The 56,192-nt window shown below is 69.4% G+C and carries 57 protein-coding genes and 1 tRNA gene (1 of these 58 running past the window's edge); 18 read left to right on the top strand and 40 right to left on the bottom strand.

Annotated features, from left to right (window positions below):
- The 7 genes from scy to AC068B_RS37980 all read left to right on the top strand — a co-directional run.
- On the top strand, positions 1–797 hold the 3' portion of the coding sequence (gene scy, locus AC068B_RS38010) for a polarized growth protein Scy (protein WP_478676031.1). Its footprint begins 3,175 nt before the window's first position; 797 of the gene's 3,972 nt are visible here — the last part of the coding sequence; its start codon lies off the left edge, out of view; it ends in the stop codon at positions 795–797.
- 182 nt (positions 798–979) lie between these two features.
- The gene (locus tag AC068B_RS38005; RefSeq protein WP_356256564.1) at positions 980–1,915 is read left to right on the top strand and encodes a coiled-coil domain-containing protein; all 936 of its coding nucleotides are present in this window, start codon (positions 980–982) and stop codon (positions 1,913–1,915) included.
- 73 nt (positions 1,916–1,988) lie between these two features.
- Complete coding sequence (locus tag AC068B_RS38000) at positions 1,989–2,966, top strand: ABC transporter ATP-binding protein (protein WP_478676030.1); 978 nt, start codon at positions 1,989–1,991, stop codon at positions 2,964–2,966.
- 3 nt (positions 2,967–2,969) lie between these two features.
- Positions 2,970–3,740 (top strand): ABC transporter permease, encoded by a 771-nt coding sequence (locus tag AC068B_RS37995; RefSeq protein WP_478676029.1) that lies wholly within the window; start codon positions 2,970–2,972, stop codon positions 3,738–3,740.
- 19 nt (positions 3,741–3,759) lie between these two features.
- Positions 3,760–4,590: a hypothetical protein gene (locus AC068B_RS37990; protein ID WP_478676028.1), complete on the top strand. Its 831-nt coding sequence runs from the start codon at positions 3,760–3,762 to the stop codon at positions 4,588–4,590.
- 109 nt (positions 4,591–4,699) lie between these two features.
- The gene (locus AC068B_RS37985; RefSeq protein WP_478676027.1) at positions 4,700–5,887 is read left to right on the top strand and encodes an ABC transporter ATP-binding protein; all 1,188 of its coding nucleotides are present in this window, start codon (positions 4,700–4,702) and stop codon (positions 5,885–5,887) included.
- 83 nt (positions 5,888–5,970) lie between these two features.
- The gene (locus AC068B_RS37980) at positions 5,971–6,855 is read left to right on the top strand and encodes an ABC transporter permease (protein ID WP_478676089.1); all 885 of its coding nucleotides are present in this window, start codon (positions 5,971–5,973) and stop codon (positions 6,853–6,855) included.
- Positions 6,856–6,869: 14 nt separating this feature from the next.
- Here AC068B_RS37980 and AC068B_RS37975 read toward each other — a convergent pair whose 3' ends face one another.
- Positions 6,870–7,202, bottom strand: a complete 333-nt coding sequence (locus AC068B_RS37975) for an ATP/GTP-binding protein (RefSeq protein ID WP_356256549.1) — start codon at positions 7,200–7,202, stop codon at positions 6,870–6,872.
- A gap of 210 nt (positions 7,203–7,412) precedes the next feature.
- Between AC068B_RS37975 and AC068B_RS37970 the strand changes: the two genes are divergently transcribed.
- On the top strand, positions 7,413–8,447 hold the full coding sequence (locus AC068B_RS37970; protein WP_478676026.1) for an LLM class flavin-dependent oxidoreductase: 1,035 nt from the start codon (positions 7,413–7,415) through the stop codon (positions 8,445–8,447).
- A 67-nt stretch (positions 8,448–8,514) separates the two neighbouring features.
- Here AC068B_RS37970 and AC068B_RS37965 read toward each other — a convergent pair whose 3' ends face one another.
- On the bottom strand, positions 8,515–8,907 hold the full coding sequence (locus AC068B_RS37965) for an SCO5389 family protein (RefSeq protein WP_023538618.1): 393 nt from the start codon (positions 8,905–8,907) through the stop codon (positions 8,515–8,517).
- Between the two features lie 254 nt (positions 8,908–9,161).
- Between AC068B_RS37965 and nucS the strand changes: the two genes are divergently transcribed.
- Complete coding sequence (gene nucS / locus AC068B_RS37960) at positions 9,162–9,833, top strand: endonuclease NucS (RefSeq protein ID WP_478676025.1); 672 nt, start codon at positions 9,162–9,164, stop codon at positions 9,831–9,833.
- A gap of 111 nt (positions 9,834–9,944) precedes the next feature.
- Here nucS and AC068B_RS37955 read toward each other — a convergent pair whose 3' ends face one another.
- From AC068B_RS37955 to AC068B_RS37940, 4 genes are all read right to left on the bottom strand, one after another.
- Positions 9,945–12,413 (bottom strand): ATP-binding protein, encoded by a 2,469-nt coding sequence (locus tag AC068B_RS37955; protein WP_478676024.1) that lies wholly within the window; start codon positions 12,411–12,413, stop codon positions 9,945–9,947.
- Between the two features lie 208 nt (positions 12,414–12,621).
- A complete protein-coding gene (locus AC068B_RS37950) occupies positions 12,622–12,945 on the bottom strand; it encodes an STAS domain-containing protein (protein WP_030792181.1) in 324 nt (107 codons plus the stop codon).
- Between the two features lie 196 nt (positions 12,946–13,141).
- The gene (locus AC068B_RS37945) at positions 13,142–13,990 is read right to left on the bottom strand and encodes a 3-hydroxyacyl-CoA dehydrogenase family protein (RefSeq protein WP_055564393.1); all 849 of its coding nucleotides are present in this window, start codon (positions 13,988–13,990) and stop codon (positions 13,142–13,144) included.
- Between the two features lie 147 nt (positions 13,991–14,137).
- Positions 14,138–14,779 carry a TetR/AcrR family transcriptional regulator gene (locus AC068B_RS37940; RefSeq protein WP_478676023.1) on the bottom strand — a complete coding sequence of 214 codons (642 nt, stop codon included), beginning with the start codon at positions 14,777–14,779 and terminating at the stop codon, positions 14,138–14,140.
- A gap of 90 nt (positions 14,780–14,869) precedes the next feature.
- Between AC068B_RS37940 and AC068B_RS37935 the strand changes: the two genes are divergently transcribed.
- From AC068B_RS37935 to AC068B_RS37925, 3 genes are read left to right on the top strand one after another with little or no spacing between them, the layout of a single operon-like run.
- The gene (locus AC068B_RS37935) at positions 14,870–15,661 is read left to right on the top strand and encodes an ATP-binding cassette domain-containing protein (protein ID WP_478676022.1); all 792 of its coding nucleotides are present in this window, start codon (positions 14,870–14,872) and stop codon (positions 15,659–15,661) included.
- A gap of 24 nt (positions 15,662–15,685) precedes the next feature.
- Positions 15,686–16,441, top strand: coding sequence for an ABC transporter permease (locus tag AC068B_RS37930; RefSeq protein ID WP_478676021.1), 756 nt, complete (start codon positions 15,686–15,688; stop codon positions 16,439–16,441).
- Between the two features lie 13 nt (positions 16,442–16,454).
- Entirely contained in the window at positions 16,455–17,042 is a 588-nt protein-coding gene (locus tag AC068B_RS37925) for a cob(I)yrinic acid a,c-diamide adenosyltransferase (protein ID WP_478676020.1), read from the top strand.
- A gap of 4 nt (positions 17,043–17,046) precedes the next feature.
- On the opposite strand, the gene AC068B_RS37920 is transcribed toward AC068B_RS37925, so the two are convergent.
- Positions 17,047–17,586: a hypothetical protein gene (locus tag AC068B_RS37920; protein WP_478676019.1), complete on the bottom strand. Its 540-nt coding sequence runs from the start codon at positions 17,584–17,586 to the stop codon at positions 17,047–17,049.
- Positions 17,587–17,801: 215 nt separating this feature from the next.
- On the opposite strand from AC068B_RS37920, the gene AC068B_RS37915 reads away from it, so the two are divergent.
- The 3 genes from AC068B_RS37915 to AC068B_RS37905 all read left to right on the top strand — a co-directional run bounded on the left by AC068B_RS37915 (position 17,802) and on the right by AC068B_RS37905 (position 21,688).
- Positions 17,802–18,992 carry a sensor histidine kinase gene (locus AC068B_RS37915; protein WP_478676018.1) on the top strand — a complete coding sequence of 397 codons (1,191 nt, stop codon included), beginning with the start codon at positions 17,802–17,804 and terminating at the stop codon, positions 18,990–18,992.
- Positions 18,989–19,639, top strand: a complete 651-nt coding sequence (locus AC068B_RS37910; RefSeq protein ID WP_478676017.1) for a response regulator — start codon at positions 18,989–18,991, stop codon at positions 19,637–19,639. The genes AC068B_RS37915 and AC068B_RS37910 overlap by 4 nt, the downstream gene beginning before the upstream one ends.
- A gap of 180 nt (positions 19,640–19,819) precedes the next feature.
- The gene (locus AC068B_RS37905; RefSeq protein ID WP_478676016.1) at positions 19,820–21,688 is read left to right on the top strand and encodes a glycosyl hydrolase family 18 protein; all 1,869 of its coding nucleotides are present in this window, start codon (positions 19,820–19,822) and stop codon (positions 21,686–21,688) included.
- 89 nt (positions 21,689–21,777) lie between these two features.
- Here the strand turns inward: AC068B_RS37905 and AC068B_RS37900 are convergent, their stop codons facing one another.
- The 25 genes from AC068B_RS37900 to AC068B_RS37780 all read right to left on the bottom strand — a co-directional run bounded on the left by AC068B_RS37900 (position 21,778) and on the right by AC068B_RS37780 (position 48,047).
- Complete coding sequence (locus AC068B_RS37900; protein ID WP_055564401.1) at positions 21,778–22,227, bottom strand: DUF2550 domain-containing protein; 450 nt, start codon at positions 22,225–22,227, stop codon at positions 21,778–21,780.
- A 144-nt stretch (positions 22,228–22,371) separates the two neighbouring features.
- Positions 22,372–22,746, bottom strand: a complete 375-nt coding sequence (locus AC068B_RS37895) for a F0F1 ATP synthase subunit epsilon (protein ID WP_356256507.1) — start codon at positions 22,744–22,746, stop codon at positions 22,372–22,374.
- A 132-nt stretch (positions 22,747–22,878) separates the two neighbouring features.
- Positions 22,879–24,321, bottom strand: coding sequence for a F0F1 ATP synthase subunit beta (gene atpD / locus AC068B_RS37890; protein WP_478676015.1), 1,443 nt, complete (start codon positions 24,319–24,321; stop codon positions 22,879–22,881).
- Positions 24,321–25,238: a F0F1 ATP synthase subunit gamma gene (locus tag AC068B_RS37885; protein ID WP_478676014.1), complete on the bottom strand. Its 918-nt coding sequence runs from the start codon at positions 25,236–25,238 to the stop codon at positions 24,321–24,323. The genes atpD and AC068B_RS37885 overlap by 1 nt, the downstream gene beginning before the upstream one ends.
- A 21-nt stretch (positions 25,239–25,259) precedes the next feature.
- Positions 25,260–26,849, bottom strand: coding sequence for a F0F1 ATP synthase subunit alpha (atpA, locus tag AC068B_RS37880; protein ID WP_356256498.1), 1,590 nt, complete (start codon positions 26,847–26,849; stop codon positions 25,260–25,262).
- Positions 26,850–26,963: 114 nt separating this feature from the next.
- Positions 26,964–27,788 (bottom strand): F0F1 ATP synthase subunit delta, encoded by an 825-nt coding sequence (locus tag AC068B_RS37875; protein WP_478676013.1) that lies wholly within the window; start codon positions 27,786–27,788, stop codon positions 26,964–26,966.
- Positions 27,785–28,348 (bottom strand): F0F1 ATP synthase subunit B, encoded by a 564-nt coding sequence (locus AC068B_RS37870; protein ID WP_478676012.1) that lies wholly within the window; start codon positions 28,346–28,348, stop codon positions 27,785–27,787. Before AC068B_RS37870 ends, AC068B_RS37875 begins: the two co-directional genes overlap by 4 nt.
- Positions 28,349–28,389: 41 nt before the next feature.
- The gene (gene atpE / locus AC068B_RS37865; RefSeq protein WP_016643250.1) at positions 28,390–28,635 is read right to left on the bottom strand and encodes an ATP synthase F0 subunit C; all 246 of its coding nucleotides are present in this window, start codon (positions 28,633–28,635) and stop codon (positions 28,390–28,392) included.
- Between the two features lie 73 nt (positions 28,636–28,708).
- Positions 28,709–29,479: a F0F1 ATP synthase subunit A gene (atpB, locus tag AC068B_RS37860; RefSeq protein ID WP_150221139.1), complete on the bottom strand. Its 771-nt coding sequence runs from the start codon at positions 29,477–29,479 to the stop codon at positions 28,709–28,711.
- A gap of 276 nt (positions 29,480–29,755) precedes the next feature.
- The gene (locus AC068B_RS37855) at positions 29,756–30,205 is read right to left on the bottom strand and encodes a Cg1360 family ATP-synthase-associated protein (RefSeq protein ID WP_356256488.1); all 450 of its coding nucleotides are present in this window, start codon (positions 30,203–30,205) and stop codon (positions 29,756–29,758) included.
- A 261-nt stretch (positions 30,206–30,466) separates the two neighbouring features.
- Positions 30,467–31,807 (bottom strand): MraY family glycosyltransferase, encoded by a 1,341-nt coding sequence (locus tag AC068B_RS37850; RefSeq protein ID WP_478676011.1) that lies wholly within the window; start codon positions 31,805–31,807, stop codon positions 30,467–30,469.
- A 130-nt stretch (positions 31,808–31,937) separates the two neighbouring features.
- Entirely contained in the window at positions 31,938–33,197 is a 1,260-nt protein-coding gene (locus AC068B_RS37845) for a serine hydroxymethyltransferase (RefSeq protein ID WP_478676010.1), read from the bottom strand.
- Between the two features lie 49 nt (positions 33,198–33,246).
- On the bottom strand, positions 33,247–33,897 hold the full coding sequence (locus AC068B_RS37840; RefSeq protein ID WP_150186231.1) for an arsenate reductase/protein-tyrosine-phosphatase family protein: 651 nt from the start codon (positions 33,895–33,897) through the stop codon (positions 33,247–33,249).
- Positions 33,894–34,541 carry an L-threonylcarbamoyladenylate synthase gene (locus AC068B_RS37835; protein WP_055564414.1) on the bottom strand — a complete coding sequence of 216 codons (648 nt, stop codon included), beginning with the start codon at positions 34,539–34,541 and terminating at the stop codon, positions 33,894–33,896. Before AC068B_RS37835 ends, AC068B_RS37840 begins: the two co-directional genes overlap by 4 nt.
- A gap of 58 nt (positions 34,542–34,599) precedes the next feature.
- The gene (prmC, locus tag AC068B_RS37830; protein ID WP_055564415.1) at positions 34,600–35,445 is read right to left on the bottom strand and encodes a peptide chain release factor N(5)-glutamine methyltransferase; all 846 of its coding nucleotides are present in this window, start codon (positions 35,443–35,445) and stop codon (positions 34,600–34,602) included.
- Between the two features lie 45 nt (positions 35,446–35,490).
- A complete protein-coding gene (gene prfA / locus AC068B_RS37825; RefSeq protein WP_478676009.1) occupies positions 35,491–36,567 on the bottom strand; it encodes a peptide chain release factor 1 in 1,077 nt (358 codons plus the stop codon).
- Positions 36,568–36,682: 115 nt separating this feature from the next.
- Positions 36,683–36,904 (bottom strand): 50S ribosomal protein L31, encoded by a 222-nt coding sequence (rpmE, locus tag AC068B_RS37820; RefSeq protein ID WP_478676008.1) that lies wholly within the window; start codon positions 36,902–36,904, stop codon positions 36,683–36,685.
- Positions 36,905–37,063: 159 nt separating this feature from the next.
- Positions 37,064–38,182 (bottom strand): LCP family protein, encoded by a 1,119-nt coding sequence (locus AC068B_RS37815; RefSeq protein WP_478676007.1) that lies wholly within the window; start codon positions 38,180–38,182, stop codon positions 37,064–37,066.
- 330 nt (positions 38,183–38,512) lie between these two features.
- On the bottom strand, positions 38,513–40,606 hold the full coding sequence (rho, locus tag AC068B_RS37810) for a transcription termination factor Rho (RefSeq protein WP_478676006.1): 2,094 nt from the start codon (positions 40,604–40,606) through the stop codon (positions 38,513–38,515).
- A 394-nt stretch (positions 40,607–41,000) separates the two neighbouring features.
- Positions 41,001–41,918, bottom strand: a complete 918-nt coding sequence (gene thrB, locus AC068B_RS37805) for a homoserine kinase (RefSeq protein WP_478676005.1) — start codon at positions 41,916–41,918, stop codon at positions 41,001–41,003.
- 258 nt (positions 41,919–42,176) lie between these two features.
- Positions 42,177–43,235, bottom strand: coding sequence for a threonine synthase (gene thrC, locus AC068B_RS37800; RefSeq protein WP_356256463.1), 1,059 nt, complete (start codon positions 43,233–43,235; stop codon positions 42,177–42,179).
- 6 nt (positions 43,236–43,241) lie between these two features.
- A complete protein-coding gene (locus tag AC068B_RS37795) occupies positions 43,242–44,534 on the bottom strand; it encodes a homoserine dehydrogenase (RefSeq protein WP_356256460.1) in 1,293 nt (430 codons plus the stop codon).
- A 103-nt stretch (positions 44,535–44,637) separates the two neighbouring features.
- On the bottom strand, positions 44,638–46,029 hold the full coding sequence (lysA, locus tag AC068B_RS37790; protein WP_478676004.1) for a diaminopimelate decarboxylase: 1,392 nt from the start codon (positions 46,027–46,029) through the stop codon (positions 44,638–44,640).
- 121 nt (positions 46,030–46,150) lie between these two features.
- Positions 46,151–47,350: an ArgS-related anticodon-binding protein NrtL gene (gene nrtL, locus AC068B_RS37785; protein ID WP_478676003.1), complete on the bottom strand. Its 1,200-nt coding sequence runs from the start codon at positions 47,348–47,350 to the stop codon at positions 46,151–46,153.
- 169 nt (positions 47,351–47,519) lie between these two features.
- Positions 47,520–48,047, bottom strand: coding sequence for a response regulator (locus AC068B_RS37780; protein ID WP_478676002.1), 528 nt, complete (start codon positions 48,045–48,047; stop codon positions 47,520–47,522).
- Between the two features lie 201 nt (positions 48,048–48,248).
- On the opposite strand from AC068B_RS37780, the gene AC068B_RS37775 reads away from it, so the two are divergent.
- Positions 48,249–48,320, top strand: a tRNA-Arg gene (locus AC068B_RS37775).
- Between the two features lie 158 nt (positions 48,321–48,478).
- Here AC068B_RS37775 and AC068B_RS37770 read toward each other — a convergent pair.
- From AC068B_RS37770 to AC068B_RS37755, 4 genes are all read right to left on the bottom strand, one after another.
- Complete coding sequence (locus AC068B_RS37770; protein WP_478676001.1) at positions 48,479–49,930, bottom strand: tyrosine-type recombinase/integrase; 1,452 nt, start codon at positions 49,928–49,930, stop codon at positions 48,479–48,481.
- Positions 49,927–50,121: a helix-turn-helix transcriptional regulator gene (locus AC068B_RS37765; protein ID WP_478676000.1), complete on the bottom strand. Its 195-nt coding sequence runs from the start codon at positions 50,119–50,121 to the stop codon at positions 49,927–49,929. Before AC068B_RS37765 ends, AC068B_RS37770 begins: the two co-directional genes overlap by 4 nt.
- Before the next feature lie 253 nt (positions 50,122–50,374).
- The gene (locus AC068B_RS37760) at positions 50,375–51,529 is read right to left on the bottom strand and encodes a DUF3631 domain-containing protein (RefSeq protein WP_478675999.1); all 1,155 of its coding nucleotides are present in this window, start codon (positions 51,527–51,529) and stop codon (positions 50,375–50,377) included.
- A 361-nt stretch (positions 51,530–51,890) separates the two neighbouring features.
- Positions 51,891–52,802: a bifunctional DNA primase/polymerase gene (locus AC068B_RS37755; RefSeq protein WP_478675998.1), complete on the bottom strand. Its 912-nt coding sequence runs from the start codon at positions 52,800–52,802 to the stop codon at positions 51,891–51,893.
- Positions 52,803–52,931: 129 nt separating this feature from the next.
- Between AC068B_RS37755 and AC068B_RS37750 the strand changes: the two genes are divergently transcribed.
- Both AC068B_RS37750 and AC068B_RS37745 read left to right on the top strand, forming a co-directional pair.
- A complete protein-coding gene (locus AC068B_RS37750) occupies positions 52,932–53,954 on the top strand; it encodes an SRA domain-containing endonuclease (RefSeq protein ID WP_478675997.1) in 1,023 nt (340 codons plus the stop codon).
- Positions 53,955–53,956: 2 nt separating this feature from the next.
- Positions 53,957–54,487 carry an HNH endonuclease gene (locus AC068B_RS37745; RefSeq protein WP_478675996.1) on the top strand — a complete coding sequence of 177 codons (531 nt, stop codon included), beginning with the start codon at positions 53,957–53,959 and terminating at the stop codon, positions 54,485–54,487.
- 46 nt (positions 54,488–54,533) lie between these two features.
- Here the strand turns inward: AC068B_RS37745 and ssb are convergent, their stop codons facing one another.
- The 4 genes from ssb to AC068B_RS37725 are packed head-to-tail and all read right to left on the bottom strand — an operon-like array spanning position 54,534 to position 56,043.
- On the bottom strand, positions 54,534–54,983 hold the full coding sequence (gene ssb / locus AC068B_RS37740; RefSeq protein ID WP_478675995.1) for a single-stranded DNA-binding protein: 450 nt from the start codon (positions 54,981–54,983) through the stop codon (positions 54,534–54,536).
- Between the two features lie 21 nt (positions 54,984–55,004).
- Positions 55,005–55,202, bottom strand: coding sequence for a hypothetical protein (locus AC068B_RS37735; RefSeq protein WP_478675994.1), 198 nt, complete (start codon positions 55,200–55,202; stop codon positions 55,005–55,007).
- Between the two features lie 4 nt (positions 55,203–55,206).
- Positions 55,207–55,566, bottom strand: a complete 360-nt coding sequence (locus AC068B_RS37730; RefSeq protein ID WP_478675993.1) for a ParB/RepB/Spo0J family partition protein — start codon at positions 55,564–55,566, stop codon at positions 55,207–55,209.
- 15 nt (positions 55,567–55,581) lie between these two features.
- Positions 55,582–56,043 carry a hypothetical protein gene (locus AC068B_RS37725; protein WP_478675992.1) on the bottom strand — a complete coding sequence of 154 codons (462 nt, stop codon included), beginning with the start codon at positions 56,041–56,043 and terminating at the stop codon, positions 55,582–55,584.
- Positions 56,044–56,192: the final 149 nt, after the last annotated feature.

Below are 56,192 nucleotides of genomic sequence, written 5' to 3'. Positions count from 1 at the left end.
AGCAGGTCGACACGCTCATCACGGAGGCGGTCGCCGAGGCGGAGAAGCTGACCGCGGACGCGCAGGAGAAGGCGCTCAAGGCGACGACGGACGCCGAGGCGCAGGCCGACACGATGGTGGGCGCGGCCCGCAAGGAGGCCGAGCGGCTCGTCGCCGCGGCGACGGTCGAGGGCAACTCCCGGGTGGAGAAGGCCCGTATGGACGCGGACGAGCTGCTGGTCGGCGCCCGCGGCGACGCGACCGCCATAAGGGAGCGGTCCGAAGAGCAGCGCGACCGTCTGACGGCCGAGATCGAGGAGTTGCACGAGCGTGCCCGCCGCGAGTCCGCGGAGGCGATGAAGTCCGCGGGCGAGCGCTGCGACGCGCTGGTCAAGGCCGCGGAGGAGCAGCTTGCCGAGGCCGAGGCGAAGGCCAAGGAGCTCCTCTCCGACGCCAACTCCGAGGCGAGCAAGGTCCGTATCTCCGCGGTGAAGAAGGCCGAGGGTCTCCTGAAGGAGGCCGAGGCGAAGAAGACCGAGCTGACCCGCGAGGCGGAGCGCATCAAGGCGGAGGCCGAGGCCGAGGCGACGCGTGTGGTCGAGGAGGGCAAGCACGAGCTGGAGGTGCTGGTCCGTCGCAGGGAGGACATCAATGCGGAGATCTCCCGTGTCCAGGACGTGCTGGAGGCGTTGGAGTCTTTCGAGGCCCCGTCGGGCGGTGCGAAGACCGGGCCCAACAGCGGCTCGGCCGCGGGTGGCGTCAAGGCCGGAGCCGCGGCAGGGTCGACACGTTCGAGTGGCAAGCAGTCGGAGGGGTAGCCAAAGAGCATCACCCGTGCTCTGAAAGGACCTTTGGCCCTGTCTCTGGCAAGCCCTCCTGCCGTTGACCACTCAAAAGGGGTGTCATTCTCCAGATCAAACGGGCATCTGCTCGATGACACGCCGCTTGGACCCCTAGGATTCCCTCTATCACCTCACCGGTCTCATTCGACAGGAACCCCATGAGCGACACTTCCCCCTACGGCTTCGAGCTTGTGCGGCGTGGGTACGACCGCGCTCAGGTGGACGAACGTATCTCCAAGCTCGTCTCCGACCGTGACAGCGCTCTTGCTCGTATCACTGCTCTGGAAAAGCGCATCGAGGAGCTGCACCTCGAGACGCAGAACGCCCAGGCCCAGGTTGCCGACGCCGAGCCGTCGTACGCCGGTCTCGGTGCCCGCGTCGAGAAGATCCTCCGCCTCGCCGAGGAGGAGGCGAAGGACCTGCGCGAGGAGGCCCGGCGCGCCGCCGAGCAGCACCGCGAGCTCGCCGAGTCCGCCGCCCAGCAGGTGCGCAACGACGCCGAGTCGTTCGCCGCCGAGCGCAAGGCCAAGGCCGAGGACGAGGGCGTCCGGATCGTCGAGAAGGCCAAGGGCGAGGCCAGCGCGCTCCGGGCCGAGGCCCAGAAGGACGCGCAGTCCAAGCGTGAGGAGGCCGACGCCCTCTTCGAGGAGACCCGCGCCAAGGCCGCCCAGGCCGCCGCGGACTTCGAGACGAACCTCGCCAAGCGCCGCGACCAGTCCGAGCGCGACCTGGCCTCGCGTCAGGCCAAGGCGGAGAAGCGCCTCGCGGAGATCGAGCACCGCGCGGAGCAGCTGCGTCTGGAGGCCGAGAAGCTGCGTACCGACGCGGAGCGCAGGGCCCGTCAGACGGTGGAGACGGCGCAGCGCCAGGCCGAGGACATCGTGGCCGACGCGAACGCCAAGGCGGACCGGATCCGTTCGGAGTCCGAGCGCGAGCTCGCCGCTCTGACGAACCGTCGCGACTCCATCAACGCGCAGCTGACGAACGTGCGCGAGATGCTGGCGACGCTGACCGGTGCGGCGGTCGCCGCCGCGGGCACGCCCGCGGAGGACGAGCCCATCTCCCGGGGAGTTCCCGCCCAGCAGACCCGCTGAAGCGCTCCCGCAGGGAACCGAAGCCCCCCGCCACCGAGTGGCAGGGGGCTTTGTCCCGTTTTAGCGTTGCTGCATGATTGAGCTCGAGGGGCTGACCAAGCGGTACGGCGAGAAGGTGGCCGTCAACAATCTGACCTTCACGGTCCGCCCGGGCATGGTCACCGGGTTCCTCGGGCCGAACGGCGCGGGCAAGTCCACGACCATGCGGATGCTGCTCGGGCTCGACAACCCGTCGGCCGGGGCCGTCCGCATCGACGGACGGCACTATTCGCAGCTGAAGGACCCCCTCACGTACATCGGCGCCCTGCTCGACGCCAAGGCGATGCACGGCGGCCGCAGCGCCTTCAATCACCTGCTCTGCCTCGCGCAGAGCAACGGCATCCCGCGCGCCCGCGTCACCGAGGTCCTGGACACCGTCGGGCTGACCGCCGTCGCCAAGAAGAAGGCCAAGGGCTTCTCGCTCGGCATGGGCCAGCGCCTCGGCATCGCCGGGGCGCTGCTCGGCGACCCCGAGATCCTGATGTTCGACGAGCCCGTCAACGGCCTCGACCCCGAGGGCATCCACTGGATCAGGAACCTGATGAAGTCCCTTGCCGCGCAGGGGCGCACGGTCTTCGTCTCCTCGCACCTGATGAGCGAGATGGCACTCACCGCCGACCACCTCGTCGTCATCGGCCAGGGACGGCTCCTCGCCGACACGTCGATGTCCGACTTCATCCGGCAGAACTCCCGGTCGTACGTGCGGCTCCGCTCCCCGCAGCGCGAACGCCTCCTCGACGTCCTGCACGAGGCGGGCATCACCGCCGTCGAGGCGGGCAACGGCACCCTCGAAGTGGACGGCACCCCCGCGGAGGAGCTCGGCGAGCTCGCCGCGGGCCATCAGCTCGTCCTCCATGAGCTGAGCCCTCAGCAGGCCTCTCTGGAGGAAGCCTTCATGCAGCTCACCGCGGAGTCGGTCGAGTACCACGCCCACACGGACCACGGAGCGGCGGGGCCGCCGCCGCCCACCGGCTGGGGCGAAGGCTGGCAACAGCGGCAGAAGGGAGCCTGAGCGATGGCCGCGGCACAAGTGCTGAAATCGGAGTGGACCAAGATCCGCTCGGTCTCGTCGACCCTCTGGACGCTCGGCCTCGCCGTCGTCGTCACGATCGGGCTCGGCATGCTGATCAGCATCCTGTCCAAGAACGACTACGACGGGCTCGACGCCAAGGACAAGCTGACCTTCGACCCGACGTACATCAGCTTCGCCGGGATGTCCCTCGGTCAGCTCGCGATGATCGTCTTCGGGGTGCTCGTCGTCTCGAACGAGTACAGCACCGGCATGATCCGCACCTCGCTCGCGGCGGTCCCGCAGCGCGCCACGTTCCTGTTCGGCAAGATCACAGTGGCGACGCTGCTCGCTTTCGTGGTCGGCCTGGTCACCAGCTTCATCACGTTCTTCGTGGGCCAGGCGATGCTCGGCCAGTACAAGGCGCAGCTCGGTGACCCCGGCGTGCTGCGCGCCGTCATCGGCGGCGCGATCTACATGACGCTGATCGCGGTCTTCTCGATGGGCGTCGCGACGATGCTGCGCAGCCCGATGCTCTCCCTCGGCATCCTGATGCCGTTCTTCTTCCTGATCTCCAGCATCCTCGGCAACGTCTCGGCGACGAAGAAGATCGGCCGCTTCCTGCCCGACCAGGCGGGCAGCAAGATCATGCAGGTCAAGTCGCCGTTCGACGACGACACCCCGTACGGGCCGTGGGGCGGTCTCGCGATCATGGTGGCGTGGGTGGTGCTCGTGCTGATCGGTGGGTACGTACTGCTGAAGAAGCGGGACGCCTAGCGGTACTTCAGGGGGACATGTGACGGCGCAGGACCGCGCACTCGCGGCGCTCGGGCTCGACGGCGTGCCCGCGCTGCAGCCCCTCACCTACCCGGGCCTGCCGGTCACGGCGCCCTCCCTGCTGACCGGAACCGAGCTGCTCGCGCTGCATCCGCGGCCGGGCGGACTCGGCGCGTGGACCGTCGAAGGGACGGGCCACGGGCCCCACCGCACGCTGGACGACGTCCTCGGCGCCCTCGGACAGCCTCCCGTCGCCGGACGCCACCCCGTCATCGCCGTCGGCTCGAACGCCTCCCCCGGCCAGCTCGCCCACAAGCTCGGGCGGCTCGCCATCCCCGCCGCCGTGCCAATGGTGCCCGTGCGGCTGCGCGGCATCGGCGTGGGCTGCTCGGCACACATCGGCCGGGCCGGGTACGTGGCGGCGGCACCCTACGCACACGCCGGGGAGCCGCTCACCCTCGTCGTCTCCTGGCTGGACCCGGCCCAGCTCCCCGCGGTCGACGCCACCGAGTTCCCCAACTACCGGCGGATCCCGCTCTCCGGAGACGCGTACGACATGACCCTGCCGTCCGGCGACCGGCTCACCGCAGCGTCCGTCTACGTCAGCGCGCGCGGCGTCCTCGCCGACCCGCTCACCGGCCTGCCCCGGCCCGGCGGCGGCGACCAGGCGGCGCTCCTCGACGCCCTGCTCGACGCGTCCGCACCGCTGCGCGAGCTGCTCGGCCCGGACGCGGCGACCTGGGTGCGCAGGGCGGCCGCCGACCCCGAGCTGCGCGCACGGGGCACCCTGCTCTTCGCCGAGGAGGGCTGGGTGCTGCCGTGGACGGATCTACCCGACCCGTCCGTGTGAAGCGACGGTTTTACTTCCTCTTGGCTGGAACCGTCAGCTCACAGTTATCCTCCTAACCCTTACGGGGGCGTGTGCCCCGACGTCCTGAACCATTCGATGGGTGCGGAGAATGATCGAGGCAGTCGGCCTGACGAAGCGCTATGGCGCCAAGACAGCCGTGTACAACCTTTCCTTCCAGGTGCGGCCCGGAACCGTCACCGGCTTCCTCGGGCCGAACGGCTCCGGCAAGTCGACGACGATGCGCATGATCCTCGGGCTCGACGCGCCCTCCGCCGGGCAGGTGACGATCGGCGGCTATCCGTACCGGAAGCTCCCGAACGCGCCCCGCCAGGTCGGTGCGCTCCTCGACGCCAAGGCCGTGCACGGCGGGCGGCACGCCCGCAACCACCTGCTCTGCCTCGCGCAGCTCTCCGGCATCCCGGCCCGCCGGGTCGACGAGGTGCTCGGCGTCGTGGGTCTGCAGGACGTGGCGAAGAAGCGCTCCAAGGGCTTCTCGCTCGGCATGGGCCAGCGCCTCGGCATCGCGGCGGCGCTCCTCGGCGACCCCCAGGTGCTGCTCTTCGACGAGCCGGTCAACGGCCTCGACCCCGAGGGCATCCTCTGGGTCCGCAACCTGATGAAGTCGCTCGCGGCCGAGGGGCGCACGGTCTTCGTGTCGTCCCACCTGATGAGCGAGATGGCGCTCACCGCCGAGCACCTGATCGTGATCGGCCGCGGCCAGCTGCTCGCCGACATGAGCGTCACCGACTTCATCTCGCACAACTCCGCGGACTTCGCGCGGGTGCGCACGCCGGACGGCGAGACCACGGGCCGCGAGAAGCTGACGGCCGCGCTGACCGAGGCGGGCGGCCAGGTGCTGCCCGAGCAGGACGGCGCGCTGCGCGTCACGGGCCTCCCGCTCCCCCGCATCAGCGACCTCGCGCACGGCGCGGACGTCCGGCTGTGGGAGCTCTCCCCGCACCAGGCCTCGCTGGAAGAGGCGTACATGCGGATGACGCAGGGCGCCGTCGACTACCGCTCGACGGTCGACCAGCGTGCGGGCCTCCAGCAGGAGATGCCGCCCGGCGCACTGCCGCCGGGCCAGCCGCAGCCGCCGGTGCCCGGCCAGGGCCAGCCCGGCTGGTACGCCCCGCCGCCGCCCCAGCCGGGCGGCCAGCCCTTCGCGATGCAGCAGCCACAGGGCGCGCCCGGGACGCCGAACCCGTACGCCGCGGCGCCCCAGCAGCCCGCCCCGGCAGCACCCCCCGCCGCCCCCGCCCCCGACATGACCAAGCGCGACAGCGAGGACCAGCGATGACCACGCCTCCGACGCCGCAGCAGCAGCCGCAGCCGCAGCCGCAGGCGCAGCCCCAGCAGGCGTACGCACAGGCGGGCGCCCCGATGCAGGGGGCTCCCCCGCAGGGCGCCCCGATGCAGGGCGCCCCGACGGCGCCCCCGCCCGCCGCCCCCGCGCCGCCCTCCGCCTGGCAGCAGGCGATGGCGAACGCCTACACCTCGCCGATCCCGGTCAAGAAGACCCACCTCGGCAACGCCCTCTCCTCCGAGTGGACGAAGATCAAGTCGGTCCGCTCCACGATGTGGACCCTGGGCACCTTCCTGCTCCTGGTCGTCGGCATCGGCCTGCTCGCCGTGGCCAACACCGACCCGGCCGACTACGCGGACATGCCCTTCACCGTCCCGGCCTTCTTCGGCCTGATGCTGGGCCAGATCTGCCTGATCACGCTGGGCGTGCTCGTCACCTCGTCCGAGTACGGCACGGGCATGATCCGTACGACGTTCACCGCGTCGCCGCAGCGCTCCCGCGTCCTCACCGCGAAGATCCTGATCTTCTTCGTGGTCGCCTTCGTCGTGTCCGCCGGATCGATCCTCCTGGTGGGCCTCGCGGCGTCGGCCGCCAACAGCGGCCCGGAGGCGGGCGACCTCCCCTGGGCGGGAACGGTCTTCAAGGGCGGTCTGTACGTCTCGCTGCTCGGTGTCCTCGCGCTCGCCGTCGGCTCGATGCTGCGGCACTCCGCGGGCGCCATCACGGCGATGCTCGGCGTGGTGCTGCTGCCCGCGATCCTGGGCGGGTTCCTGATGATCTGGGAGAGCACGCAGCCGCTCGGCGACAAGATGAACGACTACAACGCCATCACGGCCCTCGCCAAGATCTTCGGCGCGGACGACACGGGCGCCAGCGGCGGCTCGCAGCTGACGCTGCTCGTCGTCGTCACGGCGGCCGCCGTCGCCGGTGCGTTCGCGCTCCTGGAGAAGCGCGACGTCTAGCCGTACGAGGCTAGCTAGTGCCTCGGTGCGTTACGGGACCGCTGCACCCGCGTGGTGCGGCGGTCCTTCGCGTTCCAGCACGCCTTGTGCCAGTGCCTGCGCTCGTCGACGCCGGAGTGCTCGGGCCAGGCCACCACGTGCGCGAGGCCCGACGGGATCTCCTGGTCGCAGCCCGGGCAGCGGTACCGCTTGCCCGCCGCGCTCGCGCCCGCCACGTGCCGCACGCTCCACTCCTCGCCCTGCCAGCTCTCGGCGCTCTGGAAGCCGCCGTAGCGGCCCGAGGGCTCCGGGTCCGTGGACGGCTTCGGCTCTCCGGCGCCCTTGGGGCGGTTGCGACGCGGGGACACGGAAACACCTCACGGGCTGTACGGCGGTCAGGGGTGCGACCAGCCTACGCGCCACGCCGAGGGGTACCCGGCCCGGACTGACGGCTCCGGCCCCCGTCCATTGCACGGAAAATCAAACAATCTTCTTGCCAGGCCGTGCCTTTGGCACGTGTCATGCGTTGTTGCCCGTAGGGGGAGTGCCTGCGTCGGCGTCAAGGAGGCAGGAGTTCGATGCGTGTAGGTAGTTTTGTTCTGGCCGCCCAGTTCCCCGGACAGGGGCAGGGGGAGGCACTGCACCGGGCGGTGCGGTCCGCCGAGGTGGCCGAGGAGGCGGGGCTCGATTCGGTCTGGCTCGCCGAGCACCACTTCGTGCCGTACGGCACGTGCCCGTCGGCGGTGACCCTCGCGGCGCTGCTCCTCGGGCGGACGCGGCGGATCCGCGTCGGCACGGCCGTGAGCGTACTCCCGACCGCCCACCCCGTGGCGCTCGGCGAGCAGGCAGCCCTGCTGCACCTGACGTCGGGCGGCCGTTTCTCACTCGGCGTGGGACGCGGCGGGCCCTGGGTGGACCTTGAAGTGTTCGGGTCGGGCCTGGAGGCGTACGAAAAGGGGTTCCCCGAATCCCTCGATCTGCTGATCCGGTGGCTGCGGGAAGCCCGCGTCGAGGGCCGCGGCGAGCGGTTCTCGTTCCGTGAGGTGGCCGTCGTGCCACGCCCGCAGGAGGCCCTGAACGGGCAGGGCACCGCAGGTCCCGAGGTGGTCGTCGCGTGCACCTCGCCGTCCAGCGTGCGGCTCGCCGCGCAGCGCTGTCTGCCGATGCTTCTCGGCATGCACGTGGGTGACGACGAGAAGGCCGAAATGGTGGCCTTGTGGAATCGCCACGCACGTGCTGCTGGGCATACGCCGGAGGACATTTCCGCGGCCTCGCACGTCTCCGCCGGAGTCGCCCAGATCGCGGACCGGCGGCTGGACGCGGCCGAGACGTTACAGAAGGCCATGCCGGGGTGGCTGAAGCAGGGCCTGGACGCCCATGTGACCGTGGACGGCAGGCACCGCGCCATGCGGGACCCGGTGGCCTACACGGAACTGCTCTGCGGGCTGCACCCCGTGGGCACCCCGCAGGTCTGCGCCGACCGGCTCGCCGCCACCTCCGAGCGCACGGGCATCACCCGTTTCGCGCTGCTCGTGGAGGGTTCCGGCGACCTCGCGGCCACGGAGGAGAACGTCCGGAGGCTGGGCGCCGAAGTGCTCCCCCAGCTCGGCTGAGACCCGCCCGAGGAGCTGCCGCTCCGGACTGAAACACCTCCCGCGTACGGAGCGGCAGCAACAGGCGTCAGCAGTCCCTGAGTTCGGGGGACTGATTGAGCAGCTGGCCTCGGATCGAGGTGAAGCGGGCGAGCCGTTCGTCCACCGACGGGTCGAGCGGGAAGACCGCTACGCGGTGACAGTTCTGGAATGCCAGACGCACCCCGAAGTGCCGCTGCAGTGCACCGCGGATCGCGTCACTCGCGAGCGCGCGCAGCAGCTGGCCACGTGCCTGCTCGTCCGGCGGCGGGGTCTGGTTGTCGGCGAACTCGCCGCCGTCGACCTTCAACTGGGCCACCAGGGAGCTGATCATCTCCCATGCGAAAGGCAGGGAGGTCCGGACGCAGTCGACGAATTCTGCTTCGTCCACCTCGCCTCGCTCGGCCTGTTCCAACAGTGCCGGTGAGACGTCGAGCGACATGGGTTCTCCTCTCGCACCCCCGGGGAGCGGGGGCCTACGGACAGGGATGGAGCCCGCCTACGCAGCGTGCACGGATGACGACCTCTAGCTTCTACGGTAGGCACCGGGCGTTAACCGCACCAGGAGATTGGGCGCATAACCGGCCAGGATCGAACAGGCCCATCGAGGGACAAGTCGCCTCTTCAGCGCGGGGGCGCCGGGAGCGGGACGGGCGAATCGCGCACACCACCCCGAGTCGAGTAGCGTTGCGCCCCATGCGTCTCGTCATTGCCCGATGCTCCGTGGATTACGCGGGCCGGCTCACCGCCCATCTCCCGTCGGCGCCCCGCCTGATCCTTGTGAAGGCGGACGGCAGCGTCTCGATCCACGCCGACGACAGGGCCTACAAACCGCTCAACTGGATGTCTCCGCCCTGCACATTGAAGGAGGGGACCGGGGACGACGCCGCTGTGTGGACCGTCGTCAACAAGGCGGGCGAGAAGCTCATCATCACGATGGAGGAAGTACTCCACGACTCCTCGCACGAGCTGGGTGTGGACCCCGGCCTCATCAAGGACGGCGTGGAAGCACACCTTCAGGAGCTGCTCGCCGACCGGATCGAGACACTCGGTGAGGGATACTCGCTCATCCGTCGCGAGTACATGACGGCGATCGGACCGGTCGACATCCTCTGCCGCGACGCCGACGGGCAGACCGTCGCCGTCGAGATCAAGCGGCGCGGCGAGATCGACGGCGTCGAGCAACTCACGCGCTACCTCGACCTGTTGAACCGCGACCCGCACCTGGCGCCCGTCAAGGGCATCTTCGCCGCCCAGGAGATCAAGCCGCAGGCACGGGTCCTCGCCACGGACCGCGGCATCGGCTGCACCGTCCTGGACTACAACGCGCTGCGCGGCATCGAGGACGACAAGCTGCGGCTGTTCTGACCCCGCGGAGGCATCCGCACACGTACGCACCTGCAGGAGGGCCGGGTCCGTGGGACCCGGCCCTCCTCTTTTCAGACCTGTTCAGACCTGCTCAGACCTGTTCGGGCCTCTTCAGATCCTGTCCTCTGATCCCGGGCCGCTCGCCGAGTTCGAGATGTCCGGCGAGGTCGGCGGAGAGTCGCTCTCGGGCGGGGTCGGCGGGGTCGTGGGCGGAGTGGTCGGCGGCTTCGTCGGCGGAGTCGTCGGCGGCTTCGTCGGCGGAGTCGTCGGCTTGGTCGGCTTGTCCGTGGGCTCGGTCGGCTTGTCGGTCGGCTTGGTCGGCTTGTCCGTGGGCTCGGTCGGCCTGTCCGACGGCTCGCCGCTCTCGCTCGGCTTGCCCGAGGGGGCGCCGCTGTCGCTCGGCGAGGGGGTGCCCGAGGTGTCGGCGACACCTTCCTCGCCGGGGGTGTCGGCGCGGCTCGTGGAGTCCTTCTGCGGCTTGTCGGCGGTGAGGCCGTCGCCGTCGCGGTCCTCCTTCGCCGACTGCTCCGTCGTGACCTTGTCGCCCGGCGGGTCGTCGTTGCCGGACGTGGCGCCGAGCGTGACGACGGTGCCGAGGACGGCGGCGAGCAGGGCTCCCGCGCCCGCCGCGACGAGGTTGCGCCGGGTGCCGCTGATGATGGAGCGGCGGCTCGGCGCGGGACCCGCCCCGGGGGCGGGCGTCACCCTGCTGGTGACCAGCGTGTCCGGCTCCGGGGGCGGTTCGGGCAGGGCGAACGCGGCGGGGATGCCGCCGGGCGGCGACGCCGATTCCTCGTAGCGCGCGTCGGGCATCTCTTCGGCCGCGGCCGTGCGCCCGCCGGGCAGTGCGCCGCCCGAGCGGTCGGCGACCAGGGCGAGGGCCCTGCGCCCGGAGATCATGCCGCGCTTGTCAGCGAGCGCGCCGCGCAGGCCTATGGAGGCCTCCAGCTCGGCGCGGGCCCGGTCGAGCTGTCCGCCGCAGAGCGCGAGGATGCCCAACTCGTGGTGGAAGTACGCCTCTTCGGCGACCTCCCCCGCGTTCCGCGCCGCCTCCTGGCCGGAGCGCAGGGCGCGCTCCCAGGCGGCCCAGGCGAGCCCACCGGCGAAGGCGGGCGCCGCGGTGCGGGCGAGCAGCACGGCCGCGCCGCTCTCCGTGGTGACCAGGGCGGCGAGGGCGGCCTGCACGGCGTCCGCCTCGGCGGCGACCCGCTCCGGGGTGACGGAGGGGTGTCCGGACCACCAGGCGTAGTGCTGGGCGGCGCCCAGGGCGTACTCGGCGGACTCCTCCGCGTACCCGACGGTCTCCAGCTGCGTGCGGACTCCGGCGGCGAGCCGGTAGTGCCCGCCGACCGGGGTGACCAGGGCGCAGCCGACCAGTTCGGCGAGGGCCGCGTCGGCGTGGGTGTCGCCCACGAGGGCGGGCAGGTGGGCCTGGTGCGGCAGCTCGCCGCCGAGGGCCACGGCGAACTTCAGCGTGGCGCGGGCGGCCGGGCTGAGGCGCGAGGCGAGCAGGGCCGCGGGCGCGGCGCCGTCGGCGAGCGAGGGCAGCGGTACGTCGCGCCCGTCGTCGGCGGCGAAGGCCGCGTCGACGGGGGCGTCCCCGAAGTAGCCGTTCTCCTCGAAGGCGTGCGGGTCGGCGCGGAGCTGGTCGCGCTGGCGGAGCAGGGCGCCCGCCTGGACGAAGCGCAGCGGCAGGCCCTCGGACTCGAACCACAGGTCGCCCGCCCAGTTGGCCTCCTCGTCGTCGAGGACGCGGCCGACGGCGCGCTCCAGGAGTTCGAGGCCGCCGCCGCGGCCGAGGCCGCCGAGGAAGACCTCTTCCAGGTGGGAGTCGGCGGAGGGCGCGGCCACGTCGGGCGTGGCGGCGATGAGGAAGGCGCATTCGGGTGTCGCGTCGAGCAGCTCGTCGAGGGCGGCGCCGCCGAATTCGAGGTCGTCCAGGACGACGACCGCGCCGATCTCGTGGACGTGTTCGAGGAGCTGGGCGCGCTCGGGGCGGTGCAGCGGCGCGTCGTGGACGGCGGCGAAGAGGTCGTGGAGCAGCTCGCCGGATGTCCTGCGGTAGCCGGAGAGGCGGACGACGCCGTCGGGCGCGAGGTCCGCGCAGTCGTCGGCGACGGCGCCCAGGAGGGCGGTGCGGCCCGATCCGGCGGGTCCGGTCAGTCGTACGGAGCGGCCGCGTGCGAGGAGCCGCACGAGGCGCTCACGCTCCTCCTGGCGCTCCAGGAGAGGCAGCCTGGGCAGTGCGGGACCCGGCGGCACGGGCGGCATCGAGGCGCGGCGCAGCTCGGCGCGTTCGGCCGCGGTCCGTTTGGCGGGCCGCGCGGGCCGCTCCCCCGGCGGGCAGGGTTCGATCTCGCTGCCGTCGACGGGGTTGACCGTGAGCAGGAAGTCGCCCGAGACGAGCTGGACGGTGCGGGCCAGCGCGGGCGCGGGCTGACCGAAATCGGGCGTCATGGGATCGCGCGGCGGCCGCCCGGAGCGCGCCGGGTCGGCCGAGCTGGCCGAGTTGGCCGAGCCGTCATCGGAGTGGTTGCCGTCGTGGCCGTACTCTTCCGGTCCCCGGTTCATCGGGTCCATGGTCCTAGCCCCCCAGATGCGTGGTGTGCAGAGCCCCCTCCGGCCTTCGTGCACACTGCGCTGTCGCTTCTGGTCCGGCGCCCCCGTGCGGGTCCGTATATCGGTGGGCGACCGAACCCTAGACCTTTGCTCAGTATCTACGGGAGGGCGGGGTACCGCCCCGTCCGAGACGTCACAGGTTCGTGAGGATTGTGCGTGAGGTGCGGGTTCAGGCTCTGGGAAGCGATTCGACTCCGATGCCGCCCTCGATGGCGAGGATCCGGTGCAGCCGGGTCGCCACGAGGAGGCGCTGCATCTGCGGCGGCACGTGGCGCAGGACGAGTCTGCGTCCGCACCGGCCGGCCCGGCGGTGGGCGCCCATGATGACGCCGAGTCCCGTGGCGTCCCACGAGTCGAGTTCGGACAGGTCGAGCACCAGGTCGCCGGCGCCGTCGTCGACGGCCGAGTGCAGGACCGTGCGGGCGTCCGCCGCGCTGCGTACGTCGAGGCGTCCCCCGACGACCAGCTGGGCCTGGTCGCCCCTGATGTGCATATGCGCTCCCCGAGAGTGCTGTGTCTGCTGTGACGCCCGATACGTAAGGCGTCTGCGTATGTCACTGCAACTGACTGCCGCGTGGGCGAGGAAGTTGCCGTCTGTAAGCGAACCGATACCGAATTCACTCCGAGGGGTGACCCGCGGGGCGCCGAAGCGTCCAACGGGGCGTCAGACGGCGTACGTCAGTGCTGGTTCAGTGCTTGTAGAACCCCTGCCCGCTCTTGCGCCCGATGTCACCCGCGTCAACCATCCGGCGCATCAGCTCCGGCGGCGCGAACTTCTCGTCCTGGGACTCCGTGTAGATGTTTCCGGTGGCGTGCAGCAGGATGTCGACGCCGGTGAGGTCGGCGGTCGCGAGCGGCCCCATGGCGTGCCCGAAGCCGAGCTTGCAGGCGATGTCGATGTCCTCGGCGGTGGCGACGCCCGACTCGTAGAGCTTCGCGGCCTCGACGACGAGTGCGGAGATCAGACGGGTCGTCACGAAACCGGCCACGTCGCGGTTGACGACGATGCAGGTCTTGCCGACGGACTCGGCGAACTCCCGGGTGCGGGCGAGGGTCTCGTCGCTGGTCTTGTAGCCGCGCACCAGCTCGCAGAGCTGCATCATCGGGACGGGCGAGAAGAAGTGGGCGCCGACGACGCGCTCCGGACGCTCCGTCACGGCCGCGATCTTGGTGATCGGGATGGCGGAGGTGTTGGAGGCGAGCACGGCGTCGTCGCGCACGATCTTGTCGAGCGTACGGAAGATCTCGTGCTTGACCTCGAGCTTCTCGAAGACGGCCTCGACGACGATGTCCGCGTCGGCGACGGCGTCCAGGTCGGTGGTGGTCGTGATGCGCCCGAGCGCGGCCTCGGCGTCCTCGGCCGCGAGCTTGCCCTTGCTCACGAACTTGTCGTACGACGCCTTGATCCCGTCGGTGCCGCGGGTCAGTGCCGCGTCGGTGACGTCGCGCAGGACGACGTCCCAGCCCGCCTGGGCGGAGACCTGAGCGATGCCGGACCCCATGAGTCCGGCTCCGATGACGGCGAGCTTCCGTGCCACTGTTCCGACTCCCCTACCGCTTATCACGCTTGGCTTACACGCTGTTTACGTATGCCTCTTCGGCGCACGTTAGCGGTCGTGAGCGCGCCTGTGTCCGCGAAGAGATGCGCGTCACGTCTCAGATGACGGACATCACACTGGTACGCGTCATTCGGCGGCGCGCGGCGCGTAGTTGAGGACCTTCTCGCTCAGCAGGTCCTCCATCTCGTCCAGCAGCGCGAGGGCTTCGCGGGAGACCTCGGCGGGCTCGCGGCGCTTGGACATCTCGTCGCCGATCCACGCCATGAGGGTGCTGTGGACCCAGGAGAGCTGGCCCGCGACCAGGCCGGGCAGCGGGTCGTCCGGCGCGGCCCGGGTCTCCTCGGCGAGGGTTCCGGTGAGCCGGTCGAGGGCTTCCTGCTGGATCGCCCAGAGCCGGGAGCGCAGGGCGTGCGCCTCGGTGATGACCTTCATGAAGTCGGCCCAGCCGGGGAAGAGCCCGACGGCAGGCGAGACGCCCTCCACGTCGGCGCGCAGCTCGCGCAGGACGGCGTCGGCGGCGGACTCCCCGTCGCGGCGGCCCCGCACGTACCGGGAGAGGCGGTCGATGACGTCGTCGCCCCGGTCGAGGAAGAGGTCCTCCTTGGCCGGGAAGTAGTTGTAGACCGTGTTGACCGAGACGTCCGAGGCCTCTGCGATCTCGGCAATGGTCACGGTGACGAAGCCGTGCTCCAGGAAGAGCCCGGTCGCGATGTCCGAGATCCGCTGCTTGGTCTGCCGCTTCTTGCGCTCCCTCAGGCCCTCACTCATGCCGCCCATCCTAGGGTCTCTGAACTTTTGGGGTCTCTATTCTTTTTGGTGACGTTGCAAAATTTAAGTGACTCTGTTTTTGTGGTCGCCATGGCAATCATCAGCACCTCCGGGCTCGCCCGGACCTTCCAGTCCAAGGGCGGCCCCGTCGAGGCCGTGCGCGGCATCGACCTGCGCGTCGAACCCGGCGAGATCCTCGGCTTCCTCGGGCCGAACGGCGCGGGCAAGACCACCACCCTGCGCATGCTGACCACGCTGCTCCCGCCCACCGGCGGCGCCGCCACCGTCGCGGGCTGCGACCTCGTGAAGGACCCCTCGGGCGTCCGCGAGAGGATCGGCTACGTCGCCCAGTCCGGCGGCGTCGACCTGAGCATCTCCGTACGCGAGGAACTGATCACCCAGGGCCGCCTCTACCGCCTGACGAGGACTCAGGCGGCGGACCGAGCGGCGGAGCTGGCGCGCGACCTCGGCCTGACCGAGCTGATGGAGCGGCCCTGCGCGGCCCTCTCCGGCGGCCAGCGCAGGCGGCTCGACATCGCCCTGGGGCTCACCCACCGGCCCGCGGTGCTCTTCCTCGACGAGCCGACCACCGGACTCGACCCGGGCAGCCGGGCCGACCTGTGGCAGCTGGTGCGCAAGCTGCGCGACGAGCACGGCACGACCGTCTTCCTCACCACGCATTACCTCGACGAGGCCGACGCGCTCTCCGACCGCCTGGTCGTCGTCGACAAGGGCGTCGTCGTCGCCGAAGGCACGCCCAGCGCCCTCAAGCTCCGGTACGGCGGCTCGATCGACGCCACCCTCCAGGACACCTTCCTCGCCATCACCGGGCGGGACATCGCGTCCCGATCCACCACGGACACCGCCCCCGTCGCCGTCTGACCCTCACCACCCGGGACCCCCGCCATGCCTGCACTGCTCTCCGACACCGCGCTGATCTTCGGGCGGTACGCCCGGCAGACCCTGCGCTCCAAGTTCCAGATCCTCTTCGGCGTCCTCACCCCGCTGCTCTACCTCCTCTTCTTCGGCCCGCTGCTCACCGATCTGCCGCTCGGCTCGCAGGGCGACTCGTGGCAGGTGCTCGTGCCGGGACTGCTGCTCCAACTCGGCCTGTTCGGCGCCACCTTCAGCGGCTTCGCGCTCATCATCGAGAAGCAGTTCGGCGTGGTGGAGCGGATGCGGGTGACCCCCGTGAGCCGTCTCGCGCTGCTCCTGGGCCGGGTCCTGCGCGACGGCGCGCTCTTCGTCTTCCAGGCGGTGCTGCTCGTGCTCGCCGCGCTGGCGATGGGGCTCAGGGCGCCGCTCGGCGGCATCCTCATCGGCTTCGCGTTCGTGGGGCTCCTGACCGCGGGGCTCGCCTCCCTGTCGTACGCGCTGGCCATGAAGGTCGACAAGCCGCACGAGTTCGGCCCCGTCGTGAACGCGGTGAGCATGCCCTCGATGCTGCTCTCCGGCCTGATGCTGCCGATGGCCCTCGCCCCGGCCTGGCTGGACGTCCTCTCCCACTTCATGCCGTTCCGCTACCTCGTCGACGCGGTGCGGGCCGGATACGTGGGCGAGTACGCGACCACGACCATGCTGTACGGCGTCCTGATGGCACTCGCCTTCGTCCTGCTCTCCGTGACGGTGGGCACACGTGTCTTCAGAAGGGCCGGAGCGTAACTAGGCTGGCCGCATGGTCAATCTGACGCGCATCTACACCAGGACCGGCGACCAGGGGACGACGGCCCTCGGGGACATGAGCCGCACCGCCAAGACCGATCTGCGTATCTCTGCGTACGCCGACGCCAACGAGGCCAACGCGGCCATCGGCACGGCGATCGCGCTCGGACAGCTCGACGCGGACGTGGTCAAGGTCCTCGTGCGGGTCCAGAACGACCTCTTCGACGTGGGCGCCGACCTGTCCACGCCGGTCGTCGAGGACCCGAAGTACCCGCCGCTCCGCGTCGAGCAGTCCTACATCGACAAGCTGGAGGAGGACTGCGACCGCTTCCTGGAGGAGCTGGAGAAGCTCCGCAGCTTCATCCTGCCGGGCGGGACGCCCGGCGCGGCGCTCCTGCACCAGGCGTGCACGGTGGTGCGGCGGGCCGAGCGGTCGACGTGGGCGGCCTTCGAGGTCCACGGGGCCGGTAAGGAAGAGGGCGGGATGAACCCGCTGACCGCCACCTACCTCAACCGCCTCTCCGACCTCCTGTTCATCCTCGCCCGTACGGCGAACAAGGCGGTCGGAGACGTGCTGTGGGTGCCCGGGGGCGAACGCTAGGGCGTCACGCCCGGGCGGGCGCCTTCTTCGGGAAGAGCGTGTACGCCCCGGCGATGATGACGTTGATCCCGATCAGCCACAGCATCCGCTGCTGCCACATCCGCAGCGAGGAGACCTCGCCGTCCCCGCCCACGTACCAGACCGCGCCCTGCAGCAGTGCCATGGCGATCAGCGCGGCGAGGATCCAGCGGGCGGCGAGCTTCCACTCGTGGACGGCGCGCGCGGCGCCGTACTTCGGCGTCGAAGGGGCGGGGCCGCCCGCGAAGCGGTGGGCGACGCGCACGTCGACCCACTTGACCGTGTAGTGGCCGAGGGCGATCGAGTAGCCGATGTAGACGGCGGCCAGGCCGTGCTTCCAGTCCGGCTCGGCGCCGTTCTTCAGGTCGATCGCCGTGACGACGAACAGCAGGACCTCCAGCAGCGGCTCGCACAGCAGCACGGCGACGCTCGCACGCGGCTTCTTCGCCCAGTAACGCAGGGCGAGCCCCGCGGCCAGCAGCACCCAGAAGCCGACCTCGCAGATGATGATCAGTGCGACGATCACGGTGCTCTCCTCACATTCGCTTCCCCTGTCACCTCTCAAGGCTCGCGTTCCGAAGGCCGGTGATCGTCGTCGCCAGTGACGAAGTGGGACTGCATCCTTCGATGTAGCGGCCGTGTCACCTGCGGCCGCGGTACCCAGTTCGATGTAGTCGGCACCGGTCCGACTCCTCCCCCAGGACCAGGCAGGGGGCCCGGTCCAGCGTGTTGGATGGGGGCATGGTCCTGCCCCTCGCCCGTCCGCACCGCGTCGATGTCGGCATCGCCTCGGTCAGCCTGCTCAGCGGTCTCGCGCTGTGGGCGCTCGGACTGCACGCACAGACGGACCGGCCGCTGAGCGGCACCTGGGCGCTGGTCCCGCTGTGCGTCCTCGCGTGCCTGTCGCTGCTGCGCCGCTCGGCCCCGCAGTTCGCGCTGTGCGGTGCCACGCTCGCGCTGGTCGCCGACCAGTTCACGAACGGCAACCTCGCCTCGATCATGATGTTCACGGACATCGTGTACGCCGCCGTCGTGTACGGCACACCGGCCGCCGCCCGCCGCATCCCGGTGACCACGGGCCTGATCACGGTGGCGGTCACCATCGGCTTCCTGGCCTGGTTCCAGAAGCCCGAGGCCATCCTCATCGGCGTCCTCGCCGGAGTGATCTCCTTCGGCCCCGCCACCACCGGCGTCCTCGTGCGCAACCACCGCGAGGCCGCGGAGGCGGCGAAGCTGCGGGCCGAGCAGACCGCGCTGCTCGCCGAGATGGACCGGGTCCAGGCCGTCGGCGCCGAGCGCGCCAGGATGGCCAGGGAGCTGCACGACATGGTCGCCAACCACCTCTCGGCGATCGCCATCCACTCGACGGCCGCGCTCTCCCTGGACGACCCGAAGACCAGCAAGGACGCGCTCGCCGTCATCCGGGAGAACAGCGTCGAGGGGCTGGCCGAGATGCGCCGCCTCATCGGCATCCTGCGCGACCACTCCGGCGACCTGGAACCCATGGCCGCGCCCACCCTGGACGGCCTGGCCGCCCTCGTCGAGGGCGCCCGCACCAACGGCCTCGACGTCACGCTCGACGACGCCCGCCCCACAGACCGGCCGAAGCTGCCCGCGCCGGTGGGCCTCGCGGCGTACCGCATCGTGCAGGAGTCCCTGACGAACGCGCTCAAGCACGCCTCGCCGGGCCGCGTCACCGTCGCCCTCGCACAGGAACCGCGCGCCCTCACCGTCCGTGTGACCAGCCCGTACGGGGACCCCTCCGGGCCGCGCGCCCCCGGCTCCGGCGCCGGACTCGTCGGCATGCGCGAGCGCACCGAACTGCTCGGCGGCCACTTCGAATCGGGCCCCGAGAGCAGCCCTGACGGCAAGGTCTGGAACGTCTTCTCGACCCTGCCCGTCGACCCCGCGGACGAAGGAGCCAAGGAATGATCCGGGTGCTAGTCGCCGAAGACCAGTCAGCCGTGCGCGCGGGACTCGTGCTGATCCTGCGCAGCGCGCCCGACATCGAGGTCGTCGGCGAGGCGGCGGACGGCGAGGAGGCCGTCGCGCTCGCCCGCGAGCTGCGCCCCGACCTGGTCCTGATGGACGTACAGATGCCGCGCCTGGACGGGGTGTCGGCGACCCGGCAGGTCGTCGCCGAGAAACTCGCGGACGTCCTGGTCCTGACCACCTTCGACCTCGACGAGTACGTGTTCGGCGCGCTGCGGGCGGGCGCGTCCGGGTTCCTCCTGAAGAACACCGAGGCGAAGGACCTCCTCGAAGGCGTCCGCACGGTCGCCCGCGGCGAGGGCCTGATCGCACCGGCCGTCACCCGCCGTCTGATCGCCGAGTTCGCCGCCCCCGCGAAGCCCGCACGCGGTGAGAACGCGCCGGACCCCGCGATCCTGGACTGCCTCACGCGCCGCGAGCGCGAGGTCCTCTCCTGCATCGGCGAGGGGCTGTCGAACGCGGAGATCGCGACCCGTCTCTCCATGGCGGAGGCGACGGTGAAGACGCACGTCAGCCGGATGCTGGGCAAGCTGGAGCTGCGCAGCCGGGTGCAAGCGGCCGTCCTCGCACAGGAGTTGGGCGTCTGAACCGGAATCCGGGCCGCCGGACCGTCGCGATCCGGCCACTGGTTCAGACCTCTTGACCGATGGTCCAGACCTTTCTATTCTCACCGCACTGCGGTGAGCACTCCCCCACGTGTCCACGTGCTCACGGGCGGCGCAGGGTCCAAGCCCCTAAGACCCCCGGAACTCACCCGAGGAGCACTCGTGCGCTTCACTACGAACAGCACACGCCCGAGACTCAGACTCAGACACAAAGCCGTGGCGGGAGTGACGACCCTGCTGCTCCCGCTCGCCACCTTGGTCGCCCTCGGCGGCCCCGCCGACGCGGCCCCCGAGGCCGCCCCCGAAGCCACCGCCACGTACGCCAAGACCCAGGACTGGGGCAACGGCTTCGAGGGCAAGTGGACGATCAAGAACACCGGCACCACCACGCTCAGCTCGTGGAACGTCCAGTGGGACTTCCCCTCCGACACCAAGGTGACCTCGGCCTGGGACGCCACCGTCACCAACTCCGGAGCCCGCTGGACCGCCAAGAACCTCGGCTGGAACGGGACGCTCGCCCCCGGCGCCTCGGTCTCCTTCGGGTTCAACGGCACCGGCCCCGGCGCGCCCTCCAAGTGCACGCTGAACGGCGGCAGTTGTGACGGCGGCAGCGTGCCCGGCGACAACCCGCCGAGCGCCCCCGGCACCCCGACGGCCTCCGGCATCACCGACACCTCGGTGAAGCTCGACTGGAAGGCCGCCACCGACGACAAGGGCGTCAAGAACTACGACGTCCTGCGGGACGGCGCCAAGGTCGCCACGGTCACCGGCACCTCGTACTCCGACACCGGCCTGACCAAGGCCACCGACTACTCCTACACCGTCCAGGCCCGCGACACCGCCGACCAGACGGGCCCCGCGAGCGGCGCCGTCAAGGTCCGCACCACGGGCAGCGGCGACCCGGGCCCCGGCCCCGGCGACAAGGTCAAGCTCGGCTACTTCACCGAGTGGGGCGTCTACCAGCGCAACTACCACGCGAAGAACATCGCGACCTCCGGCTCGGCCGACAAGATCACGCACATCAACTACAGCTTCGGAAACGTCCAGGGCGGCAAGTGCACCATGGGCGACGCCTACGCGGCGACCGACAAGGCCTACACCGCCGACCAGAGCGTCGACGGCGTCGCCGACACCTGGGACCAGCCCCTGCGCGGCAACTTCAACCAGCTGCGCAAGCTCAAGGCCAAGTACCCGAACGTCAAGATCCTCTGGTCCTTCGGCGGCTGGACCTGGTCCGGCGGCTTCACCGACGCCATGAAGAACCCGGCGGCCTTCGCCAAGTCCTGCCACGACCTGGTCGAGGACCCGCGCTGGGCCGACATCTTCGACGGCATCGACCTGGACTGGGAGTACCCGAACGCCTGCGGTCTGTCCTGTGACACCTCGGGCCCGGCCGTCTTCAAGAACATGATGCAGGCGTTCCGCAACGAGTTCGGCGCCAAGAACCTCGTCACGGCCGCGATCACCGCCGACGGTTCCGACGGCGGCAAGATCGACGCCGCGGACTACGGCGGCGCCTCGCAGTACGCCGACTGGTACAACGTGATGACGTACGACTTCTTCGGCGCGTGGGACGCCAAGGGACCGACGGCCCCGCACTCGCCGCTCACGTCCTACCCCGGCATCCCGAAGGACGGCTTCAACTCCGCGGCCGCCATCGCCAAGCTCAAGGCCAAGGGCGTGCCCTCCGCCAAGCTCCTGCTCGGCATCGGCTTCTACGGCCGCGGCTGGACGGGCGTCACTCAGAAGGAGCCGGGCGGCACGGCGACCGGCGCGGCGCCCGGCGCGTACGAGGCGGGGATCGAGGACTACAAGGTCCTCAAGAACTCCTGCCCGTCCAACGGCACCATCGCCGGTACGGCCTACGCCCACTGCGGCACGAACTGGTGGTCCTACGACACCCCGGCCACGGTCCGCGCCAAGATGACCTGGGCCAAGGACCAGAAGCTCGGTGGCGCGTTCTTCTGGGAGTTCAGCGGTGACACGGCAAACGGTGAGCTGGTGTCTGCCATCAATGACGGTCTGAAGTAGCCCTCTGGGCCGTCCCACGAACGAAGCCGGGAAGACGAGATCGCCCCTTGTCTTCCCGGCTTCTCGCGTTCCGACCCATCGGACAGGCCCTAGGCCACGTTCACCCGCTGGCCGGGAGGTGCCGCCTCCAGCCAAGCCAGGAAACCCGTGAGCGCGTCCTCGCTCATCGCCAGTTCGAGGCGGGTGCCGCGGTGCTGACAGCCGAGGACGATGGCGTCGGAGAGCAGGGCGAGCTCCTCCTCGCCGTCCGGGGCGCGACGGTCCACGACCTCGATGGCGGAGCGCTCGAGAACCCGGCGCGGCCGGGGAGCGTAGGAGAAGACACGGAACCACTCGACGCGGTCACCGTTGTAGCGGGCGACCCCGTACCCCCAGCCCTTGCCGGAGGTGTCGCCCTTCTCCGGGGCGTCCCACCGCAGGCTGCAGTCGAAGGTGCCGCCGGAGCGCTGGATCAGTCGGCGGCGCAGGCCGAAGACGAAGAGCCCCACCAACACCAGCACGATCAAAGCAAGTCCGCACACGAGCAGAGTGAGGATCATCGGCACCGACCTCCTCGCCTCTACCGTCGGCCGAAGGGCCGACAACGGACCAATACATTGCACCCGCATTGCCTCAGCCGCGACCCGGTCCGGAATGTTCCCGGACCTGGCCGCGGCTGAGTCACGTTACGCCGCGCGCTGGGGTCAGCGCGTCGCCACCGCACGCAGTCGGACGTCGGCGCGACGCTCGGCGGAGGCGTCGGCCTCCGACTTCGCGCGCTCCAGCGCCCGCTCCGCACGCTGGACGTCGATCTCTTCGGACAGCTCCGCGATCTCGGCCAGCAGCGACAGCTTGTCGTCCGCGAAGGAGATGAATCCTCCGTGGACAGCGGACACGACCGTGCCGCCGTCACTCGTACGAATGGTCACCGGGCCCGATTCCAGCACACCGAGAAGCGGCTGGTGACCGGGCATGACGCCGATGTCGCCGGACGTGGTGCGTGCGACGACCAGGGTGGCCTCACCGGACCAGACACTGCGGTCCGCTGCGACCAGCTCGACATGCAGCTCAGCAGCCAAGGGTGGCTCCTCGGGTCACCACCCGGCGGTTCAGCCGGGTGTTGGGTCAAATTCTAGTGGGCGTACGAAGAGGGGCGGGACACGGCCCCTGTGCGGGGTGTCCCCGCCCCTCTCCGCATCGAGCTAGTGAGCTCAGGAGACGCCGAGCTCCTTGGCGTTCTTCTTGAGGTCCTCGAGACCACCACACATGAAGAAGGCCTGCTCGGGGAAGTGGTCGTACTCGCCGTCGCAGATCGCGTTGAAGGCCGCGATCGACTCCTCGAGGGACACGTCCGAGCCGTCCACACCGGTGAACTGCTTGGCGGCGTGCGTGTTCTGCGACAGGAAGCGCTCCACGCGACGGGCACGGGCGACGACGAGCTTGTCCTCTTCGCTGAGCTCGTCGATACCGAGGATCGCGATGATGTCCTGGAGGTCCTTGTACTTCTGCAGGATCGTCTTGACGCGCATGGCGGCGTCGTAGTGGTCCTGCGCGATGTAGCGCGGGTCCAGGATGCGGGACGTCGAGTCCAGCGGGTCCACCGCCGGGTAGATGCCCTTCTCCGAGATCGGACGCGACAGCACGGTCGTCGCGTCGAGGTGCGCGAAGGTCGTGGCCGGGGCCGGGTCGGTCAGGTCGTCCGCGGGGACGTAGATCGCCTGCATCGAGGTGATCGAGTGACCACGGGTCGACGTGATGCGCTCCTGGAGGAGACCCATCTCGTCGGCCAGGTTCGGCTGGTAACCCACCGCGGACGGCATGCGGCCGAGCAGGGTCGAGACCTCGGAACCGGCCTGCGTGAAGCGGAAGATGTTGTCGATGAAGAACAGCACGTCCTGCTTCTGCACATCGCGGAAGTACTCCGCCATGGTCAGACCGGCCAGGGCGACGCGCAGACGCGTGCCCGGCGGCTCGTCCATCTGGCCGAAGACCAGCGCGGTCTTGTCCAGAACGCCGGCTTCCTCCATCTCGACCATGAGGTCGTTGCCCTCACGGGTGCGCTCGCCGACACCGGCGAAGACGGAGACACCGTCGTGCAGCTTGGCCACACGGACGATCATTTCCTGGATCAGCACGGTCTTGCCGACACCGGCACCACCGAACAGACCGATCTTTCCACCCTTGACGTACGGGGTGAGAAGGTCGACGACCTTCAGGCCGGTCTCGAACATCTCGGTCTTGGACTCGAGCTGGTCGAAGGCCGGGGCCTTGCGGTGGATCGTCCAGCGCTCGGCCTCGGCGACCGTGGACGGGTCGTCGTTCAGCACCTCACCGAGGGTGTTGAACACACGGCCCTTGGTCACGTCGCCGACCGGCACCGAGATGCCCTTGCCGGTGTCGGTGACCGGGGCCTGGCGGACCAGGCCGTCGGTGGGCTGCATCGAGATCGCGCGGACCACGCCGTCACCCAGGTGCTGGGCGACCTCGAGGGTCAGCGTCTTCTTCGCGCCCTCTTCGGCCGGGTCGTCGACCTGGACGTGCAGGGCGTTGTAGATCTCCGGCATCGCGTCGACGGGGAACTCCACGTCGACGACCGGGCCGATGACCCGGGCGACGCGGCCCGTGGCAACGGCCGTCTCAACAGTGGTCGTCATTACTTGTCACTCCCCGCGGTCGCGTCGGCCAGGGCTGCTGTGCCGCCGACGATCTCGCTGATTTCCTGGGTGATTTCGGCCTGGCGGGCCGCGTTGGCAAGCCGGGAGAGGCTGTTGATCAGATCCCCGGCGTTGTCGGTCGCCGACTTCATCGCGCGGCGCGTGGCGGCGTGCTTGGAAGCAGCCGACTGGAGCATCGCGTTGTAGATACGGCTCTCGACGTACCGCGGCAGCAGGGCGTCGAGGACGTCCTCCGCCGACGGCTCGAAGTCGTAGAGCGGAAGGATCTCGCCCTTGGTGGGCGACTCCTCCGCGACCTCTTCGAGGCTGAGCGGCAGCAGTCGGCTGTCGATGGCCGTCTGCGTCATCATCGAGACGAACTCGGTGTAGACGATGTGGATCTCGTCCACGCCGCCCTCCGCCGTCTCCTTCTCGATGGCCTCGATCAGCGGCACCGCGACGTTCTTGGCATCCGCGTACGAAGGCTCGTCGGTGAAGCCCGACCACGATTCCACGACCTTGCGCTCGCGGAAGTTGTAGTGGGCAAGACCACGGCGGCCGACGATGAACGTGTCGACCTCCTTGCCCGCTGCCTCGAGGCGCTCGGTGAGCTGCTCCGCGGCCTTGATGGCGTTGGAGTTGAAGGCGCCGGCCAGTCCGCGGTCGCTCGTGAGGAGCAGTACCGCGGAACGGGTCGCCGTCTCCGCCTCGGTCGTCAGCGGGTGCTTCGTGTTCGAGCCAGTGCCGACCGCCGTGACCGCGCGGGTGAGCTCGGTCGCGTACGGCGTGGAGGCCGCCACCTTGCGCTGTGCCTTGACGACACGCGAGGCGGCGATCATCTCCATCGCCTTGGTGATCTTCTTGGTCGCGGTGACGGATCGGATGCGACGCTTGTAGACCCGGAGCTGGGCTCCCATGAGTCAGGTCCCTTCCTTACGTCACTTGGCAGCGGCGGGGGCGTCCTCGCCGAGAAGCTTCCCGTCCGAGGTCTGGAACTGCTTCTTGAACGCCGCGATCGCGTCGCCGATGGCCTGCAGGGTGTCGTCCGACATCTTGCCGCCCTCCTTGATGGAGGTCATGAGGCCCTTCTCGCTCTGGTGCAGGTACGAGAGGAGCTCACGCTCGAAGCGGCGGATGTCGTTGACCGGCACCTCGTCCATGCGACCGGTGGTACCGGCCCACACGGACACGACCTGGTTCTCGGTCGCCATCGGCTCGTACTGCGGCTGCTTGAGCAGTTCGACCATGCGCTGGCCGCGCTCGAGCTGCGCCTTCGACGCGGCGTCCAGGTCGGAACCGAAGGCGGCGAACGCCTCCAGCTCACGGAACTGGGCGAGGTCCACGCGGAGGCGGCCGGAGACCTGCTTCATCGCCTTGTGCTGCGCGGAACCACCGACTCGGGAGACGGAGATACCGACGTTCAGCGCGGGGCGCTGACCGGCGTTGAAGAGGTCCGACTCCAGGAAGCACTGGCCGTCGGTGATGGAGATGACGTTGGTCGGAATGAACGCCGACACGTCGTTCGCCTTGGTCTCGACGATCGGCAGACCGGTCATCGAGCCCTTGCCCAGCTCGTCCGAGAGCTTCGCGCAGCGCTCGAGCAGACGCGAGTGCAGGTAGAAGACGTCACCCGGGTAGGCCTCGCGCCCCGGCGGGCGGCGGAGCAGCAGGGACACGGCGCGGTAGGCGTCGGCCTGCTTCGAGAGGTCGTCGAAGATGATGAGGACGTGCTTGCCCTCGTACATCCACTGCTGGCCGATGGCCGAACCGGTGTACGGCGCCAGGTACTTGAAGCCGGCCGGGTCGGACGCCGGGGCGGCGACGATGGTCGTGTACTCCAGCGCACCGGCCTCTTCGAGGGCACCGCGCACGGAGGCGATGGTGGAGCCCTTCTGACCGACGGCGACGTAGATGCAGCGCACCTGCTTGTTCACGTCGCCCGAGCGCCAGTTGTCGCGCTGGTTGATGATCGTGTCGACGGCCAGGGCGGTCTTGCCGGTCTGGCGGTCACCGATGATCAGCTGACGCTGGCCACGGCCGATCGGGGTCATCGCGTCGACGGCCTTGTAGCCGGTCTCCATCGGCTCGTGCACCGACTTGCGCTGCATGACCGTGGGGGCCTGCAGCTCAAGGGCGCGGCGACCGCTGGTCTCGATCTCGCCGAGGCCGTCGATCGCGTTGCCGAGCGGGTCGACGACGCGGCCGAGGTAGCCCTCGCCCACCGCGACCGACAGGACCTCGCCGGTACGGGTGACCGACTGGCCCTCTTCGATGCCGCTGAACTCGCCGAGGACGATCGAACCGATCTCGCGCTCTTCCAGGTTCAGCGCGAGACCGAGGGTCCCGTCCTCGAACTTCAGCAGCTCGTTGGCCATGGCCGAGGGCAGGCCCTCGACCTTCGCGATGCCGTCGCCGGCAAGGGTGACCGTACCGACCTCCTCGCGCGAGGCCGCGTCCGGCTTGTACGCCTGGACGAAGTTCTCCAGCGCGTCCCGGATCTCCTCCGGCCGGATCGTGAGCTCCGCCATCTGGGTTCCCTGCTCTCCTTGTTGGGCCCGAAAGTTTTCTTGGGGGTCTGGGGTAAATCCCCCAGGAATCCTCTGCACGGCCCAACTAGGGCCGTAGGTCGTGCTTTGTTGCTTTTACTGGCCGGCCACGCGGCGGCCGACTTCCTCGATGCGGTCCGCGATGGAGCCGTTGATGACCTCGTCGCCCACCTGGACCGTGATCCCGCCGAGGACCTCGGGGTCCACGTCGAGGTTCAGGTGCATCGGGCGTCCGTACACCTTGGCCAGGGCATCGCCAAGACGCTGCTTCTGCCGGTCCGAGAGCGGAACGGCGGAAGTGACGACGGCGACCATCCGGTTGCGGCGGTCCGCGGCCAGCTTGGAGAGGGACTCGAGTCCGTCTTCCAGGCTACGTCCACGCGGCGCGGTCACGAGGCGCTCGACGAGCCGCTCCGTGACGGCGTCGGCGCGACCACCGAGCAGGCTGCGCAGCAGCTCGCTCTTGGCCGTGCCGGTCGCGGCGCGGTCGGTCAGCGCGGCTCGCAGCTCGGTGCTCGACGAGACGATCCGGCCGAACCGGAAGAGCTCGTCCTCGACGTTGTCCAGGGCGCCGGCCTTCTGCGCACCGGTCACATCGGCGAGGTTGGCGAGCTCCTCGAGGGCGTCCACCAGGTCACGCGACTGCGACCAGCGCGAGCGCACCATGCCGGCCACCAGGTCGGCGGTCACGCCGCCCACCTGTCCGGAGAGGAGGCGGCCCGCGAGCTCGGCCTTGGCCTCGCCGGACTGCGCCGGGTCGGTCAGGACCCGACGCAGCGAGACCTCACGGCTGAACAGCGCGGTGACCGCGGCCAGCTCGTCAGCGAGCTGCTTCGCGTCGACCGAGGTGCTGTCCGTCAGCGCGTCGAGGCGCTCGCGCGCGGCGGCCAGGGCCTCGCGGCTAGCTCCGTGCGCTGTCATCGAGCGGCCTCGGCCTTCGCTGCAGCTTCATCGAGGCCGTCGAGGAAGCGGTCGATCGTGCGGCTCTGCCGGGCGTGGTCCTCAAGGGACTCGCCGACGAGCTTGCCCGCCAGGTCGGTGGCCAGCTGGCCCACGTCCTGACGCAGCGACTGCGCGGCGGCCTTGCGGTCGGCCTCGATCTGCGCGTGGCCTGCGGCGACGATCTCCTCGCGCTGACGCTGGCCCTCGGCCCGCATCTCGGCGATGAGCGTGGCGCCCTGCTCCTGCGCCTCCTGGCGCAGACGCGCGGCCTCGTGCCGGGCCTCGGCGAGCTGAGCCTTGTACTGCTCAAGAACGCTCTGGGCCTCGGTCTGAGCGGCCTCGGCCTTCTCGATACCGCCTTCGATCGCCTCCCGGCGCTCTTCCAGAACCTTGTTGATGTTCGGGAGGAGCTTCTTCCAGAAGAAGAAGAAGACGATGGCGAAGGCGATGGCGCCGACGAGCAGCTCGGGACCGGGCGGAATGAGCGGGTTCTGCTCCTCCGCGTGCTCGGCCGCCTGCTGTACCAGGTTGGCGATCACATCATTGCCTTTCGTCGAACGGGACTAATCGTCTCGGGCGATCAGGAGCCGTAGACGAACGGCATGACGATGCCGATGAGGGCGAGCGCCTCACAGAAGGCGAAACCGAGGATCTGGTTGGCACGGATCAGGCCGGCAGCTTCGGGCTGACGGGCGAGAGCCTCGGTGCCCTTACCGAAGACAATGCCGACACCGATGCCGGGGCCGATGGCCGCGAGGCCGTAGCCGATGGAGCCGAGGGCCTTGATGTCACCCTGGAGGGCGGCGAGCTCGAGAGTCGCGGACATGCCGTTACTTCCTTCTCTTTCATGGACCGGTGGGGGTTGGCCACCGGGCGCTTAGGGGGTTGCAGGAGGGCGATCAGTGGTGCTCGGCCAGAGCGCCCTGGATGTACGAGCAGGCAAGGAGTACGAAGACGTACGCCTGGACGGCCTGCACGAAAAGCTCGAAGAGGATCATCGCCATGGTCATCACGAAGGAGACACCGGCGGCCGGGATCATCCAGCTGTTCAGCAGGTACCAGGAGGCGACGGTGAACATCACCAGCATCAGGTGACCGGCGAACATGTTGGCGAAGAGTCGCACGGCGTGCGTGAAGGGGCGCACCAGCAGGTTCGAGAAGAACTCGATGAACGACACGAGCCACTTGATCGGGCCGAGCGAATTGTCGAACCCGGTGATGTTCTTCCAGCCACCCACGAAGCCGTGCTTCTTGAAGGTGAGCGGAACCCAGACCAGGTAGACGACCGCCGCGAGCACTGCCGGGTAGGCGATGATCGACGAGACCGGGAACTGGGTCAGTGGGATCACGGACCAGATGTTCATGATCCAGATGAAGAAGAACAGCGACACCATGAGCGGGACGTACTTCTCGCCGTCCTTCTTGCCCATCGTCTCGTAGACGATCCCGCGGCGTACGAAGTCGTAGCCGGCCTCGCCCATCATCTGCAGCTTGCCCGGGACCAACTTGGCCTTGCCGAACGCCACGTAGAAGAAGGTGACGACGACGAGCGTGGTCATCAGGGCGAGCAGCATGACCTTGTTGAACTCGAACCCGCCGACGGTGAACATCGGCTTGAAAAGGAACGAGTGCAGGCCCGGAGCCGGGAAGCCACAGCCGTTGTCGGACATGATCCGACAGCTCCAGTCAAAGGCGAGCTCAGTTTGGTCAGCACTCACCGCGGGCTCCTTCGGCGTGACGCATAGGTACGGCAACCTCGTTGTCGTGTCGGCGCGGCGCGCGGCCGCGGGTCGGCACCGGACTGGTGTTTCGGAAGTGTGAGCGGCATTCAGGCATCGAGCCTCGCGATTGTGCAGGCGTCAGCTCAGATGCCCGCGCCCGCAGTGCCGCAGTTGGCACCGGACGATAGCAGCATCTCGAACGGCCATTTATCCCGCCCCTACCCTTCACGTCGACGACCCCGACTTCTCCGGCTTGTCCTTCTTCGAGGAGTCGCTTTCGGAGTCGGGTTCGACGTAAAGGATCTTCGCCTTCATGTGTGCACGCGCCTGTGCGGCCATCCACACGATGGTCGCCGCGACGAGCGCGGCCGCGAAGGCCCTCGGATTGAAGAGCGTGGTGTCCTTGAACAGACCCATGAAGACCAGAAGCAGCAGGAGTTGGGCGACGTACAACATCATGCCCATTGCCTGAAACAGCTGCGGAAGGGATTTCGCCGTCTTCTGCAGGACGAACAGACCGAGCCCCATGAAGGCAATGACGACCACGGTGCCGACGACGGCGCCGATCGCTCCCTTGCCACCGGCAACAACACCACTGACGGCGGCGACGATCACGCCGACGGCAGCCGTGGGCACGGCGGTCTGAAGGAGATTTCGGGCGTCTTGAGACGGCATGGCGGCAGCTCCGCTTACTGATGGGGGCAGGGTGTCGTCATGGACGAGCGTAGACCCGGGCCGAGGGGGTCCCTCGGGCCAATGGACCGTCGCACTACGGTCCTTCGGCTCTACCCCGGGATCTCGTGAACCGTATCACAAACTATTTGATGAGGTCTTTACCTGTTAGGTGTGCCGACTGTCACACATGAGAAGTAATCCGCGCGTCTGTGCATCTGGAGCGTCAGTTTGTCTGGTAATGAAGCGTTTTCGGGTCACGCGTCAACGTGACGAACCGGCTTCACGCCGTTCCTGGAAGCGCGAACGGGCGCCGATCGCGGTCGCTCCGTTGACGCCCGCCGAGACCGGAGTCTTCTCCTCCGAGCCGTCGGGCGCCTGCCCGTCCTCATGCGCCCCATGCATCGCTTCCTGGGCCGCCAGTCCGGCGGCCGCACGGCGGCGGCGGTAGCGCGGCGGCACGAAGGCCTCGGCCCACCGCGGGGTGCGCGGTGTGAAGCGCGGCAGCAGGAGCAGCACGAGCCCCAGCGCGCTGAGCGCGACGATCAGCAGCAGGATCCACATGCTCGTCGAGTGCACCGAGTACGCGACGGTGCCGAAGGCGATGAGCCCCGACCAGAAGTACATGATCAGCACCGCGCGGCTGTGCGAGTGGCCGATCTCCAGGAGCCGGTGGTGGAGGTGGCCGCGGTCCGCGGCAAACGGCGACTTGCCGTTCCAGGTGCGCCGGACGATCGCGAGGACCAGGTCCGCGAAGGGGATCGCGATGATCGTCAGCGGCATCAGGAGCGGGATGAAGACCGGCAGCATCGCGTGGGTCGCGTCGCGTCCCGTGCCGAAGTTCAGCTTCATCGCGGCCGGGTCGACCTGTCCGGTGACGGAGATCGCGCCCGCCGCGAGGACGAGCCCGATGAGCATCGAGCCGGAGTCGCCCATGAAGATCCGGGCGGGGTGCATGTTGTGCGGCAGGAAGCCGAGGCACATGCCCATCAGGATGGCGGCGAAGAGCGTGGCGGGGGCCGCGGCCTCGATGCCGTAGCCGTACCAGATCCGGTAGGCGTACATGAAGGACGCCGCCGACGCGATGCACACCATGCCCGCGGCGAGGCCGTCGAGGCCGTCCACGAAGTTCACCGCGTTGATCGTGATGACGACCAGCGCGACGGTGAGCAGGGTGCCCTGGCCGGACGTGAGCGAGACCGTGCCGACGCCGGGGACCGGGATCCACAGGATCGTCAGACCCTGCATGACCATGACGCCCGCGGCGATCATCTGACCGCCGAGCTTGATCAGCGCGTCGATCTCGAACTTGTCGTCCAGCACGCCGATCAGCCAGATCAGCGCCGCTCCGGAGAGCAGCGCACGCGGCTCGTTGGAGTTCTCGAAGACCGCGTTCAGGTTCGGCAGGTGATCGGCGACCAGCAGGCCCGCGCAGAGCCCGAAGAACATCGCGATGCCCCCGAGCCGGGGTGTGGGTTCCCTGTGGACGTCGCGGGCGCGGATCTCCGGCATGGCGCCGGCCACGATCGCGAACTTCCGCACCGGGCCGGTCAGCAGGTAGGTCACCGCGGCCGTGATGCAGAGCGTCAGCAGGTATTCACGCACGGGCTTCCCCACAGGTTTCGCTGGCCATCTCAGCCCCACACCCTAGCTTTGCGCGCATACGGTTGGGGACTTCCGGGTAGCGACGATGGTTGCACGAGTCTCCGAGGGCCCCTGACCCGACTGCTCCTGGCTAGGCCGGATACGGCGGAAATGCCGCCACCAGATCGCGTACCTCTTCTCGTACGTTCGAGTCCTCCCGCACCGCTTCGACCAGCAGGCCCGCGATGCGGACCAGCTCCGCGTCGCCCATGCCCTGGGTCGTGACGGCGGCGGTTCCCAGCCTCAGGCCGCGGATCTCGCCGTGGGGCAGGGCGCAGGTGTCGAGGAAGATCCCGGACGCGGCGAGCCTGCCGCGGGCGGTGTGTGCCTCCACTCCCAGGGGGGTGGGATCGGCCAGAACCAGATGAGTGTCCGTACCGCCGGTCGTGATCGCGAACCCGCCTGCGGCCAGCGCCTCGGCCAGGATGCGTGCGTTGTGGACCACCTGATGGGCGTACCCCGTGAACGCCGGAGTGGCCGCCTCGCCGAACGCCACGGCCTTGGCGGCGATCGTGTGCATCTGGGCGCCGCCCTGCGTGAACGGGAAGACCGCCCGGTCGATCCTCTCCGCCAGGTCCGCCCCGCACAGCAGGAGGCCGCCCCGCGGGCCGCGCAGGACCTTGTGCGTGGTCGCGCAGACGACGTCGGCGTGCGGCACGGGGTTCGGCGCCGCTCCCCCGGCCACCAGGCCCATGGGGTGCGCGGCGTCGGCGATGAGATGGGCGCCCACGTCGTCGGCGATCTCGCGGAAGGCCGCGTAGTCGATGTGCCGGGGGTAGGAGATCGAGCCGCACACGATGGCCTTGGGCCGGTGCGTGCGGGCCAGGGCGTGCACCTGGTCGTAGTCGATGAGGCCGCTCTCGGGATCCACCCCGTACCCGACGAAGTCGAACCACCGGCCGGAGAAGTTCGCGGGCGAGCCGTGCGTGAGGTGTCCGCCGTACGGCAGGCCCATCGCGAGGACCGTGTCGCCGGGGCGCAGCAGCGCGGCGTACGCGGCGAGCACGGCGGAGGAACCGGAGTGCGCCTGCACGTTGGCGTGCTCGGCGCCGAACAGGGCCTTGGCGCGGTCGACGGCGATCCGCTCGGCGATGTCGACCAGCTCGCAGCCGCCGTGGTGACGGGCGCCGGGATAGCCCTCCGCGTACTTGTTGGCGAGCGGCGAGCCGAGCGCGGTGAGGACGGCGGGCGAGGTGAAGTTCTCGGCGGCGATCAGCTGGAGCGCGTCACTCTGCCGGGCGACCTCCGCGATGAGGACCTCGGCCAGCTCGGGGTCCTGCCTGCGCAGCCCGTCGAGGTCCGTGAAGGAGGTGGGTGCGGTGCGTGCGGTGCTGACCGTGCTGAGCGGCATCGTGGGCTCCGGGGCCTTGCAGGGGTGACCTCAGATCCAATGTAGGCCGCTACATGTGCGCGGGCACCCCGGTCAGCGCCGTCACGACGGGGTCGAGGGCCTGGTTGATCTCGTCGCCCACCGAGCGGAAGAACGGCAGGGGTGCCCCGTACGGGTCGTACACCTCGTCGGCCTCCACGTTGGGCGCGAGGAGCCAGCCGCGCAGCGCGGCGGCGGCGCGCACCAGGGCACGGGCCCGCTCCACCACGCCGCCGTCGGGGTCCGGCAGGGTCGTCATGTCTATCGCCCGGACGAGTCGCGTGAACTCCTTGAGCGTGAAGGTGCGCAGGCCCGCCGAGTGCCCCATGGAGATGACCTGCGCCCGGTGGTCGCGGGTCGCGGTCAGGACCAGGTCGGCGCGGATGACGTGGTCGTCGAGGAGCTCGCGGCCCATGAAGCCGGTGGGGTCCGCGCCGAAGTCGGCGAGGACCGTCTCGGCGTTGGTCTCCATCGGGGCGCCCTCGTGGCCCCAGGTGCCCGCGCTCTCCACGATCAGACCGCCGGTGAGGGGGTCGCCGAGGCGGTCGGCCAGGGCATGTCTGGTCAGCCGCTCGGTGATGGGCGAGCGGCACACGTTGCCGGTACTGACGTGGAGGATGCGGAAGGAGTCCGCAGAGCCCGGGAAGCCCGCTATGCCACGCCCCGTCTCAGGGGCTGTCAATTCGCCACCTCGAGGTCGGGTACCACCTTGCGCAGCTCGTCCGCGTCAAGGGCGCCCGCACGGAGCAGCACCGGCACCTTGCCCGTGACGTCGACGATCGACGACGGGACGATGCCGGGGGTCGGGCCGCCGTCCAGGTAGACGGAGACGGAGTCGCCGAGCATCTCCTGCGCGGCGTCGCAGTCCTCGGGGGCGGGGTGTCCCGTGAGATTGGCCGAGGAGACGGCCATCGGGCCCACCTCGGTGAGCAGCTCGATGGCGACGGGGTGCAGCGGCATGCGGATGGCGACCGTGCCACGGGTGTCGCCGAGGTCCCACTGCAGGGACGGCTGCTGCTTGGCGATGAGGGTCAGGGCGCCCGGCCAGAAGGCGTCGACAAGCTCCCAGGCCATCTCGGAGAAGTCGGTGACCAGGCCGTGCAGGGTGTTCGGTGAGCCGATCAGGACGGGCGTGGGCATGTTGCGCCCGCGGCCCTTGGCGTCCAGCAGGTCGGAGCACGCCTCCGGGGTGAAGGCGTCGGCACCGATGCCGTAGACGGTGTCGGTGGGCAGCACGACCAGCTCGCCACGGCGGACGGCGGACGCGGCCTCGCGCAGACCGGTCGTACGGTCGGTCGCGTCGTTGGTGTCGTATCGCCGTGCCATTAGTCCGGACTCCTCACTGAAAAACTGACACTGATGATCTGGGTCGTCACAGCTGTCGTCACGGCATCGCCTTGCGGGCGGTGGCGAAACGCGGGCGGTTGTTGAGGTCGGGGTGGTCGGCCGCGTCGGCCCAGCCCCGCTCCTCGGTGAAGATCCACGGGACCTGTCCGCCCTGGGTGTCCGCGTGCTCGATGACGACGACTCCCCCGGGGCGCAGCAGCCGGTGGGCGGTGCGCTCGATGCCGCGGATCAGGTCGAGGCCGTCCTCTCCTGAGAAGAGGGCGAGCTCGGGGTCGTAGTCACGGGCTTCCGGGGCGACGTACTCCCACTCCGTGAGCGGGATGTACGGCGGATTGGAGATCACCAGGTCGGCCTGTCCCTCCAGCTCGGGGAACGCGTCCCTGGCGTCTCCCTGGCGGAGGTCGACCCTGGACCCCTCGACGTTCTTCCGCGTCCATTTGAGGGCGTCCTCGGACAGCTCGACGGCGTGCACCCGCGAGCGCGGGACCTCCTGCGCCATGGCGAGGGCGATGGCACCGGAGCCGGTGCACAGGTCGACGATGAGCGGCTCGACGACGTCCATCGCGCGGACGGCGTCTATGGCCCACCCGACGACGGACTCGGTCTCCGGACGGGGCACGAAGACGCCGGGGCCGACCTGCAGCTCCAGGTAGCGGAAGAAGGCCCGCCCCGTGATGTGCTGCAGCGGTTCACGAGCCTCGCGCCGCGCGACGGTCTCCCAGTAGCGGGCGTCGAAGTCGGTGTCCTTGACGGAGTGCAGCTCGCCCCGCTTCACGCCGTGCACGAAGGCGGCGAGCTCCTCCGCGTCGTTGCGCGGCGAGGGCACGCCGGCGTCGGCCAGCCGCTGGGTGGCCTGGGCCACTTCCGCGAGCAGCAGGTTCACGCTGGTCCTCCGGGACGGGTCGGGAAGGTCGTACGAAGAGCGGGCTCAGGCGGCGGCGAGCTTGGCGGCGGAGTCGGCGTCGACGCAGGCCTGGATGACCGGATCGAGTTCACCGTCGAGCACCTGGTCCAAGTTGTACGCCTTGAAGCCGACTCGGTGGTCCGAGATCCGGTTTTCCGGGAAGTTGTACGTGCGGATCTTCTCGGAGCGGTCGACGGTGCGGACCTGGCTCCTGCGGGCGTCCGCGGCCTCCTTCTCCGCCTCTTCCTGAGCCGCCGCAAGGAGCCTGGAACGCAGAATACGCATGGCCTGCTCCTTGTTCTGGAGCTGGCTCTTCTCGTTCTGGCAGGAGGCGACGACTCCGGTGGGCAGGTGCGTGATGCGGACGGCGGAGTCCGTGGTGTTGACGGACTGACCGCCGGGCCCGGAGGAACGGTAGACGTCGATGCGCAGGTCGTTGGCGTGGATCTCGACGTCGATCTCCTCGGCCTCGGGCGTCACCAGGACACCGGCCGCGGAGGTGTGGATGCGCCCCTGGGACTCGGTGGAGGGCACGCGCTGCACGCGGTGCACGCCGCCCTCGTACTTCAGCCGCGCCCAGACGCCCTGGCCGGGCTCGGTCGCGCCGTTGCCGCCCTTGGTCTTCACGGCGACCTGGACGTCCTTGTAGCCGCCGAGCTCGGACTCGGTGGCGTCGATGATCTCGGTCTTCCAGCCGATGCGCTCCGCGTACCGCAGGTACATCCGCAGGAGGTCGCCCGCGAACAGGGCCGACTCATCGCCGCCCGCGCCCGCCTTGATCTCCAGGATGACGTCCTTGTCGTCGGACGGGTCCCGGGGGACGAGCAGCAGCCGCAGCTTCTCGGTGATCTCCTCGCGCTGCCGTTCCAGGTCCTTGACCTCTGCGGCGAAGTCCGGGTCGTCGGCCGCGAACTCGCGCGCGGTCTCGATGTCCTCCCCGGTCTGCTTCCAGGAGCGGTACGTCGCGACGATCGGGGTCAGCTCGGCGTAGCGCTTGTTGAGCTTGCGCGCGTTGGCCTGGTCGGCGTGGACCGAAGGGTCCGCGAGCTTGTCCTCGAGACCGGCGTGCTCGCCGATCAGTTCCTCGACCGCCTCGAACATCGGGGGCTCCTGGTCTTCTGCGCGGTGGTTCTCCGCGAATTGGCTGCGGGACGGCAAAAGCGCCGGTCCCGGCCACCCCCTCGTGAGGGCGGCCGACGACCGGCGCAGTGGCTCGCTACTTCTGGGCGGAGCCGGCCTTGCCGAAGCGGGCCTCGAAGCGGGCCACACGGCCACCGGTGTCGAGGATCTTCTGCTTGCCCGTGTAGAACGGGTGGCACTCGGAGCAGACCTCGGCACGGACGGTGCCGCTGGAGATCGTGCTGTGAGTGGTGAACGACGCGCCACAGGTGCAGCTGACCTGCGTCTCGACGTACTCGGGGTGGATGTCGCGCTTCAAGGTGTCTCCTAGTTTCGGGAGGGCACCGGGTCGTACGTGCGGATTGCTCGTACGTGAACCGGGGCCGACGTACCAGTCTGCCAGGACCGGCCGTATCTCCCAAAACCGGGGTGCGGGCCGATCTATTCCTGGCGGGTGTGCGGCGGCGGGCGGGAGCGCCTAGTCGCTGCTCACCACGGAGCCCACGGAGCCCTTGTCGCCCGCGGACTTGTCCGTGGCGGACTTGGGGATGGGCCTGTCGGCTTTGAGCGCCTCCCAGACCTTCCGGTCCTCCTCTTCGAGGGGCAGGACGCGGTTGAGGTCCGCGGGGTCGTACTGGACGGGCAGCGTGACCATCTTCATGTCACCGGCGCCGATCCCCTTGAGGCCGTTCGCGAAGCTCGCGAGGGACTTGACGTCGTTCAGGTCCGAGTCGGTGGTGACGGCGCTCGTCGCGTCGTCCGCGAGGTCGAACAGCTTCTTCGGGTTGCTGAAGACGCCGACGTCCTTGACCTGGTTGAGCAGCGCCTTGATGAAGGCCTGCTGGAGCTGGATGCGGCCGAGGTCGCTGCCGTCGCCGACGCCGTGCCGGGTGCGGACCAGACCGAGCGCCTGCTCTCCGTCGAGCGTGTGCTTGCCCGCGTCGAGGTCGAGGTGGCTCTTCTCGTCCTTGATGGGCTTCTTCGTGGTGAGCTCGACGCCGCCGAGGGTGTCGATGAGCTTCTTGAAGCCCGTGAAGTCGACCTCGAGGTAGTGGTCCATCCGGATGCCGGACATCTTCTCGACGGTCTTGACGGCGCAGGCGGGGCCGCCGACCTCGTACGCCGTGTTGAACATCTGCCGCTGGCCGCCGGGGTCGGTCGTCTTGCCGTCCACGGACTTGCACTCGGGCCTGGATATGAGGGTGTCGCGGGGTATGGAGACGACGCTGGCCTTCTTGTGGCCCTTGTAGACGTGGACGATCATCGCCGTGTCCGAACGGGCGGCGCCTTCGTCCTTGCCGTACTTGGCGTTGTCGCCGGAGCGCGAGTCGGAGCCGAGGACGAGGATGTCCTGGGAGCCGTTGTCGACGTCCAGGGGGCGGTCCGTGCCGAGGGCGGCGTTGATGTCCACGCCCTTGATGTTGCCGTTGAGCTTGAAGTAGACGTAGCCGAGGCCGGTGCCTCCGAGAACGGCGACACCCGCGGCGGTCCAGGCCGTGACGACGAGCACCTTCTTGCGCGTGCTGCGCGGCTTGCGGCGGCGGCCCCGCTTGGCGGCGCGCTTCGGCGCGTCGGCGCCCCTGCTCTCGTCGGTCATGCGCTCCTCAGTCCCGTCGGTCGGCTACCCCCTGCTTTCAGGGTCAGGTGCGGTGTGTCGTCACTTGTCAGACGGCAGAACCGCTTGAAGGGTTGCACAACACGCCGTGCGCGCCCCGGGCACCGTTGGTGACCGACCGTATGCCCTCACCCCACCAATTCAGGCCTCACCTGCGGCTTTTTCCGTCATCGGGCTACTGCCCGTGACCGTAAGAATCTCTTACGTATGTGGCCAAGGTCTCTCCCTGGTCTCTCCCTGGCCGCATCGCGCACCAAAAGGGCCGCCCCGTCACAGCTGTGACGGGGCGGCCCTTCGGACTGCTGAGGACGACTAGTCGTTGCCGTTGCCCGGCGCCGGGGTCGTCTTCTGGATCTGCAGCAGGAACTCGGCGTTCGACTTCGTCTGCTTCATCTTGTCGAGAAGCAGCTCGATCGCCTGCTGCTGGTCGAGCGCGTGCAGCACGCGACGCAGCTTCCAGGTGATGGCGAGCTCGTCGCTGCCGAGCAGGATCTCTTCCTTGCGGGTGCTGGACGCGTCCACGTCCACCGCCGGGAAGATGCGCTTGTCCGAGAGCTTCCGGTCGAGCTTGAGCTCCATGTTGCCGGTGCCCTTGAACTCCTCGAAGATCACCTCGTCCATGCGCGAGCCGGTCTCGACCAGCGCGGTGGCCAGGATGGTCAGCGAGCCGCCGTCCTCGATGTTGCGCGCGGCACCGAAGAAGCGCTTCGGCGGGTAGAGCGCGGTCGAGTCGACACCACCGGACAGGATGCGTCCGGAGGCCGGGGCGGCGAGGTTGTACGCACGGCCCAGACGCGTGATCGAGTCGAGCAGCACGACGACGTCGTGGCCCAGCTCCACCAGGCGCTTGGCGCGCTCGATGGCGAGCTCGGCGACCGTGGTGTGGTCCTCGGCGGGACGGTCGAAGGTCGAGGAGATGACCTCGCCCTTCACCGACCGCTGCATGTCGGTGACCTCTTCCGGACGCTCGTCGACCAGGACGACCATCAGGTGGCACTCGGGGCTGTTGTGCGTGATCGCGTTGGCGATCGCCTGCATGATCATGGTCTTGCCGGTCTTCGGCGGGGCCACGATCAGACCGCGCTGGCCCTTACCGATGGGCGAGACGAGGTCGATGATGCGGGTGGTGAGCACGCCCGGGTCGGTCTCCAGACGGAGCCGGTCCTGCGGGTAAAGGGGCGTCAGCTTGTTGAACTCCGGCCGCCCGCGCCCGGATTCGGGTGCCATGCCGTTGACGGAGTCCAGGCGGACCAGCGCGTTGAACTTCTCGCGGCGCTCGCCGTCCTTGGGCTGGCGCACCGCGCCGGTGACGTGGTCGCCCTTGCGCAGACCGTTCTTGCGGACCTGGGCCAGCGAGACGTAGACGTCATTGGGACCGGGGAGGTAGCCCGACGTACGGATGAACGCGTAGTTGTCGAGGATGTCCAGGATGCCCGCGACGGGGATCAGGACGTCGTCCTCGGAGACCTGCGGCTCGTTGCCGAAGCCCTGCTCGTCGCGGCCGCGACGGCCACGGCGGTCGCGGTAGCGCCCGCGGCGTCCGCGACGCCCTCCCTCGAAGTCGTCCCCGTCCTCGTCGGCCCGCGGTCCGTTGTCCCGCTGCTGACGGTCCTGCCGGTCCTGGCGCCCGCCGCCCTGCTGCTGGCGGTCCTGACGCTCCTGGCGGTCCTGACGGCCGCCGCCCTGCTGCTGGTCGTCGCCCTTGTTGCCACGGCGGTCGCGGTCACGGCCGCGGCCCTGCCGGTCACGGCGGTCGCGACGGCCGTCGCCGCCGTTGTCACCGGAGGCGTCGGCGCCCTTGTCGCCCTTGGCCTCGGACGCGTCGCCCTTGGCCTCGCCCTTCGCCTCGGCGGTGACCGTCTCCGGGCTGCCCGCGTCGGCGGTGGCCCGGCGCCGACGACGCTCGCCCGCGGGCTGGTCGTCTCCCCCACGCTCGGCCTCGCTCGCGCGGGCGGGGCCCCCAGCGGGCTGACCGGGGATGTCGATCTGCTGCTGGGACGCGGCCTTGTCGGCCTTGCCCTCGGACTTGCCGCCCTCGGACTTGGCCGAGGCGCTCGCCTTGGCGGCGGGCTCGGCGGCGTCCTCACCCGTCCGGGCCTTCGAGGTCGCCCGGCGCTTGGGCTTGGTCTCGGTGGTGTCCCCGGAAGGCGCGGCGCTCTTGGCCGGGGCTCCGCCCCCTGCCTGCGCCTCCTTGATGACCTCGATCAGCTGGCTCTTGCGCATGCGCCCGGTGCTCTTGATCCCAAGGCCCGATGCGACCTGCTGCAGTTCCGCCAGCACCATGCCCTCGAGGCCGGTGCCGCGGCGCCGCCGGGACCCGGCCGAAGCACCGGTGGCAGGCGCCGCAGAGGCGTCCGTGGCGGGCGTGTCGGCAGTCACGCCCATCAGATCGGTGGTGTCGCTCACGAAGGGTCCTTCCCTGGAGCGGACGTCGGCCTGTCTGGCTCGGCGACCGGTTGTGCTGTCCGGCGGTCGGTCCTTGCATTCTGTGGACCGTGCCGGGGCGGTGGTCCGCCAACGCGGCGGAAGAATTCATTGGTGATGGCGATTCCCGGTGCGGTGCCACTGAGGTGCGGTGTCACCCGGCTCGGTCACGCCGGTTCCGGAGCGTGCTCAGGACCACTCAGTGCAGGGCACTAAGCAGTTTGGGGGGCTCCCGGAAGAATGGTTGTCCCGGACGGGGACACAAAGCACCTCGCCATGGTGAGGTCGGGTGCAGACTTGAGATTAACACTACCGGATCCAACAAACATTCCCCCTCTCAGGATCGGGACACCCCGAAATCCCTTCGTCCACTGCGTCAGGGCGCAAGCGGCAGCACGCTCGCTCCCGAGGCGTCGAGCTCCAGGCGGTTGGCCGCCCAGCCCTCTCCCGCCAGGCGTGCGACCTTGTCGGCCGCACTGTCTTCGGCCAGCGCGAGGACCGTGGGCCCCGCGCCGGAGATCACCGCGGGCACGCCGTCGGCGCGCAGCCGCTCCACCAGGGCGACGCTCTCCGGCATGGCCGGGGCGCGGTACTCCTGGTGCAGCCGGTCCTCGGTGGCGGGCAGCAGCAGCTCCGGGCGCCTGGTCAGGGCCTCGACGAGCAGCGCCGCACGGCCCGCGTTGGCGGCCGCGTCGACATGCGGGACGGTGCGCGGCAGCAGGCCGCGAGCCGTCTCGGTGAGGACGGGTTTTCCGGGTACGAAAACCACCGGAACGATGGAACCGACGGGCTCCATCCTGATCGCGCGCGCCGTGCCCCCGTCCATCCAGGAAAGCGTGAAACCGCCGAGCAGACATGCGGCGACGTTGTCGGGGTGGCCCTCGATCTCGGTGGCCAGTTCCAGCAGCGCCGCGTCGTCGAGCCTGGCCTCGCCGCCTATCGTCACGGCGCGCGCGGCGACGATGCCCGCGCAGATGGCGGCGGACGACGAGCCGAGGCCACGGCCGTGCGGAATGCGGTTGGCGCAGACGATCTCGAGCCCGCGCGGCTGTCCGCCGAGCAGGTCGAAGGCGGTGCGCAGGGAACGTACAAGCAGATGCGACTCGTCGCGCGGGAGGGATTCACTGCCCTCGCCTGCGATGTCGATGTTCAGACCGGAGTCGGCCACCCGGACGACCACGTCGTCGTAAAGACCCAGCGACAGGCCCAGGGCATCGAAGCCCGGACCGAGGTTGGCGCTGGTGGCGGGGGTGCGCACCCGGACGGCGGCGGCGCGGAACGCGGGACCGGCCATCGCTCGATGACTCTCCTTGAGCTGCGTGTTTTTGAGGCTGCGTATTTCAGTACGTGCCACATGTACGGAACACCCGAAGGCCACGAACTACGGCGGCACCGCGGCATATGCGGCGGGCGGGTTCGGTACAGCCTATCGAAGGAAGGTTCTGTGGCGACATAGGGCGCACAGGAGGCGCACGATGCGTGTCGTAAGCCCCCTGTGCCACCCCCTGTACGGAGTTGCGGGTTCCGTCCGCGGTGCCGCGGTTCCCGGCGGCTACGCCAGGCCGAGGCGCTCGGCCGCGGCGGCCGCGTCGACCGGGACGGTGACCGGCTGCGGAGCGCCCGCGACGGCCCAGTCCGGGTCCTTGAGGCCGTTGCCGGTCACGGTGCAGACGATCTTCTGCCCCTTGTCGACCTTGCCCTGCTCGACGGCCTTCAGCAGACCGGCGACCGAGGCGGCCGACGCGGGCTCCACGAAGACACCCTCCTGGGACGCCAACAGCTTGTAGGCGCGCAGGATCTCACGGTCCGTCACCTCGTCGATGAAGCCGTCGGACTCGTCGCGCGCGTTGAGCGCGTGCTGCCACGACGCGGGGTTGCCGATGCGAATCGCGGTGGCGATCGTGGACGGGTCCTTGACGATCTCGCCGCGTACGATGGGCGCCGACCCGGAAGCCTGGAAGCCCCACATCCGGGGGGTACGGGTCGACACCGAGTCGGCCGCGTACTCCTTGTAGCCCTTCCAGTAGGCGGTGATGTTGCCTGCGTTGCCGACGGGAAGGACGTGGATGTCCGGGGCGTCACCGAGCGCGTCGACGATCTCGAACGACGCGGTCTTCTGGCCCTCGATGCGGAACGGGTTGACCGAATTGACGAGCGCCACCGGGTAGTTCTCCGACAGGGCTCGAGCCAGGTTCAAGCAGTCGTCGAAGTTGCCGTCGACCTGGAGGATCTTCGAGCCGTAGACGAGCGCCTGGCCCATCTTGCCGAGCGCGATCTTGCCCTGCGGCACGAGGACCGCACAGACCATTCCGGCCCGTACGGCATAGGCGGCCGCGGACGCCGACGTGTTGCCGGTGGAGGCGCAGATGACGGCCTTCGCGCCCTCCTCCTTGGCCTTGGTGATCGCCATGGTCATGCCGCGGTCCTTGAAGGAACCCGTGGGGTTGGCGCCCTCGACCTTGAGGTGGACCTCGCAGCCCGTGCGCTCGGAGAGCACCTGCGCGGGGACGAGCGGTGTGCCGCCCTCGCGGAGCGTCACGACCGGCGTGGTGTCGGAGACGGGAAGACGGTCCCGGTACTCCTCGATGATTCCGCGCCACTGGTGGGTCATTGCTGCTTACTCCCCTTCAACCCGCATGATGCTGGCGACACCACGCACGGTGTCTAGATTGCGCAGCGCCTCGACGGTGCCGGTGAGGGCGGCGTCGGGCGCGCGGTGGGTGACGACGACGAGGGAGGCCTCGCCGTCCTTGCCCGTCTGACGGACCGTATCGATCGATACGCCGTGCTCGGCGAAGACCGTCGCGACCTGGGCGAGCACGCCCGGCTTGTCGGCAACGTCGAGGCTGATGTGGTAGCGCGTGACGACCTCGCCCATGGAGCTCACGGGCAGCTGGGTGTACGCGGAGTCGCCGGGCCCGGTGGCCTCGGCGAGCTTGTTGCGGCAGACGGCGACGAGGTCGCCGAGGACGGCGGACGCGGTGGGCGAGCCACCGGCGCCGGGCCCGTAGAACATGAGCTGTCCCGCGGCCTCCGCCTCGACGAAGACGGCGTTGTAGGCGCCCCGCACCGATGCCAGCGGGTGGCTGAGCGGAATCATCGCGGGGTGCACGCGCGCGGTGACGGACCCGCCGTCGGCGGCCCGCTCGCAGATGGCGAGCAGCTTGATGGTGCAGCCCATCCGTTTCGCGGAAGCGAAGTCGGCGGCGGTCACCTCGGTCATGCCCTCGCGGTACACGTCGTCGAGGCGCACGCGCGTGTGGAACGCGATCCCGGCGAGGATGGCGGCCTTGGCTGCGGCGTCGAAGCCTTCGACGTCGGCGGTCGGGTCCGCTTCCGCGTACCCGAGCGCGGTGGCCTCGTCGAGAGCCTCCTGATAACCCGCACCCGTCGTGTCCATCGCATCGAGGATGAAGTTCGTGGTCCCGTTCACGATCCCGAGGACGCGGTTGACCTTGTCGCCCGCGAGCGACTCGCGCAGCGGCCTGATCAGCGGGATCGCCCCGGCGACGGCGGCCTCGTAGTACAGGTCGCGGCCGTGCTCGACGGCGGCGGCGTGCAGCGCGGCGCCGTCCTGGGCGATGAGCGCCTTGTTCGCGGAGACCACGGATGCGCCGTGCTCGAAGGCGGTGGTGATGAGGGTGCGGGCGGGCTCGATGCCGCCGATCACCTCGACGATGACGTCGATGTCCCCCCGCTTGACCAGGGCGGTCGCATCCGTGGTGATGAGCGAAGGATCGATTCCCTCGCGCACCTTGGAGGGGCGGCGGACGGCGACCCCGGCGAGCTCCACCGGGGCGCCGATCCTGGCTGTGAGGTCGTCGGCGTGCGTCGTCATGATGCGCGCCACCTCTGAGCCGACGACCCCACAGCCCAGCAGCGCCACCTTCAGCGGACGCGTACGCATCATCCGACCTCACTTCTCATACATCTACGGTGGGACCAGTCTCACCCACCGGAACGGACTTTCTGTCCATCGTCCGGATCCTGAGACATCTATTTCATGTTTTGCGTCATCCGACGTCGAGACGCAGGAGATCTTCCTCCGTCTCACGCCGGACGATCACCCGTGCCCCGCCGTCGCGCACGGCGACGACGGGCGGGCGGAGAGCGTGGTTGTAGTTGCTCGCCATCGAGCGGCAGTACGCACCGGTCGCGGGCACGGCGATCAGGTCACCGGGCGCCAGGTCGGCCGGGAGGAAAGCATCTCGTACGACGATGTCACCACTCTCGCAGTGCTTGCCCACCACGCGCACAAGGACGGGGTCGGCGTCGGAGGAGCGGGAGACGAGGGCGACGGTGTACTCGGCGTCGTACAGCGCGGTGCGGATGTTGTCGGACATGCCGCCGTCCACCGACACGTACGTACGCAGCCCTTCGAGCGGCTTGACCGTGCCGACCTCGTAGAGCGTGAAGGCGGTCGGCCCGACGATGGCGCGGCCGGGCTCCACGGAGATCCGAGGCGTACGCAGCTTCGCCGCCGCGCACTCGCGCGTGACGATCTCGTTCAGCGCCGCGGCGATCTCGTGCGGCTCGCGGGGGTCGTCGTCCGACGTGTACGCGATGCCGAGCCCGCCGCCGAGGTCGATCTCGGGCAGCTCGACGCCGTGCTCGTCCCGCACCTCGGCGAGCAGCTGCACGACGCGGCGGGCGGAGACCTCGAACCCGGCCATGTCGAAGATCTGCGACCCGATGTGGGAGTGGATCCCGATGAGCTCCAGGCCGTCCAGCTTGAGGGCGCGCCGAACGGCCTCGGCGGCCTGTCCCCCGGCCAGCGCGATCCCGAACTTCTGGTCCTCGTGCGCGGTGGCGATGAACTCGTGGGTGTGCGCCTCGACGCCCACGGTCACGCGGATCTGCACGCGCTGGCGCTTGCCGAGCCCCTCCGCGATGTGCGCGACGCGCACGATCTCCTGGAAGGAGTCGAGCACGATGCGTCCGACGCCCGCCTCGACGGCGCGCGTGATCTCCTCGGGGGTCTTGTTGTTGCCGTGGAAGGCGATGCGGTCGGCGGGCATACCGGCGTCGAGGGCGGTGGCGAGCTCGCCACCGCTGCACACGTCGAGATTCAGCCCCTCCTCGTTCAGCCACCGCACGACGGCACGGGACAGGAACGCCTTGCCCGCGTAGAAGACGTCGGCATCGCTGCCGAAGGCGTCCCGCCAGGCCTGGCACCGGGCGCGGAAGTCGGCCTCGTCGATGAAGTAGGCCGGGGTACCGAACTCCTCGGCGAGCCGTGTCACTTCGATCCCACCCGTACTGACCACGCCTCCGGCACCACGGGTGACGGTGCGGGACCAGACCTTGGGGTCCAGGGCGTTGAGATCGGCGGGCGGCGCGCTGTAGTGCCCCTCGGGAAGCACGTCGGCGTGGCGGGGTCCTGCGGGGTGTGCGGAACGGCTCATGGGTGCGGTGTCTCGTCTCTTGGGGGTGTGACGGCCGTGGGGTGCGTTGCGTGCGTGGCGTGCTCTCTTGAGAACACGTACTGCACGCGGTGCGGCAAGTGCTGCATCTCGCTCACGGATGTCACAGGAATTCGGGTGCGCTGATGCCGAGCAGGGACAGGCCACCGGCGAGCACCGTCCCGGCGGCTTCGGCGAGGGCGAGCCGGGCACGGTGGGCGGCCGAGGGTTTCTCGTCACCGAGCGGCAGGACGGCTCCCTGCGGGTCGCTCTGGAAGGCCAGGAAGGCGTCGGCGATGACGACGAGCTGCCGGGCGAGGCGGTCCGGGGCGCGGTGGCGCCCTGCGGAGGCGAGGGTGGCGGGGTAGTCGCCGAGGGCGTCGAGGAGGGCGACGGGGCCTGTCTGGCCTGCGGGACCTGCGGGACTTGTGGGGCCTGTGAGGCCTGCGGGGTCCGTGGTGTCGCCCGGCCGGGCGTCGAAGCCGAGCTCGGCGGCGTTGCGCGTGAGGGCGCGGGAGCGGGCGTAGGCGTACCGGACGCGGAAGAGGGGGTTGCTCTCCCGCTGTACGAGGTGCTCGTCGCCGCCCTGCTCCGGGGTGATGCGGGCGTGGTCGTGCGGGGCGGGGTGGAGCAGCGCCCAGCGGGTGGCGTCGCGGCCGAGGCGGAGGGTGGCGGAGCTTGTGGGGCTTGTGGGGCTTGTGGCGGCGGCCGGAACGGGTCGGAGGGTGGGGAGCGGCTCGGGCGGCCGTCCGTACGCGTCGATGCGTACGCCGAGCGCGTCGAGGGCGTCCGCCCAGGCCGGGTCGGAGGCGGCGTCGTAGGCGTCATCGGAGGCGCCGTCGGAGGCGCCATCGCAGGTCACCCGGACGAGGACGCCCTGCGAGCGCAGGATACGGCGGGCGCTGTCGGCGAGGACCGCGGCCCGGATCTCACGGGGCACGTGGATCTGGGCGACGCCGCCGGTGTCGGGGTGGACGTGGCCGTAGCAGCCCCCGCGCTCGCGGATCTCGCGCACGACGGCGTCGGCGCGTGCGCCCGCGAGGGTGATGTTGAGGAACCCGGGCCCGGTGATGTCGACACCGGCGATACCGGGCTCGGCGGCGAGCCGCGGGGACAGCACCTCGGCCACGTACCGCGGCGAACGCCCGGCGGCACCGGCGATCTGGAGGGCGACGTTGGTGGCGAAGTCCCCGCACCCTCCGGGCCGCGGCCGCTCGACCCGCACACTCCCCGCCTCCACGGGCACGGCCACGCTGAGCTCCCCGGCATCAACGGCATGGCGCATGGCGCGCAGCACGGTGCGGGAGAGCTCGACAGGGGTCACAGGTCCAGCGTATGGGAGGAGGGGGGTGGGTATGCGAGTCGGTTTGGCGGATGGTCCGGGATGTGGACGGGGTAGCCCCGTCCTTACGGACGGGTAGCCCACCTCGGTCGGCGGAGCGGCTGAGCCGCAGACTCTCTGAGCCACGGGGCTATGGGACTACGGGGCCGACTCACCCACCGTGCTGCGCGGCGCGCTCGGCCTCACCGGCGCCGCCGCCTCCGCACCCGCCGCCGCTGGTCCGACACTCGCTCCCCGAGGCACCGCGCCCAAGCTCCCGCCCGACCGCAACCCCCTCGGGCTCGCCCTCCCCCTGACCCTCTCCCTCGACCTCCATCAACTGGCGGACGATGCCGACCAGTTCGTTCGGCTCGAAGGGCTTGGCCAGAAAGGCGTCGACACCGACCTCCAGGCCGCTCTCGACCTCGTACTGCGTGCAGGCGCTGATGACGACGATGGGGAGATTCCGGGTCCGCGCGTCGGAACGCAACCGCGCCGCGGTCCGCAGCCCGTCGAGCCGGGGCATCACGACATCAAGGGTGACCACATCGGGCTGGACCTCCTGCACGACGTCCAGGCATTCGACACCATCGGCCGCGGTCACGACCTCGTAGCCCTCCAGCTCGAGGTTGACCCTGATCAGTTGCCGGATGACCTTGTTGTCGTCCACAACAAGCACGCGGCCGGGCACGCCTGGCACAACTCGAGAGTAGGTCCGCGCCCACCACCGCGTCCCGGTTTTCCCTACTTCCGCCCCGTGCGGCCCGCCCGGCCACGCCCCCCGCCCCCACCGCCGGGACCCCCTCACCGGGTCACCCCGCGAGCACTGAAATACCTGTTCATGGCGAGCCCCGGAGAGCTGGTAGGGTTCTACCCGTCACCGCACAAGCAGCGCTGATACGCCCCCGTAGCTCAGGGGATAGAGCAACGGCCTCCGGAGCCGTGTGCGCAGGTTCGAATCCTGCCGGGGGCACTCGCCACACAGCCAGCCTGAATCAAGCGCTGAGCTGGGCGGATGCCGACATGAGAGAGCGGGAGTCAGTCTCACTGACTCCCGCTCTTTCTCATTGTCTCTCGGTATTCGCGACACACCTCCGACACACTCTCTGGGCCGCGGCACCCCTCCTCCCTTCACCACCCCATCGTCTTTTCGATCTTCTTGTTGTCCTCCTCCTCGCTGTTGTCGATACAGCCGGCGTAGTGGCGATCGATGACCTCTGGAGACGTGCCTGCGCGGCGAGCCACCTCCGCCACGGGGAGGCCGGAGCGGAGCCAGTCCGTGATGCACGTGGCTCGGCCGTCGTACGGCTTCTGCGCGAGCGGCGATGCGACCTTGTGCGGCGGGAAGGCGAGCGGGCGAGCCTCCTGCCAGACACGCCAGTAGCTAGAGGTGCCCACCAGACCGCCCCGCTCGTTCTGGAACAGCCGACCGTCCGCCGCCGTGCCGAACTCCTTCACGTGAGCCCGGAGCATCGCCACCAGGACTGGTGGAATGGGCACCGGGCGATCGGCCGTGGGGTCCCGCATCTTCAGCCCACGCCTGTCGTGCCGCTCCCCGGAGTCGGTCCACTTCTTGCCCGACACCGGACGTGTCTCCCGGAGGGTGAGCACGCCCCACCCCGTCTCGGGCAAGTGGCAGTCCTCAAGTCGCAGTCCTACGACCTCCGCCGGGCGCATCGCGGCATACAGAATGCAGCCGAAGAAGGCGACCAGGCGTCTCCCCCGGTTTCGGTGCACCGATCCCACATACGAAACGGCTGTGAGGAACTCCCGCCCCTGCACTGCGTTCATGAGGACTCGCGGGTCAACCGCCCCACGGCCCGCAGTGGCGTATCGCTCCAATTCCGCGATCGGGTTCTCGCCCAGATACCCGCGCTGGATCGCGTAAGTCATTGCCGCATTGAAACCGCGACGCCGACGCTTGTAGGTGTCCTTGGCTGCCAACTTGCCGTCCAGCTTGTAGGCAAGCCGGTAATGGACGTCCTCCGCAGCGTCGGAGGTCTTCAGAGCCGACAGCGGCAAGGAGTTATCCGCGAGCCACGTGCAGGCCCCCTCCAGGTCGGGCGGCGGCTGCTCGTTCTCGTGGGCCGGAACGATCGCCCACCGCACGGCGCGTCGTACCGCCCGGAGTTCCGGAGCGTCGGGCCCCTCCCCCATCATCCCTAAGGCCGCGCACGCAAGGCTGTCGGCAAATCCCTCTCGTGTTTTCGCCGCAGCTGTCCGCCAACGGCGCTTCATGAACTCCCGCGAGAATTCCCACCAGGTGGGGTCCTGCTTCGCCTTGGCCCTTGCAGTTTCTTCGGCTTCCGCATGCCGAACCTCGGACTCAGGCAGTCCTGATTCGATCTCGAACGCTTCACCACGCCGATTCATGGCGTGCCACAGCTCGTTCCGTCGGCTTTCGGCGAGTGGGAACGTGGCGAAGGTATCGCCACAGACCCTGCCTGCCACCACCCAACGGACGCGCCATGGACGGGACTTACGGCCAGTCTTGGAGATCTTCCACAACTTGACGTCGAGGGTGTAACCCGGCCGGGCCGACCCACGAGGGCGCCCGGCCAAGGTGTCGTTCTCAGTGCTCACGCAGCGTCCTCTCGCTCCGCGAGCCAACGCTCGTACTCAGAGCGCCGAATCCGGATGTCGCCGTTCGGGAGCTTGATCGAGCGAGGCGCCCTGCCAAGCTGGCGCCACCGGTAGAAGGTCGCCGGGGCGACCTTGAGGTCGGCAAGGACTTCCTTGATAGTCAGCTTCTCGTCCCTCGTGCGGGCGCTCATGCCGCGGTCCTCTCTTGTGTTTTGCTCGGAGGGGTGCCAGGAGCGGTGGCCCCCTTCCCGCCAGGTCCGCTACATGCGCCACGGCCGCTACTCCGCAGGTCAAGGGCTGTTCTCGGAGTAGCCGCAGCATGGTGCGTAGCGGATGCGGCCGCTACATGAGCAGGGGCGTAGCGGCCGTGAGGTGTCTGTAGCGGTGGCGTAGCGGTTGACATGGGTAACAACCGCTACGCCGTTTCCGCAGATCAGGTGGTGTCTACTCGGTGTCTGTGGCGGGTGTAGCGGACTCCTTCGGCGTGGGGCAGTAGCGCTTCCACGCGTCGTAAAGGTCCGCGGCGTAGTACCCCTTGGCCACGCTGGTCCCGGTGCGGATGTTGCGGGCCTTAATCGGAGCGTTGTCGGCGGTGACGTACTCCCCGAGCCGCTTAGCAAGTTGCCGAGAGTCGAGCGGCTTACCCCCCATGTCCGCCCACGGCGCCTCGTCCATGGCGTTGAGCGCGGCCAGAATCTGGGTGGTGGGCATGCGGTCGGCCCTGTTGAAGACGACGTCACGCAGGTCGGTCAGCAGCCGAATACCGAGGGACGCCTTGTCGCCGGCGGTGGCCGCGGCGACCAGCTCGGCGCACGCCTCGCGGGCGCGCTCCGGCCAGCGTCCGCCCGCGGCGTCTGCGATGGCGAGCAGCGGCTCCCACACGTCTGCAGGCCGGTCGGAGACCCCTTCGGGCATCTCGGGGTAGGCGCCCGCCAAGTCGCCGCGTACGGTGTCCGCCCATTCGGCGATGCGGTCGCGTAGCGCGTGGCCTTCCGGTTCGTGGATGCGGCTACGGAAGGCTTCGACGTGTTCGTTGGGGGCACGTCGGCGCATGCGGATGATGACCGATCGGGTCAGGATCGTGTCGGGGAGCCAGCCGAGCCCTGCCACGGCAACGGCCGCGTAGGACGGGAAGGCTTGGACGGTTTGCTGTCCGCCGTCGCCAACACACCGGTAGGAGACTCCAGTGCGGCGGTGCCCGGCGTTGAGTAGGCCACGCAGTTCTTCGTTGTCCTTCGCCTTGGGCCCAAAGACGGTGTCGATCTCATCGAAGAGAATCGTGGGTCGCCCCGATTCCAAGCCGGAGACGGCTCGGAAGAGGGCAGCCGGTGAGGCATTGACGGCAACCATCGGATGCGGGACGAGCGTTCCGCAGATCTCCAGGCCGCGGGTCTTGCCCGATCCAGGCTCCGGCGAGAGGAACGCCAGTCGAGGCGTGGACTCGAAGGCGTCCAAAAGGTGCGTGTGTGCGTTCCACAGCACGACGGCGACATAGGCGGCTTCGGTGGGGAAGGCGTTGAAGCGGCGGTGGAACGCTTCGACCTCATCGAGCAGCACGGCGCCGTCGATGGACGGCGCGGCTTCGGGGGTGGTGGTCATGCGGCGTTCCTCCCTTCCTGAGTGGTGCGGAGCGGGCAGACGTCTCTGTGTGCGGTGTGGTCGTCGATGAGGGCGAGCACTTTGACGTGGCCTACCGCGGACCGGTCACGGCCGCACAGGCACGTGGAGGTGGCGGTGGGGGTGGCGCCGCGGGGCGCGCGGATCTGGAGCCAGGCCACGGCGAGAGGCTCATCACCGGCCGGTCGGGCACTGGGGCGCTGTTCAGGTGGAAGTGCTGAAAGGACGCCCTGACGGGCGACCTTCTCTCGGCCGCACGCACCATCCGGGCGCCCGGAGCTGTTGGCGGGGGCGGGCAGGCTCGTGGCGGGCAGGCTTTTCAGGCTCGGGCGGGGCGGGGCGGTCATGCCGTCTCCCGCGGTCGGGCGGTGCGGATAGACCAGTCCAGGGCACTGCGGATGGTGGCCGCGCACTCAGGTGCAGATAGGCCGGCCGCCTCACCGGCCGCCTGAAAAGCCTCCTCCACCATGTGTCGGGGGATCTCGCCCCATGCGACGAAGCGCCCCAGCGCGCGGGCGCCCTCCAACAGCCGCTGATTGCGGCCCCCTTCACCGGTCCCCGCGACCTGCGCGGTCTCCCGGTCCAGGGACACGCTCGCGCGGCGGCTGGCCGTGCCGGGCACAAGCAGCGGCGCGAGCCGCCCCGTCCCGGGCACGACGTCTGGGGCACGGAGTAGAGCGTGGAGCCAGGCGGGGAGGCCGGTGGCCGGACCGTCGACTTCGACCGCGTACAGGCCCTGGGGGGTGTGGCTTCCGGCGGCGACGATGTTGCCGCCCTGGCCGCGGGTGTCGATGTGCTTGGCCAGGGTGCCCGCCGTGTTCGGCAGGGGATGTGGGGTGTGGAAGTACAGGTGGAGGCCGCCGCTGGGGGTCCGCACCGTGTAGGTGGCCGGCCACGAGGTACCGGCGCGCTCGCAGAGCGCCTGGAAGTTCGTCGCGCCGCAAGGCGCGTCCGCACTGTCCTTCCCTTTCGGGATGTCCAGGTCAACGACCAGAAGACGAGAGGGGCCGGTGGCGATGCCGACGTTGAACGCGCCCGCCGACCAGGCACGGCGGATGCGTGCGAGATCCGTGGTGGCGCGCTGTTCCCACTTGCGGTGCCCGTCGGCGCACTCGCCGGTGCGCGGACAGGAGCGCTCGCCGTGCAGGGCAGAGCCCTTGGCGCCCGGACGGAGCGGGTGGACGTGCCAACCGCGTTCTGCTGCGGCTAAGGCAGCGTGCACCAAGGCTCGCCGGACGGCAGTGAGTTGAGTCATGCTGAAGACCTCCACAGATTGGTGGATGAGGGCGGCCCGGATTCATTGGCGTGAGCGGGCCGCCCTCGCTGCGCCCGTGATGGGGCGGGAGAGACGGGAGTTGTCGGTGGGGACCGCTAGATTCGCGGCATGACGACTCTTGACCTTGTTCCGGGCCTGATCACCACGCGGGAGGAAATCGCGGCGGCCTACGGAGGCTCGGTGTATAGCGGTGGCATGGTGCCAGCGCCACAGTCAGAGGCCCTGTTCGTCTTCTCTGACCCGACGGCCGGTGCGAAGCACGGCTACACCTTCGACGGTTGGACCGAAGACGACGAGACCGGCCCGCTGTTCCTCTACACCGGTGCCGGCCACACCGGGCCTCAGGAAATGGTGCGTGGCAACAAGTACTTGATGGACACCCTCACCAATGGGCGCAGCGTCCATCTGTTTGTCTCCAACGGCCGTGTCAAGGGCAAGAAGTTGGTGCTGCAGCGCTACGTCGGCCCGGTCAGGCTCGATGATGCCGAACCGTACGTGGAGCGGCAGGCTCCCGACAGCAAGGATCAGATGCGTCGGGTGTTCGTCTTCCGGCTGCGGCCGGCCACCGACGATGGACTGGACGTGAACAAGGGCGACGTCCAGGCGCCGGCGCAGACCTTCTCGCAGATCGAGTTGCCTAAGGCGCCGAAGATCCCGGCGCAGCCGGGCGTGAAGGACAAGGAGACCGAGCAGCACACGACGCCGCAGACCACCGCGAACATCCCCGGTGGACCGCGCACGGTGCACCGCCGCGAGGGTCTGCTGTGCACTGCCTTTGAGGCGTTCCTCGAAGCCCAGGGTCACGTGTGTAAGAGCTTTCAGATCACGGTGCCGGGCGAGCCGGGCACATTCACCCCGGATCTCTACGACGCCACGGACAACGTGCTCTACGAGGCCAAGGGCTTGGCCACACGGAATAACGTCCGCACTGCCATCGGGCAGTTGCTCGATTACCAGCGCCATCTGAAAGTACCGACTGGTTTGCGGCTAGCCGTGTTGCTGCCGGATGAGCCCACCGCGGATGTACGGGCTTTGCTTGAGTCCCTTGGTATCACCCTTGTTACGCAGACGCCTGACGGCTTCTCCGGGTATCCTCTCGCGGTGGCTGGCACCGCACTGAGTGGTGTCTAATCGTGCCCATTCGGCGACGGCGGTTCCGGGTCTTTGAGCAGCTCTGCGTGCTGACCGCTAACAACGGATGCTGCGTATACTGCGGTGACCCATCTCAGGAAATGGATCACGTGATTCCCTTCTCTGGCGGTGGGAAGGATGACCTATCCAACCTGGCACCGACTTGCCGTCCATGCAACCGACGGAAGGGTGGGAGATCTCCTGTTGAGTGGTATATCAGCGAGGATCTCCAGTATCGATGGAGAGGCCAGAGAGCTGCACCGAATAGCGCCTACTACCTAGACGTTAGTTTACGTGACTTCTATCTTTCAGTGCATGAAGAAGTGCTCGAACTGCTCGATCTACTGGATGCCGTGGCAGCGGAAATTGCCGACCACAAACGCTTTTCCTGGTTCTTGTGGACCTGCTCTATGGAATATCCGGCAGGCCCCCTCGGAATGGACTTCTACCGCCGCGTTTGGATGAAGGACATAGAGACTGCGAGGGCCGCCGGCTGGCCAGACGCAAGGCCCGCATATCTCCAAAATGAGTGAGCACGCGAAGCATGCGCGGCCAACCGACACGCTGTCCGAGCCGCAGTTAGAACGGGGGCTTCTCGCTAAACTTCGAGTCAGCTGACGGGCCGCCAGCGGCCCACGCATCGCCGGAAGCATCCGTGGTGGCGCGCTTGCCCTCGATGGCGACGTTGACGAAGCGCAGGCTGGCTCCGATCTCGTCGACTTCCAGCGCGAGCATCGAGCGATTCTCGCCCTCGGGGGTCTGCCAGTTGTGCTGGCGGATGCGGCCGAAGGCGACCACGCGGGAGCCCTTGGTCAGCGAGTCGCCGATGTGTTCGGCGAGGTGGCGCCAGGCGGCGCAGCGGAAGAACGTGGACGTGCCGTCCTTCCACTGGTTGGACTCGCGGTCGAAGACGCGCGGGGTGGCCGCGATGGTGAACTTGGCGAGCGCTGCCCCACCCTCGGTGAACTTAATCTCGGGGTCGGCGGTGAGGTTGCCGACGACGGTGATCGGGGTTTCTCCGAACGACATGCTGATCTCCTTCGTGTGCGGTCAGGCGTGCTCGGGGGTGTCGGTGCGGATGACGGCGAAGGTGTCGGTGGTCTGGTCGTAGTGGACGTGGACCGGCCCGGGCCCCTCATCGCGGGCCTGGGTCGCGCGGTGCGCGGCGACCAGGGAGGCGCGGGGGTTGCCGGCCGGGTAGGCGTCGATGCGGATGGGGTGGTGTCCGGTGCAGTAGCGGCAGGTCATGGCGCTACTCCTTCGCGGGATCACGGAGCAGGTGGAAGGGGAAGGGCGCGTGTTCCATGTGGACGCCGAAGGCTTTGATCCAGTACCAGCGGAACGGGAAAGAGCGGATGCGCAGGTCCATCAGGGCCACGGCCCGGTGGTGTCCGTCGCCGACGTAGATGTCGAAGTAGCGGTCATCGACCCCGAGCACGATCGGCTCTTTCAGCCCGTGCTGGGGGATGGATTCCTTGAGCTGTTCGACCTTTTTGCGGTCCTTCTCGCGGTGGGCGAAGCGCCGGCGGGCATCGGCCCAGCGTCGGTACTCCGTCGGCTGGATCTGCCCGCTGACCAGGAAGGCGGTGGGCATCTTGCCGCGGTAAGCCATCGGATGCTCCCGGGATCAGCCGTAGAAGCGGTTGCGTTTGATGACTGCCTTGCGGATGTTGATCGTCGTGCCGCCGCCGCGGTGGCCGGGCCCGAACACAAGGGCAGCGATGTAGCCACCGAAGATGACCGCGGCCAGAATGATGAGCTGCTGGACCAGCACGGCGAGCGCCGTGATGAACGCGGCGGCCAGCGCCAGGCCGCCGCAGAACGCGGCGAAGCCGATGCCTCCGAGGGCGATGTTCACCGCGGTGCGGCTCACCGCGGGCCGGACCGCGGGGGCGTGCGCGGGCGTCGCGGCGGGCGTGAGGGTGTAGCCGGTGACGACGTGGCCGTCGGGCAGGAGCACGCTCTGCACCGCCGGGGCCGCACCGGACGGCGCCGCAACGAGCGGTGCGGGGGTCGGCTGCACGGTGAGGGGCTGCGGGTGATGGACCTCAACAGCCGTGTGGACCGTGGGGTGTTCGGGATGGTTCATGGGACCTCCCTGGGACGGTCGTGGGGGGGGGGGGGGGGGGGGGGGGGGGCCCGCGGGGGGGGGGGGGGGGGGGGGGGGGGGGGGGGGGGGCCCCCTGCCGCCTCAGGCGAATGCGGGCCGCTCACTCCGGTACTGGCTGTGGTCCGGTG

The sequence above is a fragment of the Streptomyces sp. NPDC042371 genome (assembly GCF_056437465.1).
This window is presented reverse-complemented; position numbering and strand designations above follow the sequence as displayed.

Coding starts and splice junctions, on each gene's coding strand:
- AC068B_RS38005 (WP_356256564.1), top strand. CDS start 980: ATGAGCGACACTTCCCCCTACGGCTTCGAGCTTGTGCGGCGTGGGTAC.
- AC068B_RS38000 (WP_478676030.1), top strand. CDS start 1,989: ATGATTGAGCTCGAGGGGCTGACCAAGCGGTACGGCGAGAAGGTGGCC.
- AC068B_RS37995 (WP_478676029.1), top strand. CDS start 2,970: ATGGCCGCGGCACAAGTGCTGAAATCGGAGTGGACCAAGATCCGCTCG.
- AC068B_RS37985 (WP_478676027.1), top strand. CDS start 4,700: ATGATCGAGGCAGTCGGCCTGACGAAGCGCTATGGCGCCAAGACAGCC.
- AC068B_RS37980 (WP_478676089.1), top strand. CDS start 5,971: ATGCAGGGGGCTCCCCCGCAGGGCGCCCCGATGCAGGGCGCCCCGACG.
- AC068B_RS37970 (WP_478676026.1), top strand. CDS start 7,413: ATGCGTGTAGGTAGTTTTGTTCTGGCCGCCCAGTTCCCCGGACAGGGG.
- AC068B_RS37965 (WP_023538618.1), bottom strand. CDS start 8,907: ATGTCGCTCGACGTCTCACCGGCACTGTTGGAACAGGCCGAGCGAGGC.
- nucS (WP_478676025.1), top strand. CDS start 9,162: ATGCGTCTCGTCATTGCCCGATGCTCCGTGGATTACGCGGGCCGGCTC.
- AC068B_RS37955 (WP_478676024.1), bottom strand. CDS start 12,413: ATGGACCCGATGAACCGGGGACCGGAAGAGTACGGCCACGACGGCAAC.
- AC068B_RS37950 (WP_030792181.1), bottom strand. CDS start 12,945: ATGCACATCAGGGGCGACCAGGCCCAGCTGGTCGTCGGGGGACGCCTC.
- AC068B_RS37940 (WP_478676023.1), bottom strand. CDS start 14,779: ATGAGTGAGGGCCTGAGGGAGCGCAAGAAGCGGCAGACCAAGCAGCGG.
- AC068B_RS37935 (WP_478676022.1), top strand. CDS start 14,870: ATGGCAATCATCAGCACCTCCGGGCTCGCCCGGACCTTCCAGTCCAAG.
- AC068B_RS37930 (WP_478676021.1), top strand. CDS start 15,686: ATGCCTGCACTGCTCTCCGACACCGCGCTGATCTTCGGGCGGTACGCC.
- AC068B_RS37925 (WP_478676020.1), top strand. CDS start 16,455: ATGGTCAATCTGACGCGCATCTACACCAGGACCGGCGACCAGGGGACG.
- AC068B_RS37915 (WP_478676018.1), top strand. CDS start 17,802: ATGGTCCTGCCCCTCGCCCGTCCGCACCGCGTCGATGTCGGCATCGCC.
- AC068B_RS37910 (WP_478676017.1), top strand. CDS start 18,989: ATGATCCGGGTGCTAGTCGCCGAAGACCAGTCAGCCGTGCGCGCGGGA.
- AC068B_RS37900 (WP_055564401.1), bottom strand. CDS start 22,227: ATGATCCTCACTCTGCTCGTGTGCGGACTTGCTTTGATCGTGCTGGTG.
- atpD (WP_478676015.1), bottom strand. CDS start 24,321: ATGACGACCACTGTTGAGACGGCCGTTGCCACGGGCCGCGTCGCCCGG.
- AC068B_RS37885 (WP_478676014.1), bottom strand. CDS start 25,238: ATGGGAGCCCAGCTCCGGGTCTACAAGCGTCGCATCCGATCCGTCACC.
- atpA (WP_356256498.1), bottom strand. CDS start 26,849: ATGGCGGAGCTCACGATCCGGCCGGAGGAGATCCGGGACGCGCTGGAG.
- AC068B_RS37875 (WP_478676013.1), bottom strand. CDS start 27,788: ATGACAGCGCACGGAGCTAGCCGCGAGGCCCTGGCCGCCGCGCGCGAG.
- atpE (WP_016643250.1), bottom strand. CDS start 28,635: ATGTCCGCGACTCTCGAGCTCGCCGCCCTCCAGGGTGACATCAAGGCC.
- atpB (WP_150221139.1), bottom strand. CDS start 29,479: ATGTCCGACAACGGCTGTGGCTTCCCGGCTCCGGGCCTGCACTCGTTC.
- AC068B_RS37855 (WP_356256488.1), bottom strand. CDS start 30,205: ATGCCGTCTCAAGACGCCCGAAATCTCCTTCAGACCGCCGTGCCCACG.
- AC068B_RS37845 (WP_478676010.1), bottom strand. CDS start 33,197: ATGCCGCTCAGCACGGTCAGCACCGCACGCACCGCACCCACCTCCTTC.
- AC068B_RS37835 (WP_055564414.1), bottom strand. CDS start 34,541: ATGGCACGGCGATACGACACCAACGACGCGACCGACCGTACGACCGGT.
- prfA (WP_478676009.1), bottom strand. CDS start 36,567: ATGTTCGAGGCGGTCGAGGAACTGATCGGCGAGCACGCCGGTCTCGAG.
- AC068B_RS37815 (WP_478676007.1), bottom strand. CDS start 38,182: ATGACCGACGAGAGCAGGGGCGCCGACGCGCCGAAGCGCGCCGCCAAG.
- thrB (WP_478676005.1), bottom strand. CDS start 41,918: ATGGCCGGTCCCGCGTTCCGCGCCGCCGCCGTCCGGGTGCGCACCCCC.
- thrC (WP_356256463.1), bottom strand. CDS start 43,235: ATGACCCACCAGTGGCGCGGAATCATCGAGGAGTACCGGGACCGTCTT.
- AC068B_RS37795 (WP_356256460.1), bottom strand. CDS start 44,534: ATGATGCGTACGCGTCCGCTGAAGGTGGCGCTGCTGGGCTGTGGGGTC.
- lysA (WP_478676004.1), bottom strand. CDS start 46,029: ATGAGCCGTTCCGCACACCCCGCAGGACCCCGCCACGCCGACGTGCTT.
- AC068B_RS37765 (WP_478676000.1), bottom strand. CDS start 50,121: ATGAGCGCCCGCACGAGGGACGAGAAGCTGACTATCAAGGAAGTCCTT.
- AC068B_RS37760 (WP_478675999.1), bottom strand. CDS start 51,529: ATGACCACCACCCCCGAAGCCGCGCCGTCCATCGACGGCGCCGTGCTG.
- AC068B_RS37755 (WP_478675998.1), bottom strand. CDS start 52,802: ATGACTCAACTCACTGCCGTCCGGCGAGCCTTGGTGCACGCTGCCTTA.
- AC068B_RS37750 (WP_478675997.1), top strand. CDS start 52,932: ATGACGACTCTTGACCTTGTTCCGGGCCTGATCACCACGCGGGAGGAA.
- ssb (WP_478675995.1), bottom strand. CDS start 54,983: ATGTCGTTCGGAGAAACCCCGATCACCGTCGTCGGCAACCTCACCGCC.
- AC068B_RS37735 (WP_478675994.1), bottom strand. CDS start 55,202: ATGACCTGCCGCTACTGCACCGGACACCACCCCATCCGCATCGACGCC.
- AC068B_RS37730 (WP_478675993.1), bottom strand. CDS start 55,566: ATGGCTTACCGCGGCAAGATGCCCACCGCCTTCCTGGTCAGCGGGCAG.
- AC068B_RS37725 (WP_478675992.1), bottom strand. CDS start 56,043: ATGAACCATCCCGAACACCCCACGGTCCACACGGCTGTTGAGGTCCAT.